Source organism: Allobosea sp. UNC402CLCol, from assembly GCF_000745475.1.
Taxonomy (GTDB): Bacteria; Pseudomonadota; Alphaproteobacteria; order Rhizobiales; family Beijerinckiaceae; genus Allobosea; species Allobosea spartocytisi.
This window is the reverse complement of sequence record NZ_JQJJ01000015.1, coordinates 1-57,671: the sequence shown is the minus strand read 5'-3', so window position 1 is coordinate 57,671 and position 57,671 is coordinate 1. Positions and strand designations below refer to the sequence as shown.

Genomic DNA, 57,671 nt, shown 5'->3' with positions numbered 1-57,671 from the left:
CGAGGATCGCGTCCCCGCGGCAGAGCGTGGCGCCACCATCTCCCGCTGGCTCGCGGGGCATCCGCAAGGCGCAGTGCTGCCGACGCCACTGTCCGGCCGTTCCATCGAGTTGCTCGGGCTGATCCAGGGGCCGATCGCCATTCATCCGTCGATGAAAGCGGCGTTGGCCGAACAGATTGCGGCCTCCGCCTGGCTGAAGTCGGGCGCGTTTGATCTGTTATCGGCCCGGCTCGCCGACGCTGTTTCATGGCAGGAGGGTCAACCATTGCCGGTGGCTGCGCTACTCTGCGACGACGGTATGGGGCTCGCGGGGCCTTCGAGAGCCGCTCTCGCCCAGGCGCGCCGCGACGGTCACCCGGTCCTGCTGACCGGTCACATCCCGAAAGGCAGCCCCGCAGATGCCATGCGCACAGCGGGGAAGGCCGATTGGTTGCGCTTCCCGACCCATCCGACCTTACCCGAGAACGCCTGTATCGCGGCGGCGAGCGGCGCCCGGCGCGTGCTCGCTCATTCCTGCGATGAGCCGACAGCCCGCGCGCTCGCAGCCGACATTCCCAACCTCGTCGCCGATCTCAAGCCTGGCGACGTCATCGAGGTCTGACCATGCGAATCCTAATCGCCAATGATGACGGTATCGATGCTCCTGGTATCGCACTTCTCCGCCGTGCGGCGGCTCGCGTGGCTTCCGACATCTGGGTGGTTGCGCCGGAACGGAAGTGGACAGCGGCGAGCCACCATCTCTCCTTCGACCGCGATCTGACGCTCACGCGGCGCGAGGAACAACACTATGCGCTCGACGGAACGCCGGCCGATTGCGTCGTCGCGGCGATGACGGTGCTGTTCCGCAACGGCGGCCAGCCGGACCTCGTGCTGTCCGGTGTCAATGACGGGCGCAACGCCGCAGAGGACGCCGCCTATTCCGGCACGCTGTCGATCGCGCGCGAGGCGAGCTTCTGGGATATTCCGGCAATCGGTTTTTCGCGCACCAGGGGCGGCACTTCGGAGGAACAGGACGTGGCTGCGCTGGCCACGTTGATAGAGCAGCTCTGGACAAAGCGCAAAGACTGGGTGCGCGAAGGCGTCTTTCTCAGTGTCAACCTGCCGAAGGCGTTGCCGGCTGAGGCTGAACTCGCCTCCATCGGTCGCGACAAGATCGCCGCAGCTGCCGATATCCAAACGGAAGACGGCAATCGCATCGTCTGGCGCATCCGCCGCGGACGACCTCATAGCCACAGAGCCGGTGACGAGAACAGCCTGATCGATGCAGGCCGTATCGCAATCGTGCGTCATTGCTGGTCTGACGGAGCGCCTCTTCCCCAAAGCTTCGCCATGGGTCTCAACGCCGCCCAGCAGCCTGTTTCGGCAGGAGAATTTCATCCGACCGAAGCAGAATGACTGCCTATAGATCCCGGCACTGCGATGGCCAAAGCCCCACCTAACTCCAAGCCTCTCCCACAGGTGGCTGCCGTGCCGGTGCGGCGCCGGCACGATGGTACGGCGGAGATTTTGCTGGTCACGACCAGGTCAACCAAGCGATGGACGCTTCCAAAAGGTTGGCCCGTCAAGAAGCTCAAGGGATCAGAGGCAGCCGCTAAAGAAGCGTTTGAAGAGGGCGGCGTTGTCGGCCGCATTCGCAAAAAGCCTATAGGACGCTATCTTTATTGGAAGCGTATGGATGGGTATTTCAGCCTTTGTAAGGTTCGTCTCTATGTGTTGAATGTTGCTGCAGAGCACTCCGATTGGCCGGAAAAGGGTGAGCGCTTACGCAGTTGGTTCAAATGGCAAGATGCAGCGGATCTGGTCGAGGAACCTGGGCTACGTAAACTTCTGAAGGGCGTCTGCATTTGAGTGATGATTGGACGCCCGATTGACACAATCGATGCGGCTCACTCTATCGAACGCAGTCTCCGTCGAATGAAAGTTGCACGGATCTGAAAGTACGGTTCACTGCACCTCGTCATCCAGCGTGCAGCGCGCCACGGTCCAGAGATCGGTCATTGGCCGAGCGCGGCCTCTCCATCGGCGACAAAGTGCGGAACTGCGCCCATCGCTCCCGATTGGCATGGCACCTGCGACGCCTTCTTCAAGCACGCAACCGGGCGCGTGAAGGAGATCCAGCGCGTCGCCCGCGTCCATCGCGACCCGTTTGAGCCGATCATGCCGGTTCTCGAAGCCGAAAGCCCGGTCGGGGAATATCGCAAGATCACCGAGGAAATCCTCGCCCTGCTGCCCGATCCGTCGCGCTATCCGCGCCAGGCCGCGGAAGCCGTCCGCTCTTTCCTGATGCTTCGGTTTGGCCTGCATCTCGGGCTTAGACAGAAGAACCTGCGCCAGCTCCTGGTTTGCCCGCGGGGGCAGATCCCGCGCTCAGAACGTCAGCTGGAGGACCTTAAGCGAGGCGAGCTGCGCTGGAGCGACAGGGATGGAGGCTGGGAGGTCCTGATCCCTTCCGTCGCCTTCAAGAACGCGACGTCGTCGTATTTCGGGAGCAAGCCGTTTAGGCTGGTTCTGCCAGATTTCGGCGGGCTCTACGAACAAATTGAAGCCTATGTCACGTGCCACCGCCGCGTGCTGCTGGCTGGCGCCGATGACCCTGGCGCCTTTTTCGTGAAGACGGTCAAGCGGACGAGCTCGGATGCGGCTTACGACCAGACCACCTTCTACGAGCCATGGCGGCTGACGATCCAGCGGGATGGAAGCGGCGGGCGGGGCGGTGCGCGGACGCCTGCGCGTCAGCGCCACGATTCCGTTCGGAACGATGTTTGTTGCCCCGGCCATGCAGGTGTTCATTGCTCGCAATCCGCATCTCATTGTCGATCTGAGCTTCACGGACGGCATAGTCGATCTGCTCGCTGAAAAGACCGACGTCGCCATCCGCATGGGAAACCTGCCGGATAGCGGCCTGATCGCGCGCAAGCTGGGACAGAGCCGGCGCATTGTCTGCGCAGCGCCCCCTTACCTGGAACGCAGGGGCAAGCCCCAGAAGCCCGCCGATCTTGAGCGTCATGACTGCCTGACCTTCAACTTCCGTCGCGCACGGCCGTCATGGCCGTTCCGTCACGAGGATCGGGATCTGGAGCAGCCAGTCATGGGAAGCCTTGTCGTGAACAATGGTGAGACGATGAAGCAGATGACGCTTGCTGGTGCCGGCATCGCGCGGCTCGGGCTGTTTCATGTCGCCGAGGACATCGCGGCAGGCCGGCTAGTGCCTTTTTTAGAGGACTGGCACCCGGGCGATCTGGAATTGGTTCACGCGATCTATGTCGGTGGCGGGCCGGTGCCCCACCGAGTGCGTGCCTTCATCGAACATATGATCGAAACCTTGGCTGGATCGTCGCTCCTGAACGTAGCGTCTTAGCCAGAGGTATCTCGTCGTACTGGCAGGTCTCCGTGACTTGGTGAGAGTTTGCTATATCCGCTTCCGAGCGAGGGCCGAACGTCCGCTGATGGCGCGATGGAGCCGGCCAGTTTTTTCAGCCATCATTCAGCGCAGATGCTCCGGCGTGCCGGCAGCAGCACTCCTGGACTCCGTTGACCTGGGGAGCCGGCGTCACGACTGAGCCAGACGCGATGGCTCCCCTACAAGACCTCGAATCTTCCGACATAAGCGGCCAGCTCATCGGGCGTCCCCTTCGGGAATGCCTGTCTGAGATGGTCGAGGAAGGCCGACACGCGCGCGCTCAGCAGGCGGCGGGTTGGATAGAGCGTCCACAACGTAATCTCCGGTCCTCCCACATCGCCCCAATGGATCAGCTTGCCGTCGCCGAGATCGTGACTGACGAGCGATATCGGAAGGCGCCCAGCACCCACCCCCATTCGCACGGCATCCCGCACCATGATCAGCGATGACAAGCTCAGGACCGGATTGACTGCGACCTCCGACTTACCCTTTGGGGTCTCGATGTTCCAGACTTCGCCTTGGCGGGCAGGGCCACGCACGACGACCGGAACGGCCGATCCATCCAGAGGCCTCCGCAGTTTCGGGCTCGCTACCACCACCAGCCGGTCTCGGAGGAAGACCCGTCCGACGAGGCTTTCATCGGGCTCGGGATTGACCCGGATGACGAGGTCATAGGCCTCCTCGACCATGTCGACAGGTCGGTCCTCGGTCGTGACCTCAAGCCGGACATCCGGATATTTCAGCGCAAAGCCTGCAGCCAGCTTCCCCATCGCGATCTGGGAGAAGAGCAACGGCGCGCTGATCCGCAGCCGGCCTCGGGGGCTGTGTCCCCCTGAGGCGATTGCCGCAGCCGTCTCGCCCAGTTCGGTGAGCAGTTGGCCCGTCCGCTCGAACAGCGCCCGTCCTTCCTCGGTCAGCTTCAGGACGCGAGCCCCGCGCTCAAACAGTCTCAGGTCGAGGCTGGCCTCCAATTCCGCAACACGGCGCGACAGCGTCGCCTTCGGGCGGCCTGCGGCGCGTGAGGCTTTTCCGAACCCTCCGTAACGGGCGACGAGATTGAAATCGGCGAGGGCGAGCAGGTCCATGTGTTTCACCAGTGAGACGGTCTGTCCAGATATGGCGTCTATTGGCGCGGATGTGGATCGCTAAATTCAGGGCAGCCAAACGGCTCAACCCAGGAGTGACCTCCATGACCATTCTCGTAACCGGCGCGACCGGCAATGTCGGCCGTAACGTCGTCGAACAGCTCGTCACCCGTAGCGCCGATGTGCGTGCCCTCGTCCGCGATCCCGCCAAGACCAGATTCCCCGCTGGCGTCGACGTCGTCCAGGGCGACCTTCTCGACGTCGATGCGCTACGCGGCGCCATGTCCGGCGTCTCGACGCTGTTCCTGCTGAACGGGGTCGTCGCCGACGAATTCACTCAGGCGCTGATCGCGCTCAACGTCGCCCGCGAGGCGGGGATCAAGCGGATCGTCTACCTCTCGGTGATCCACAGCGACGTTTACGTGAACGTGCCTCATTTCGCGGGCAAGTTCGGGGTCGAGCGCATGATCGAGCAGATGGGCCTCAACGCCACCATCCTGCGCCCGGCCTATTTCATGGACAACGAGATCACGATCAAGGACGTGGTCACCGGCTACGGCATCTACCCGATGCCGATCGGCAGCAAGGGTCTTGCGATGATCGACGCGCGCGATGTCGGCGAGATCGCCGCGATCGAACTGATCCGTCGCGAGCAGTCGGCCACGCCGCTCCCGCTCACCCGCATCAACCTGGTCGGTCCCGATACGCTGACCGGCGCGAGCGCCGCAGCCATCTGGTCGGATGTCCTCGGCCGCACGATCGCCTTCCCCGGCAACGATATCGCCGCCTTCGAGCAGAACCTGCGCCAGTTCATGCCGAGCTGGATGGCGCTCGACATGGGCCTGATGGCCGAGCGCTTCCTGACCGACGGCATGCTCCCCGACAGTGGTGACGTCGACCGCCTCACCACCCTGCTGGGCAGGCCGCTTCGCTCCTACCGCGACTACGTCGCGCAGATCGCCGGCTGACATCCGCCATTCCGAACAAACCGACAAGGACCATCGTCATGATCTATTCGACCGCCACCGTCCCGGTGAATCCGGAAGGCGAGACCAAACTCACCCGCGCGCAGGTCTGGAAGGGCCTGGAGCTGAAGGCGCGCGATGCGCGCCTGTTCCTTCCGCCCGGCTTGTGCACCCGCTGCGACGTAACGGAGGAAAGCGCGACGCATTTCGTGCGCGAGGCCACCATCGCCGGTGCCGACCTGCGCGAGATCATCACCCTCGAACCACAGAGCAAGGTGACCTTCTTCCAGGCGACCGGCCCGCGCGAAGGCGCGATCATCAACGAGCTGTTCGAGGATGAAGCAGGCGAGCTACAGCTAAAATTCTACTGTTACCTCGGACTGCGCGGCAAGGCGCCGAACGGTCCCGAGGAACACGTCGAACAGGCCCAATTCGACAGCGACAAAGGCTACAAGGCCGCCCTCCTGTCCACGCTCGAGCGCACCCGCGAGATGCTCGCCGAAGGCAAGCTCTGATCCTCGCCTCCCTCATGATCCAGCGAACAGAAGGAGGGCACATGACCGATGTCAGGAGCGGGCACGGTCGGGTCGTGAGGAAAATTGAGCGGCAAACGTCGCGCAATCTGTTCCGGACTTAGGACCGTGCCCATCGTCGCTCTTGTCGACGTCCCTTCCAAGCGACCATGGGGCCGACGACCGCGGTCTCGTTGGGCGCAACCACCAAACCGGCCAGACACTCCTGCACATAAGTGCGCAAGGTGTTCGGCAGCCCATCTCGCCGCGGCAGCCCGGAACCTCAGGAAGCTCGCCAAGCTCCTGCCAAATGGGCCACAGATCGGGGCCACGTGAAAGGCGAAAGCGCTCGCCGGCAAAATCGCAGCTGTTGATCGCCTCGCTCGCAGGCCGATTTTTTCAACGGTTTCCGCCCACAACGGTCCCTGTGACAGCCGCTTTCGGGAAGTCTAACTTGCATTGCCAGGCAGGGTGTAACTGGCCCATTCCGGACGTCTAGAGTCGGATGAGATTTCTTAAAATCGCTGGCTTGGTTGAAGGCGGTCGGGGCGGACGCCGAAATGTGACAGCGCCCATCGATCAGGCCGCGTAGCGCAGCAGTTTCTCGTGCAAGGCCTTGGGGATAGTGATCCCCTCGGCGGCGGTGCGGAGCCGGACTCCGCTGCGCCGCCCGCCCGGCAGGCGCGCGCCCTCCTGTTCGGTGATGGCGCTGAACAGGCGTTCGAGCCGCTCACCTGAGCCGGGACCAGCGATCGCGCCGGTATCGATCGCGACAAAGAACTGGCCAGTGCGCGGCGAACCACCGAGATTGTCGGCGAAGGAGGAGGCATCGATCGAAAGATTGGCGCCGGTCAGCCAGGCTGCGAATATTTCGACGATGAGCGCGAGCCCCGCGCCCTTGTAACCGCCGGCCGGCACCATCGTGCCACCCGCCAGCGCCGCCTGCGGATCGGTCGTGGGATTGCCGGCACTGTCCAGCGCCCAGCCGAGAGGGATCGGCTCGCCGCGTTGCTGGTGAACGACGATCTCGCTCTTGGCGACGACGCTGGACGACTGGTCGAGGACCAGCGGGTCAGCCCCGGCGCGTGGCACCGCAAGCGCGATTGGGTTCGTGCCGAAGACCGGCTTCGTGCCGCCCATCGGCGCAATCGAGGCCGGCGCATTGACGAAGGCGAGAGCGAGCAATCCTTCGCGTCCCAATCGCTCGACATGGTAGCCGACGACGCCGCAATTATAGGAATTGGTCACCGCGAGCGCGGCGATGCCCTGCGCCTTTGCCGCCTCGCACAGGGCGGGCAGGCCGAAATCGATGGCCGGATGGGCGAACCCCCCCTTCGCGTCGACGCGGACCAGGCCGGGCCGGGGGCTATCCAGGACTGGACGAGCCTTGCCGTCGATCTTGCCGACCTTGGCATGTTCGCAATAGGTCGGCAGCCGGGCGAGGCCATGGCTGTGGATGCCCTCTGCCTCGGCCGCGACCACCGAAGCGGTGATCGCGGGTTCATTGCGCGCATCGACGCCGCAGGCGGTCAACACCCGCCGGGTCAGCGCTTCGACGTCGGAGAGGCTGAGATGGACGGCGTCCATTGGCTGATCATCGCTCATGCGACGGCTCCCATCTGCTCGGAGTAGCCATAGAGCGAGACGGCTTTTTCGGGGCTGATCATGCCGTCGGCGAGGTCCTTGGCGATGCGCTGCGGATCGCGCTTCAGCGGATCGCCGAAGCCGCCGCCGCCCGAGGTCTCGATCGTGACGACGTCGCCGCGCTTCAGCGGAATGCCGGAGATCTTCGAGCGCAACGGGATCCGCGATCCATCGGGCCGTGTAATCGTCATGCTGCTGAGCGAGCCAGGCTGGCCGCCATGGACGCCATGCGGCGGGAAGCGGAAGCGCTCGAAATGGGCGCCGAGCTTGCCGGCATCGGATTCCAGCCGCCATTCCCTGACGAGCCCGAGCCCGCCGCGGAATTGCCCGGCGCCGCCCGAATCCGGGATCAGTCCGTATTTCGTGAAGGTGACCGGGTACTTCGCCTCGACCATCTCGATCGGCGCATTGGTGTTGTTGTGCAGCCCGCAGGAGAGCGCGCTTGCACCGTCGCCGCCGGCATGGCCACCCCAGCCGCCGACCTCGATGTCGAAATAGACCTGCCCTTTGCCCTTCCGGCCGATCGTCTGCAGCGCATAGACATAGGAGATCGCGTAGTAGGCCGCTGGAATGCGCTGGGGCGCGATCTCGGCCAGCGCCCCAAAGACGGCGATCGCGATGCGGTGATTGATCACCATGCGCCCCGCGACGGGTGCCGGGAACACGGCATCGACGACGCTGCCCTCGGGCAATGTCACGGTGACGGGCCGGTAGCAGCCGGAATTCGCGGGAATGTCGCCGCCCAGCGCGGCGAGCAGAGCGTAATAGACGGCGGAGCAGGTCATGGCGCGGGTGTTGTTGACCGGGCCGCTGACCTGGGGGCTGGAGCCGGCGAAATTGAGCGCGATGCTGTCACCGGTCTTGACGATTTTCACGGCGAGTCGGATCGGCTCGTCGGATTGGCCGTCATCGTCGACCAGCTCGACGAAGCAGGCCTCGCCATCGGGCAGCGCCTTCAGCCCGGTGCGCATCATCGCCTCGGAGCCGTCGAGGATCGCCGCCATTGCGGCAGCCAGCGAATCCGCGCCGTATTTGCGGGCCATGCGGGCGACGGCGCGCTCGCCGATGCCGAGCGCCGCGATCTGCGCGTTGAGGTCGCCGCGCGTCTCGTCGGGCTGGCGGACATTGTGCAGCAGCATCTCGAAGACGCCAGTGTTGAGCACGCCCTTTTCGACGAGCCGAAGCGGCGGGATTCGGATGCCCTCTTGGAACACCTCGGTCGCGGCGGCGTAGTAGCTGCCGGCGGCGGCGCCGCCGACATCGACATGGTGGCAGAGGGTGCCGACGATGCCGACGCGCCTTCCATCGACGAAGACGGGCCGGAAGGTCTGGATATCCGGCAGGTGCTGGCCCCCGGAATAGGGATCGTTGGTGACGATCACGTCGCCGTCCTGCCATTGGTCGAGCGGGATGAAGCGGTCGAGGATCGTGCGCAGGCAGTCCGACATCGAGTTGAGATGGACGGGGATGCGCGCCGACTGGGCGATGTTGTTGCCTTCCGCGTCGAAGACGGCAGTCGAGAAATCGAGAATCTCGCGCACCACGGTCGAGCGGCTGGTGCGCCAGATCGTGATGCTCATCTCCTCGGACGCCGCGACCAGCGCGTTGCGGATGACCTCGAGGCGGATCGGGTCGATGCCCGGCTGAGGGTTGGACATGGGTTTCGTCATGATCTGGGACCTCAATGGCTGTCGGCGCGGTCGGCGATCAGGGCGCCCGACGCATGGGTCAGGATCGTCCAGCCGGCGGGGAGATAGATCGAGGTGTAGGGCTCCTCGACGATGGCGGGACCAGCGACCGGCGCGGTGCGGCCAATTGCGTCGCGCTTGCGCACCGGCGTCGCGACTGCGCCATGGCGGCCATGGACCCGTCGGGTCGGCGCGGTGTCGTCGACCTTCGTCTCGATGCCTTGCGCGGGCACCGGCTTGGCGAGGCGGCCGACGGCCTTCAGCCGGAGCGCTACGATCTCGACCGGCACCTCCGGCTCATCATAGGAGAAACGCTGGCGATGCAAGGCATGGAAGCCTGCGGTCGCCTTGGCGACGCCCGCAGGTGCGAAATCGGCATCGTCGAGCGCGACGCGCAGATCGAAGGCCTGGCCGGAATAGCGCAGGTCCACCGCCCATTCGAAGCTCTGCGCGGCTTCCGTGACGCCGTCCTCGGTCAGCAATTGCCGCGCTTCCGCGACGAGGCGCTTGGCCTTCTCGCCCAGGCCGGGTGCGAGATCGGCGAAGAGACCGATCTGCGTGGCGCTGAGATCATGGGCGATGTCGGACCAGAGGATGCCCCAGGCTGAGAGCGTCGAGGCATGGGCCGGGAAGATCACGCGACGGATGCCCAGTTCCTCCGCGACCTCGCAGGCATGGACGCCGCCGGCGCCGCCGAAGGAAAGCAGCGCGAAGTCCTCGGGGTCCATGCCCTTTTCGAAGAGCGAAAGACGCGTCGCTGTCGCCAGTGCCGAATTTGCGACGTCGATGACGCCGGCCGCGACCTGGTCGACCGAGAGTTTGAGGCGGCTCGCGATCTCCTGTGCAGCCTTCTGCGCGGCCTGCCGGTCGAGCGGCATTGTACCGCCCATGAAGCTCGCCTCGTCGAGGCGGCCGAGCAGCAGGTTGGCGTCGGTGACAGTGAGCTTCATTCCGCCTTTGCCGTAGCAGGCGGGGCCTGGATCGGCGCCTGCCGAATGCGGGCCGATGCGAAGCCGCCCACCCTCGTCGACCCAGGCGATCGAGCCGCCGCCGGCGCCGATCGTCCGCATCTCGATCATCGGCAGGCGCACGGGCAAACCGTCGACCTCGCCCTCGTTGACCATCGAGATCGCGCCGTCATGCACGACCGAGACGTCGAAGGAGGTGCCCCCCATGTCGACCGCGACGAGATTGGGCTCGTCGAGCTCGGCCGAAAGCCGCTTGGCCGCGGCGGCGCCGCCGCTGGGGCCGGACAACAACAGTCGCGCCGGTTCGCGGCCGGCCTTGGCGAGGCCGGAGACGCCGCCATTCGACTGCACGAGATAGACCTGCGCTTCCGGCAACTCCTCCTTCATGCGGCCGGCGAGCCGGTCGGTATAGCGTTGCACGATCGGCACCAGCATGGCGTTCAGCGCGGTCGTCGACATCCGCTCATATTCGCGGATCTCGGGGGAGATGTCGGAGGCGAGCGTGATCGCGACGCCTGGCAGCAGCTCGGCGAGGATCGCGCCAACGCGCCGCTCATGGGCGGGGTTGGCATAGGCATGCAGCAAGCAGACCGCGACCGATTTTACGCCGGCCTTGGCGAGTTCGGTGGCGACGCGGCGTACGCCAGCCTCGTCGAGCGGCACGGTGATCTCGCCCGCGGCATTGACGCGCTCGCTCACGCCAAAGCAGAAGCGCCGCGCCACCAGCGGCTCGGGCTGAGCGAGCGTGATCGCATAGACATCGGTGCGGCCATGGCGCCCAATCTGCATCACGTCCTCGAAGCCGGCCGTCGTGACGACAGCGCCGAGCGGTAGCTTGCGTTCGAGCACGGCGTTTGTCGCGATGGTCGTGCCGTGCAGCAGATACTGCACCGCCTCCATCGGAAAGCCGAAGCGCTCGGAGGCCTGCCTGATACCGGTCAGCAGGCCGATCGAGGGATCGGCCGGCGTACTCGGCGTCTTGATCTGGTGCATCGCGCCGGAGGTCGCATCGAGAATCTCGATATCGGTGAAGGTGCCGCCGATATCGACGGCGATGCGAATATCCTGATCCATCAGGCAAGGCTCCAGTGTTCCCGCTCGCGGACGGCGAGCGGGTCGGGTGGTCGAAAGGCGGTGTTCGGTTCGAGCTAGTACGTGTTCGGCCGGCTCATTTGACGAAGGTCTTGGCCAGGCCCGAGGTCCGGTCGACCACGAGCACGACGAGAAGGGTGAGCACGACGAGGAGCACGGAGAGCGCCGCCACCAGCGGGTCCGCCTGCTGCTCGACATGGTGATACATCGCGACCGGCAGCGTCTGGATGCGCGGGCCGGTCATGAACAGCGAGAGCACGACCTCGTCGAAGGAGACGAGGAAGCACAGCGCCGTCGTGCCGATCAGTCCCGACTTCATCATCGGCAGGGTGATCCGGCGGAAGACCGTGAAAGGCGAGGCGCCGAGCGTCGAAGCGGCTTCCTCGACAGCGATCGGCAGCGTCGACAGCGCCGTGGCGAGCACGCGCAGCGCATAGGGCAGCGTCACCACGAGATGGGCTGCGACGAGGCCGGGGAAGGTCGCGAGCAGCCCGTAGCGGGCGAAGACGATCAGAATGGCGAGACCGAGCACGATCGTCGGCAGCAAGAGCGGCGCGGTGAAGAGGCTGGAGAGCGCCTCTGCCCCGCGCGGCCTCAGCCGCACCAGCGCGAAGGCCGCAGGCAATGCGATGACGAGACAGAGCACTGTGACCGCGCAGGCGAGGAGCAGGCTGGTCCAGAAGGCGGCAGTCATCTTCCCGTCCAAGAAGATCGCCGGATACCACTTAACGCTCCAGCTCGAAGGCGGGAACATCATATAGCTGTCGCCGGAAAAGGAGATCGGCACAACGACGATCAGCGGCGCCAACAGGAAAGCGAACATCAGGAACGCCAGCAGCTTCAGTGCCGGGGAGACGGGACGTTCATCCATGACCAGCCTCCCTCACAGGATCGCGCGGAGCGCGCGGGTGTAGAGCACGAGCGCGGCGCCGAAGATGACGAGCACCAGGATCGACAGCGAGGCGGCCAGCGGCCAGTTCAGCGTCACGATCGCCTGGTCGTAGATCTCGGTCGCCAGCAGAAAGACGCGCCCGCCGCCGAGCAGTTTCGGCGTGATGAAGGAGGAGACCGCGAGTACGAAGCAGAGCAGGCAGCCGAGCGCGATGCCGGGCATCGTCAGCGGCAGGATGATCCGGCGGAAGATCGTGAAGGGCGGCGCGCCTAGCGTCGATGCGGCCTCCTCGACACGCGGGTCAAGCCGCCCGAAGCCGGCGAGAAGCGCCAGGATCATATAGGGCATCAGGATCTCCGTGAGACCGATGACCACGCCGGTCTTGTTGAACATCAATCGCAGGCGCTCGAGACCGAGGCCACTGACCAGATTGTTGACCAACCCGTTCTCGGAGAGGATCGCGATCCAGCCATAGGTCCTCACCACCGCCGAGGTCAGCAGCGGCGAGATCACCAGCACGAGCAGGATCGTCCTCCAGGTGCCGCTGGAGCGGTGCAGATAGAGCGCGATCGGATAGGAGCAGATCAGCGTCAGCAGAGTGATGCCGAGGCTGACTGTGATGCTGTTGACGATCAGCTCGGCGTAGAAGGTGTCGGCGATGACCTTACCCCAGGTCGCGAGCGAGAAGGCCTCGCGCATCGTACCGGTAGGCTCGACCTCGTAGAACGACATGCGTGCGAGATTGAGCACCGGCGCGAGGAAACCGAAGGCGTTGACCAGCGCGATCGGCGCGATCAGCGCGATGACCAGCGCAAGCCCGTTCCGGCGCGGCTTGGCCACGGCGGCTGGCATGGTGATCGCCGCGCTCACGCCGCCGCCCCGTAGACGAAGACATCCTGCGGCCGCCACGACAGGGCGACTGTCGTCCCCGGCGCGAGCACGGTCTCGCCGCCGCGCGTCGCGAGTTCGACCGAGACGGTCTGCCCGGCGACGTCGATGTCGTATTGCAGGATATCGCCCGCGAAGGTCGCCCGCATGATGGTGCCCGCGACCCCTTCGCCGCCGGTCGGTGCCAGGGCGATGCGATGCGGACGGACCATCACCTCGACTGGGCCCGACAGGTCGCCGGGCGCCGCGAAGCGCTGGCCGCCGAAATCGGCGAAGCCGTCCGTCGCTACGGCCTTCAGGCGGTTGGTACGGCCGACGAAGCTCGCCACGAAGGCGGTCTTCGGGCGCTCGTAGAGATCGACCGGCGTGCCGAGCTGTTCGAGCCGGCCCTGGTTCATGACCACGACTTTGTCGCACATCGTCAACGCCTCGCTCTGGTCATGCGTCACGAAGATCGCGGTGATGCCGAGCCGCCGCTGGATGTCGCGGATCTCGTTGCGCATCTCGTCGCGCAGCTTCGCGTCGAGATTGGAGAGCGGCTCGTCGAAGAGCAGGATCGATGGCCGGATGACGAGCGCACGCGCGAGCGCCACGCGCTGCTGCTGACCGCCCGAGAGCTGGGCCGGCCGGTGCTCTTCCTTGCCGGTCAAATGCACCAAGGCGATCGCTTCCTTCACGCGTTTCGCGATCTCGTCCTTCGGCACCTTGCGCATCTCGAGGCCGAAGGCGACGTTCTTCGCCACGCTCATATGCGGAAACAGCGCGTAGCTCTGAAAGACCAGGCCCATGTCGCGGCGGTGCGTCGCAACCTCGGTGAGGTCCTGCCCGCCGACGACGATGCGTCCCGATGTCGCCGGCACGAGGCCGGCGATCATCCTGAGTGAGGTCGTCTTGCCGCAACCCGAGGGGCCGAGGAAGGCAACGAGCTCGCCCTTGGGGACCTCGAGGTCCAGATTGTCGACCGCCGTGAAGCCGGCATAGCGCTTGGTCAGCCCCCGGATGGAGAGAAAGCCCTGGCCCGGTGCCGTGCTGGTGTCGGTCATGACGGTCTATCCTTCCCGGTTCAGCGGCTCAGCGGGATCACCTTGCGGCGCCACTGCTCCATGATCGGCTCGCGAACCTTGGCGAGAGCGATCCAGTCGATCGGGATAACCTTGTCCATGGACTTGACCGCGGTGCGCGCGATCGCGGCATCCGAGATCTGGGCCTTGGCGTTGGTCGGCGCGTAGAACATGCTTTCGGTGAAGGACTTCTGGGCCTCCGGCGACAACGCGTAGTCGATGAACTTGGCGCCGGCATCCTTGCCGGGGCCGCCGGCGACATAGTTGATCGTGTTGATCTGGAAGACGCTGCCTTCCTGCGGGAGGATCACCTTGAGCTTGCCGCCGGATGCGTCGGCATTGACCTGCGCGCGGGCGTTCCAGCCGGCGCCGGCGGCGGCCTGACCGGAGATGATCACGGGATAGACTTCCGGCTTGGGCTCCCAGGTCTGGACGTTGGGGGCGATCTCCCCGAGCGCTGCGATGCCTTGGTCGACGCTCTTGAGATAGTCGGTGCCGCCGCGCGCCTTGTCCATGATCAGGACGAGCGACAGACCCTGGATATCGGGCATGCCGGGGATCGCGACCTTGCCCTTGAGATCGGGCTTGGCGAGGTCCATCCAGCTCTTGGGCGTCTCCTTCACGACGTCCGAATTATAGAGCATGACGAGATTGTCGAAGGTCACGGCGACGCCATCGACATCGGCGATGCGGGCGTTCGGATAGAGATCGGAGACGTTCTTCGAGACCTTGTCGTCGATCTTGATCAGCAGCTTCTCGTCGGTCGCAGCTTTGGAGACCGAGACGTCCATGATCACAACGTCGGCCTGCGGCGCCGCCTTCTGGGCGCGCAAATTACCGAGCATCTGGGCCGAGTTCGGCAGCGGGAAATAGTCGACCTTGATGCCGGGATTGGCCTTCATGAAGGGCTCGATCACGGCCTTGGTGTAACGCTCCTGGAACAGGCCAGAATAGGCCATGACTGTGACGGTCTGTTGCTGCGCGAGCGTGCCCTGCGCATAGAAGCCGGCTGCCAGCGCGATGGCCATGGTGAGCTTCGTCGATGTCTGCATGTCCGATCCCCTCTGTTGTTGCGCGGGCGGTGCTCCACCCGTCGTCAGGCCTGGTCGATTGATTCCGTGTCTCAGACGCCTCAGGACTTGGCGAGCTTGCCCTCGACCAGAGCGGTCGCGCCGGAAATATCGGGCAGCTTCTCGCCCTTGCGCAGGCGCTCCAGCAGCACGAGTTCGTTTTGCTGCATCTCGATCGCCTTGCGGGCGTAAGCTTCGGCGGTTGCGGTCTTCAGGACCACCACGCCGCTTTCGTCGCAGAGCACCGCGTCACCGGGTTCGATCGTCTGGCCTCCGACACTGACGGGCACGTTGATCGCACCTTCCGTGCCAAGGATCTTGGTGGTGATCGGCGAGGGGCCGCGGCACCACATCGGCATGTCGGTCTTGACGATCTCGGAGAAGTCCGTGGCCGGGCCGTCGATCACGCCCGCGGCGACGCCGGCGTTCTTCATCGCATGGGTAACGACGCCGCCCCAACAGGCATGCTTGGTGTCGCCGCAGCGGTCGATCACCACAATGTCGCCGGGGCGCACCAGCTTCGTCAGATAGTGCAGCGCCGTCGAATCCGCGTGGGGAATTCGGATCGTGACGGCCGTGCCGGCGATGCGCTTGGTCGGCAGCACCGCCCTGATCTCGCGATCGACGAAGCCCGAATGCAGCACATGGCCGATGGTCGCGACCTCGCATTGCTGAAGCAGGGAGACAAGATTGCCGGAGATCCGCGCCGGCATGGGATTGACGGTGAACATGGGAAGGCTCTTTCCGCTCAGGCGATGACGTGATGGTCGGCGACCGGCACCGCCGCACGGACCTTCGCCGTGTAGTCGAAATCGAGCCGGCCGCTGGTCGTGCCGACGCCGTCCGAGGCCTGCGCGGTGACATGGCCCCAGGGATTGATCACCATCGAATGGCCGTAGCAGGCGTTCTTTCCCTGGGCGTGCGTGCCGGTCTGGCCGGTGGCGAGAAACCAGGTCTGCGTTTCGCAGGCCCGTGCCCGTGCCAGCAATTCCCAGTGGTCCTTGCCCGTCATCAGTGTGAAGGCCGCGGGCAGGACGATGACGTCCGCGCCGGCGTCGCGCAGCTTGCGGAAGAGTTCGGGGAAGCGGATGTCGTAGCAGATGGCGCAGCCCACGGTCGTCTCGCCAACCCTGTAGGTCACGACCTCCCGCCCGCGCGAAACCATGTTGGACTCGCGATAGCTGACGCCGCCGGGCGCATCGACGTCGAACAGATGGATCTTGCGGTAATGCGCGATCTGCTTGCCGTCGGGCCCGAAGACGATCGTCGCGTTGAAATAGTCATCGCCGTCGCGCTCAGCGACGCTGCCCGCATGAATGGTCACGCCATGCTTCTCGGCTAGGCCTGACATCAGGCGATAGCTCTCGCCGTTCGGGAACGTCTCGGCGCTCGCGCGCATCGCCGCCGCGTTGCCATCGAGAAAGGCGTAGTATTCCGGCAGGACGATGAGATCGGGCTGGTCTTCCGCGACGACCTTCTCGACCATGGCCCGGGCCGTCTTCAGGTTCGCGGACTTGTCGTCCTGCGAGTTCATCTGGATGAGTGAGACCTTCATCGGCATTCTCCCCGCTGTCGGTGCGGCAGGAGAGCAAACCCCCGATGGGCCCGCAAACGCGAAATTCTTGTTCGCCCCGACAAGAATTACTTATGACAGCGCCGTGACCAGGGCGTGCCTGTTGTCGAGGCAGATCGTCAGGACGCCGCGATTTCCGCCGCCATATCGGCGATCAGGGCCGGTAGCGTGTTTCCCGGATTGTCGTTGAAGACGGCATGGAAATGCAGGGGCGGCAGCCTTGCCTCGACATCGAGCACATGCAGCTCGCCGGTATCGAGGAACTCCTGCACCACCGCCTGCGGCAGCACCGCGACGCCGACGCCGTCCCTGACGAGCCGGGTGATGGTGGCAAGCGAATTCGAATTGAACACCCGCACCGTTTCGGTGTCGATCCCAGAAAGCTCGATCGCACGCAGCACCGAATGATGTGGCTGCGAGCCCTTCGAATAGGCGAAGATCGGATAGGCGGTGAGGTCGCCGATGGCGAGCCGGCCGGGCTTCAGCGGCAGTTTGGGCGAGCCGATCCAGAGACAGTCAAAGACGCACAGCTCGATGTTGCGGATATGCGGCGCGACCACCGGCCCCATGATCAGGCCTAGATCGATCTGCCCTTCCTGGATCTGGCGGGCGAGATTCAGGCTGGTGTCGACGTTGAGGTCGATCGCGACGTTCGGATAGGTCTCCTTGACCCGCTCGATCAGGCGCGGCAGCCAAGCATAGACGACGGAATCGACCGTGCCGATCAGCACCGTCCCGCGGACCTGGCCAGCATCGGCGATCGAGCGTTCGAGTTCTGCGACCATACGCATGATCGCCTCCGCCTGCGGCAAGGCTCGCTGGCCATGCGGCGTCAGCCCGACATTGCGCAGGTCGCGCTCGAACAGGCGCACGCCGAGTTCCCGCTCCAGCGTCGCGATGCGATTGGAGACCGCAGCTTGCGTGGTGCAAAGCTTCTCGGCAGCGACCGAGAAGTTCCGCAGCCGTGCGACCCAGACGAAGGTTTCGAGGAATTTGAGGTTCACGCCATGCCACGTCAGCTACGCGCGCCCAGGCGCGAGGGAGCCTGACTTAGCGCTGTTTGGGGAGGGCCGTGAAGTGTCTGCCATCTGTCGAGAGCATCTTCCGCGCTTGACGGCCGATCGAAGAGAGCGCTCAGAGCCTCGTCACATTAAGCAAAACGGCCCAGCAGGCGTCGTCTGGGTCACGGGTTGGCACGATACCAATCAGCGCGGCAATGATGGTATCGAGGCGCCAACCGACATTGCCGTTGCCAGCGCGCAACGTCCGCTTCCTGGCGAGGATTCAACTTCCGCTTCTGGATGGCGCAACGCGCCGGTTTGTTCCGGGCACGAGCTCACTTGTAGCAATCGTCTTTTTGAGGTGTCGCCATTGCGGAATCTGCGATGACAGTTTCGGCTTGGCTCTTCATTCTCGCTGCGGTCGTCTGGACCATATCCTGGAGGAGGAACCGCCATGAAGCTCCGCTGTGTCGATTGCATGGCTGAGCTCGCACCGCGATGGGCATATGAATGCCAGGCCTGCGGCGGCATTCTGGAGCAGGTCGGGAATGACGGCGTTCCACCTTTTTCCTTCGGCGAGGGGCAGACGCCGCTCATTCGCGCCGAGCGACTGGAAAGAGCACTGCCGGGTTTCAAGGGCGAACTCTGGCTGAAGGACGAGACCCGTAACCCAAGCGGCTCCTTCAAGGATCGGTTGATCGCAGCCGCGCTCGGCCGTGCCATCGCCACGGGCGTGCGCGGCGTCGTCTGCGCGTCATCGGGAAATGCCGGAGCGGCGACGGCGGTCTACGCCGCCCGAGCCGGCATGCCGGCGATCGTGGTCGTCCCGGCGCATACGCCGCCAAACAAGGTGACGCAGATTGCGGCGCATGGCGCGGTTCTGCTCCTCGTTGAAGGGAATTACAGCCGCTCCTATGACCTTGCCCGCGCGCTGGCGGAGCGGCATGGCTTCGTCAACCTGACCACGACCTTCATCAATCCTTATGCCGTCGCTGGGCTCACTGCTGTCGGACGCGAACTCTTTGCCCAGCTCGACGGCGTCCCGCCGAGCCATGTCTTGATTCCGACAGGCAGCGGCCCCCTCGTCAAAGGTGTTTGGCAGGGCCTCAAGGAAGCGGGTGCCGTGACGCACCTCGTTGCCGTGCAGGCGGAAGGATGCGCACCAATTGCTCGCGCTTTCGTGGCGGGTGCAGAGCACGTCACGGCGTGGAGCACGCCCGAGACCATCGCCTCCGGTATCAGCGATCCGCTGATCGGCTATGAGCGCGACGGCAGCTATACGCTGCGCCTCGTGAAGGAAAGCGGGGGACTGGTACTGGCGGTCAGCGATGCGCAGCTGCGTGAGGCCATGTTTCGGCTGGCGAGGCTGGAGGGGGTCTATGCCGAGCCGACGGGCGCAAGCTCGGTCGCCGCCCTTCCGCAGCTTCTCGGCGGGGGGCACCTTGCCCCGGGATCGCGCATCGTCTGCCTGATCACGGGGCATGGTTTCAAGGATGGGGGTGCCTTTCAGGAGATGCCCGTCAGGACGCATCGCGTCTTTGATCCAGAAGACACTGCGGCGGTGGCTCGTCTCTGCGAAGCAGCGATCGAGCAGGGCGAGGAGACGAGCCTCTCTCTCGGGCCGGGCGTCCGAGGCCTGGCCTGAATTTTGCTGCCGTATCGTCAGCGACCGAGCCGGTCGCTGACGATACGGCAGAGGAGAGGGCAATGGGCGCTCATGATGACCAGGCACCGGCAGTAGACGGCGATCTTACGGTCGAACGGCGCAGCCTGTTCGGACTCGGCCTCGCTGGTGCAGCTCTGGGCGGTCTCGCGGCGAGCAGTGTCGCGGCGCTCGCGCCGACGCCTGTGGCAGCGCAGACGGTCGCCAAGAGCAAGCTGTACACCATCAAGGAGCGCGGCAAGCTGATCGTCGGAACCGGCAGCACCAACCCGCCCTGGCATTTCCAGGACGCGAGCGGCAAGCTCGCCGGCATGGATATCGACCTCGCCCGGCTACTCGCCAAGAGCCTTTTCGACGATCCGGACAAGGTCGAATTCGTCATCCAGGGTTCGGATGCCCGCATTCCAAGCCTCGTCACCGACAAGGTTGACATCGTCGTGCAATGGATGACCGTGACCCCCGGTCGAGCCCAGCAGGTCGAGTTCACCATTCCCTATTACCGCGAGGGCAACGGCCTGCTGATGCTCGCCAAGGGCGGCAAGTACAAAAGCTATGCCGAGCTCAAGGCGGCTGGCAAGGCGGTGACCATCGGCGGCATGCAAAACGTCTTTCTGGAGGAGTGGATCCACAAGGCCTTGCCCGAGGCCAAGGTCGATGCCTTCGACAGCCCCGATGCGGCCATGCAAGCGCTGAATGCCCGCCGCATCGACGCCTCGATGCAGGATCAGTCCGCTATCCGCTGGCTGATGCAGCAGGCGCCCGACCGCTTCGTCGATTCAGGGTTCGGCTGGATGCCGAATTCCTATGCATCGGCCGTGAAACCTGGCGATCCGATTTGGCTGAATTGGGTCAACACCGTTTACAAGGAGGCGATGATGGGCGTCGACTTCGACACCTTCGCCGCCTCGTACAAGAAGTGGTTTGGCATCGAACTGTCGCTTCCCAAAGTGGGATTTCCGCAGGAATTCGCCTGATCCATCCGGATCCACTGTCTCCCGGCGGCGAGGCCTGACCGGCTTCGCCACGTCGTCCCCGGATCGCAGGCATGATCGATTATCATTTCGACTGGTCCGTGATCACGCGGAACTGGGACAAGTTTACCGACGCGCTGCTTCTAGGGCTTGGGCTGGCCGTCGTCTCGCTGGCGATCGGATCTGTCATCGGGTTGTTGGCGGCCTATGCCCGGCTGTCGCCCCGCAAGTGGCTGTCCTACCTTGTCTGGGCCTATGTCGAGTTTATCCGCTGCACCCCGTTGCTGCTGCTAATCTTCTTCCTCTATTTCGGCCTGCCCGAATTCGACATCACCGTGCTCGACAAGAGCCAGAGCTTCGTTCTGTCGCTGTCGCTCTATGCCGGGGCTTATATGTGCGAGGTCTTCCGCTCCGGCCTGGCCTCGATCCCGAAGCAATATGTCGAGGCGGCGAAGGCCATCGGGCTAAGGCCGCTGCAGCGTCAGCTCTACGTCGTCCTGCCGGTGATGTTCAGGATCACGCTGCCGGCCGTCAGCAATAATCTGATTTCGCTGTTCAAGGACACCTCGCTCGCCGCCGCCATCGCCGTGCCGGAGCTGACCTTCACCGCCCGCCAGATCAATGCCAACACCTTTCGCGTCATGGAGGTTTGGTTGACGGCAAGCGGGCTCTATCTTGTCACGGCCTATGTCATCGCCACCTTGCTGCGCCTGGTCGAGCGCCGTTACGCAGCCATTCGCTGAGGAGCCGGCGGTCATGACCTTCACCCCCGGCACCTTCTGGTTCGAGGCCTGGGCGGCGCGCGAGGCGCTGCTGGTCGGCCTTGGCGTCACGCTCGCCAGTGCGATGTTGAGCATCGTGATGGCCACGGTCTGCGGCATCGCCGTAGGGGTCGCGCTGTCCTATGGCTGGTGGTGGCTCAGCGGCCTGGCACGTCTTTACGTCGACGTGATGCGCGGCATCCCGCTGCTGGTGCTGATCCTATTCACCTATTACGGCCTGGCGCTGTTCGGCATCAATGTGCCGGCATTCTGGGCAGGAGTCGTTGCGCTCGGCGCTTTCGCCACCGCCCATGTTGCCGAGAACTTCCGCGGTGCCGTGCAATCGGTGCCGGCTGGGCAGATGGAGGCGGCCAAGGCGATCGGCCTCACATTCCGCCAGCGACTCGCGTACGTCATCCTGCCCCAGGCCTTTCGCAGGATACTGCCGCCTTGGGTGAACACCGCACTGGAGATCGTCAAGGGCACAACGCTCCTCTCTATCATCGGCGTGATCGAGCTGCTTCTCGCCGCCCAGCAACAGATGGCGCGCAACTATATGATCGTCGATTTCTATCTACTCACGCTGGCGCTCTATCTCGTCATCAATTTCACGCTCGCCCAGCTGGGCGGGGTGCTTGAGCGCCGCTTCTCCTATCTACGCTATTGAAGGCCGCCATGAGCGAACCGCCTCTTCTTCAAGCCACAAATGTCCGCAAGCACTTCGGCAAGGTCGAGGTGCTGAAAGGCATTGATCTCACCATGCGGCAGGGCCAGGTCGTCTCGCTGATAGGGGCTTCTGGGTCCGGCAAGACGACCTTCCTGCGATGCATCAACCTGCTGGAAGAGCACGATGGCGGCGAAATCCTGCTCGATGGCGATCCGATCGGCTACAAGCTGGCCGGAGAGACGCGCAAGCGCCTGAGCGAAACGAAGATCTCCGCCCAAAGAGCCCGAATGGGGATGGTCTTCCAGCAGTTCAACCTGTTCCCCCATCTGACGGCGGCCGAGAACGTGATGCTGGGCCTCGTCAAGGTGCAGGGCAAGCCAAAGGCCGAGGCGACGGACATCGCCAGCCACTGGCTCGGCCGCGTCGGCCTAGGCGAGCGCAAGGACCACTATCCCTATCAGCTCTCGGGAGGGCAGCAGCAGCGCGTCGCTATTGCGCGGGCGGTCGCGATGCAGCCCCGCCTTCTGCTCTTCGACGAAGTGACCTCGGCGCTGGACCCCGAACTCGTCGCCGAAGTTCTCGGGGTCATGCAGGCACTGGCGGAGGCAGGCATGACCATGTTGCTGGTCAGTCACGAAATGCTGTTCGTGCGTGAGGTCTCGCATCACGTGGTCTTTCTTGACCAAGGCCGCGTCGCGCAGGAAGGGCGGCCTGAAGATGTGTTCGATCATCCGGAAAACGAGCGCCTGCGCAGCTTCCTCGGGCGCTTTCACGGGTTATTCGGCCGCTGACATCACTAATAGTCGATGGCCGGATTAAAGATTTTCTGGTGCTGTCAAAAAAAGGCGTCATGGATCCGTACGGTTTATTGGGAACAACCGGCGCGCATTTCATCATGGCCTGGCCAGCCTGGACCGGAGGCCGTTGGCACAGCAGGTGCGGCGAACTGGCGGGCTCGAAGGTGCGAGCGCGGCGGCCGCCCGAAGGTGGGGTGCTGGGCGTCGTCACCTATCACAACCCGGCCTGCGGGACTTCCCGCAACGCGCTGGACCTTATTCGCAATGCGAGCGTCGAGCCGCACGTCGTCGAGTGCCCGAAGACGCCGCCTACGCAGGCGCTGGTGAAGCTGCTGGAATAGTTTCTTGACCGGGCCGGGCGAACCGTCCGGGAAATCCTGCGCGAGGAGGGGACGCTTCTCGCAAACTCGGCCTCAGCGATCCGAACCTTTCCGACGATGCTCTGCTTGATGCGATCGAGGCACATCTCATCTTGATCTACCGCCCGCCGATCGTCGGCGGATTACCAACTGCATGAAGCGCCAACGCCTTCAATGGTATGTGCCGGCGATATGCTCAACGACTATCGCGTCGCGAGCTCCGGAATGTTCGCGAACCCGGCCGGCTATCCCAACATGCAGATATCGCGAGAAGCGACGCTTGAGCCGCGATCTGTGATTGAGCTTTAGAGAGCTCTGCCGGCCATTCCGCTTTCAGCGCAAAAATAGGGCCGGCGAGATCATCGCCGCACCCAATACGATGACGACAAGCGTTCTCAGCCAGACGGCTCGGGTATGGGGCGAAAAGATCCAGGAACTCTTCATGCAAACTGAGCCACGGAACGAACTGAAAGGCGTGGAATTTAGCAACGAAACCTCGCCTCAGGTCAATACTTGCCTGCTCAGTGGAGCAGTATCAACCCGGGGCTCCGGATTGATCAGACCGTCTCCATCGCGAGGCCGCTTACCAGCCCGGTGGATGGAAGAGATGGCAGATCATGCTGCTGGCAATGGAGAGGAGCGCTGAAACGCGTGCGGAAAGCCCCGGCATCCTCCGCATCGGTAAAGCTTATGCGGATCCGCCTGTGGTCGGGCTCCCAAAGAATGCGAGCCTGATGCGGGATATGACGATCAATGAGCCATAGCCCAATCTCGTAGAGGCGCTCGTTTAGCATTGTCACGTCGAGCGGTAGATCGACAGTGAAAGCGCCTTTCAGTCCAATCCGCGTGGTCACGGCGACGGCAGATTGCTGCACGTCGCCCTCCTGCTCGTCAGGTTCCGATGATTTCACGGTACGCATGCCTTTCCGGCGTCTTCAATTGCAAAGCCCACCCGCATAGGGCGTGTTTCCTCACGTGATAGCGATTGAAGTCTGGGGAGCCGTCCTCCCACCAGACCGGTCCACGCTCGCCAAGTGCAACCTTGGCAGAACCGACGAGTGCGCGAGCGGCGTTCAGATTGCCGCGCTCGCGCTTTGCCTCTTTGATAGGCCCGGTGAGCATCCATCCGTTCGGCGACACGTTGATGACGCCAGCGCCTGCCGGCGAAAATACCGGGGTATGCGAGCCTACCATCCATGGCGGGCGTCGAGGACGACCTCGAAGTGCGTTACAAACTCCGGCTTGACCAGCAGAAAGCGATCGTCCTCGGGATAATAGCGGGCGCGGTTATGATCTGCACCGGCGAAGGCCACTATCGCGTCGATCGAATCCCACCAGCTGAGCGTCTCGATCTCTGTCGTGCCATCAGGGAGATCTCGTAGAAGCATTTGGAATCCCAGATTGCCCGGCGTACTGCTGTAGTCGTCTCCGCCAGTCGAGCGGACGTAGTCGACATAGCCTGCGCGATCCCCGGTGCGGATTTTAGATGCCCAGCGTCGCAAGATCGATGCCGTAGTCATTCCACGCCTCCTACCTACTGACGGACGATCGACTAACGAATTGGTCGCGCCAAAGTTCATGCAGATGCGATGCGCGAAACGCGGAGGGCACTTTCTCTGGTTGTCCCATGCGTCGTTCAGAAAAAAAGGCCGGCGTCCCAAAGGGAGCCGGCCAAGGAGAAGCCGTGGCGCTGAGCCGAAAGCTTCGAGGGGAACGGCGGGACCAGGCTCCAGCGGGAGGGGGGCTGGAGGGGTCAACAAGCCGCTCGCCCAATATGGGTCATGCGTCTGGAAGCGCAATCCGCCATTCAGATAACTATGCCATGCGGCAGGCGCGCGTCGACGCACTAGTCCTGTCACAAATCCGGATCGGTCGAGCTGCCACGGAGATCTGCTCTCCGAAGCTGGGAAGCGCGGCTCGGTTCTCAAAAATTCCACGGATATATCAATCTGTTGAGCTAAAATCGTCGGTCGGAGCCGGTTTTCCGGAAGGGCGGCACAACTGAGTCACAGAGCCTCGAGCGATCGCCTCAGAAGCGCTGCGCGCCGAGGTTTGGCTCGGGCAGAGCCCTGCTTCACAATTGCTGCTTGCGGACGATCTCGACAAAGCGGGCTGCCAATCGCGACAGCGGCCGGCTGCGCATGGTCATGAGACAGATCGTGGTGGGGATCTGCGGTTTCAAGGAGAGCTGAGCCAGCCCATCGAAACGCTGCGCTTGCGTCAGAAGGCTGCCGATCAGCGTCACATCCCCAGGCTCCACCAGAAGATGAGCGGCTGAAATGCTGTAGGGAACGGTCATGAACGGGGCGGCAGAAGCTGGATCATAACCGGCGCGTGGTCGCTGGTGTGGTCCCAGCCTCGCGGAGCGCGTCGAACTTCCGCGGATTTCAATCGGGGTGCAAGGGTGGGGCTGAGCAGAATATGGTCGAGGCGAAGTCCCGCGCCGCGTTCGAATGAGTTTCGCCAGTACTTCCAGAACGTATAAATTCGCTCTCTCGGATGAAGATGTCTAACGGTGTCCGTCCAACCCTGATGAATCAGGTCGGCATAGGCCTTCCTAACCTCTGGACGAAAGAGAGCATCATCTCGCCATCGCTCGGGTGCATAAACGTCGAGCTCCGTCGGCATGACATTAAAATCGCCGAGGAGTGCGACCGGTACGTCGTGCGAGAGCAGTTCGTCTGCATAGCTCAGCAACCGGTCAAACCAGCGAAGCTTGTATTCGAACTTGGGTCCAGGGACCGGATTCCCGTTGGGGAGATAGAGACATCCGATCAGTACCCCGTTGACCGCCGCCTCGATGTATCGGCTATGGCTGTCATCAGGATCTCCCGGCAATCCCCGGCGGGTGAGGACTGGCGGTCGGCCCCGTGCGAGGATAGCGACACCATTCCAACTCTTTTGACCGTGCCAAACCGCAGCGTAGCCGGCTTGCTGCAATTCGCGCTCCGGAAAACGATCAGCTGAACATTTCAGCTCTTGTAGACACACAACATCGGGGCAGTCTTGCTTGAGCCACCGGAGAAGAACGGACAACCGGCCATTTATGCCGTTCACATTGTAGGTCGCGATCTTCAATGACGGCTCTCCTCAAACGCGATACCGCCAATCGTCGAAAGTCCTCGATCAGGGCCAACGCGCCGCCAAGCAAGAAGCCGACAACGGCGAACCGAGCCTGCTGATCGCCAGTAGTCACCTCGATCGCTTCCAACCAAACCGGAAACTTGCCCTCGATTTCGCCGTAGCGGGCCGCGCGATCACCGATAGGATCACTCACTCTGCCTCCAGAGGCGCTCGGACTGAGCCGCGATTCTCGCCTGGGTGGGTCCAGCGACGATGGTCGCGCTGGCGTCGGTCCATTTACTCGGTCGCCTCCGACCATCTCCCCTTAGCCTCAGCCGCTGGGATGATTAGCTTGATCGTATCGTCCTGGAGGTCAACGACGAGCGCCAGGTCAAGGTAATGATGGGCTCCGCCCGACTCTGGATCATTCTTCTTGAGCTTGATGAGCTGGCCACTCAGAGCGTCGACGGTCCCGATATGCCCTCCATCGGATCCGATCACGCGCTGGCCTTCCTTGATTTGCTCCACGAACATCATCGCTAGCTCTCCTTCCGAATACCACGGTCGGCAACGGGCAGTCTGGCACCGAGGTTCCAATGGGCTGATGTGGCCATGATTCACATGGCCAGCAGGCCACGGCACCGCGCATCGATTTCGCGCGCCTTGCAGGCGCCAGCCGCAGGCACAAGTCCGATATTTGCGAGCCTCAAGGAACGCTGGCGTTCGCCCAGAAGCGGAGCATCGGTCCCTCATCACCCAAAACTGGATCCTTGGGTGGAAAGCTCAATAGGGCGATCCTCTGTTTCATTGCAGGCGATGGTTCCTCGCGAACGATGTCTCCAGCCTGGCCGGGCGGATACGCACCGACAACGAGGAAATCATCGGACTGCCTGAGGCGCCGATGCCCAGTCCCTGCGGGCAGCAGCAAGACGTCGCCAGCTTCCACCCTGACCTCGCGGCCGCCCTCTCCCCCGAGCACGAGCTCGGCCGACCCCGCTGCTATGCCAAGAACCTCATGGCCCTGGGCGTGGTAGTGGTCGAACTCGTAAATCCCATCTCGCCACTGAGGCGGCCATCCGTTTTCTTGGAAAAGCTTCTCCATGAACGTGGTGAGATCAATGGTCGCCGCAGGATCGAACGCCCTTTCATAAATCAAGGCTGGCAACCTGGGATTGTTGGGAACGAAGCCCCGCGGCTCGAAATGCAAGGCGGTTACTGTCACCCGGGTCATGGTAGCCTCTCCAGAGAAGCTTCCTGAACTCCGGCGCACCATTGGACGTTCCCGCGTCGCGAGCCCGAATTGGGGAAAGCCGCGGATACCAGGATCACGCCCCACCGTCTGTCGACCGTGAGGAAACGCGTTTTGGGCGGTTGGCTTTGGAAAGAGCCAGAAGGGTATCGCGCCAATATGGCCCTAACGGCGAAATGTCTCCCCGTGCGAATGTCGGCGCTTGTTGCCGAGCTCTTACTGGAACGAGCGCGGGACCACAGCGTTCAGTCTCCACTCAGTCAAAGAGTCAAGGAGACATCCGTGGAGAACGAGCACAACCCCGCAGTTGAGAGCCTTCGCCGGGAACAAAAGACGCAACGTAGGGAAGAGCGAGAACTGACACCCGATCAGAAGCTGGACAAGGCGCTCAAGGATACTTTTCCGGCGAGTGACCCTGTTGCCGAGCAGGTTCCGATCACGCCGGGTGCGGCGGAGGAAACGAAATGATCCGGGCTGCATTTTCCAGTCTGGCTGGAGCCTGGATTGCTCGGAACGTCGAGCGAGGCGAAATCCCCGAGAGATTTGCTGTTCCCTTGACGCTGCTGGCGACCAGGTTGCCCACGCCGGTCATGCTTGCCGGGGCGGTGGGCTATGGCTTGTATCGGCTTAATCTGGAAGCCCGGGCTTTGCGCGCAAGGGATATCTCACCGAAGCCTGGCACAGAGAGTGCGGCGCGCGGCGCGACGTCTCGGTCCCGCTGAAATGGCAGAACGTCACGCAAGCCTATCGGAAAACAGGCTGCGGATGTTTAAGCCGCAGATGTCGATGCTTGCATTCGAGGCGCAGCAGGTCGTGTGGCTGCGCGGGATTGAACTCGCAGGGGGTGGTCCAGCCGCGAAACGAGAGGCTGCTCGGATGGTCAACGAAAAAACCGCGGCAAGCCGGCAGGCCGTGTTGAAAGGCCGCATCAGGTACGGCACCGAAGGCATTGTTCGTGGGTATCAGCGCAAGGTCCGGGCAAATGCTCGTCGCCTGTCTCGATAGGCGACTGTGATGAAGTGGATCGCGGTTGCTGGCACATTCGCGGCGGTGTGCTCGACGATCAGTTTCGTGCCTCAGGCCTGGCGGATCGTCAGAACACGCGATACGCAGGCGATCTCTCCGGTGACCTACAGTTTCACCGTCACGGGCTTCGCTCTCTGGACCGTATATGGACTTGGTCTGGGTGAGTGGCCTCTCATTGTCACGAATAGCATCTGTTTTGTTCTTTCCGCTTTCATCTTGGTGATGACGCTTCTACCACGGGGAAAGAAGGATGCCGTGGCGGATCGAATCGATCCATCCTCCTAAGGTCAGGCATGCTACGCTATCTCCGCCGTCGGCTCCCTCGGACATCACCCACTCGATACCGACCGGACCCTGCTCGCGGGCGACATGCCAGCCAAGGAACTCGTTGATAGGGTGCGGGATGATGAACGCTCATTCCCGGTCGTGAATAATGGACCTTGGTGGCGCGAATTCCATCGAAGGCTCAGGCGGGTCCATGTACCTGCGGTCGAGAGGCTTCCGTGGTTTCGTGGAGATTGCCAGGTGCTTCTTCAAATAGAATCTCGAGTTCCAGCGTCGTGAAAAAACCCATCGAGCGCCCGGGCCAGTTCGACGGGGGCCTCCTCCGCCATATGATGCCCGCTGGGAACGGAGGCTCCGCGAACGTCATTGGCCCATCTGCGCCATACCGCGACCACATCGCCATAGAGATGCACCAAGTCATCTCTCTCCGACCAGAGCGCCAGGACCGGGCAATCGAGCTTGCGGGCGTTGGCACGGTCGTCGCGATCATGGTCTGCGTCGATAGTCAAACCTGCCCGATAATCCTCGATCATCGTGTGGACCGTGATCGGATCAGAAATGGCTTCGAGGAAGTCTGCAAAATTTTCCTTGCCCATTTCTGCCGGCGAGCCGCCATACCAGGCTAGGGGATCGGTCCCGATCGCGCGTTCCGGTTTCTCCGGCTGGGCATAAAAAAACCAGTGCCACCAGCGCTGGGCGAACTCCAAACGGCAGCGCTCCAGGGCCTCCAGGATCGGAACACTGTCCAAAACCGCCAGTCTACGAACCCGTGTGGGATGGTCCATCGCCATCCGAAACGCGACATACGAACCTCTGTCGTGTCCCGCGACACCGAAGGAGTCGTGCCCAAGCTGGTTCATCAGCTCGACCAGAGCTTGTGCCTTCGCCCTCTTGGATGAGTTTACATGGTCGGACCGGTCGGCAGGCTTATATGAGCCGCCGAACCCGGGGAGGTCTGGGCAGATCACCGTATGGCGTTCCCGCAGGAGCGTGGCGACTCTGTGCCAAGTCGTATGCGTGCGGGGATGACCGTGGAGAAGCAGAAGCGGTGGGCCGCTTCCGCCAACGCGAAACCGGATCGCTCCTCTCGTCAGCTCGATTGCCGCGAGCTTGAATCCTTCGAACATTCGCTGACCCTCCGCGTGAGGTAACAACGATTATTCCAGAGCGTTGTTCGGTCGCAGTTCCTTCGGGAGCAGAACCCGTTCTTCCACCGTTCGAATGGTAGTCCGCGGCGTTGGAAGCCTCCTCGAGGACCATTCCCTTCAGAAAAACCCATTGTCCTTACATTCGTCGCGAAGGCGACTACGTTAGGCGTCCAGGCCCAGCCATCCACGACGTCGCCGATCCCGGCGCCGAAGGCGAAGGCCGGCAGATGCGCTCCCTCATCACGGCAAGGCAAACCAGATCGCTTCGCTGGAAGGTCGCAACGCCGAAAGCGGATCTTCGAGCGCGGCGGATCTCCCAGAACACCGACGAAATACAGCAGCCTCAGTTCGCGGGTTGCCGGTGTGCCACCCGCTACCGCCACTGTACCAGGACCTCGCTGGTGGAAGCGGCCTCGATTTGCTGGCTGAAGCGGGAAAGGTACAGTTCCATCAGTGCGTCGTGCGTTGCGTCAGATGAGCTGCACAAGGCGTCGATGACCAGTACGACCCGCAGGCCTCGATCGACGGCTCCAAGCACGGTCGCGAGAACACAGACATCGGTCTCGCCGCCGGTGACGATGACCGTATCGATTTCACGCTCCGCCATGAAGTGGTCGAGGCGGCCTTCGCTCCAGGGTGAGTAAACCCTCTTGTCCAGCACATGGGCGGGCGGAACGAACCGCTCAAGAGAGGGCAGGAGGCGGACGGCTTCGACGCCGGCCCTTTCCAAGGTGACCTGCGGCCATCTCCGATAATAGCGCTGCCATGTGCCGCGCCCGTCACCCTCGCGCTCGGCCGGGATGAAGCGGGTGAAGAGAGTCCGTTCCGGGTGAGATCCGCATAATTCCTCGACCGCCGGCAGAACCTTCTGGAGCCAAGGGAAGGCCCAAGGGTAACCCGGCCCGAAAAGTCGCTGCATGTCGACGCAAAGGTGAATGCAGTTCAGGCCGAGCTCGCCATGCACCAGCCCATGGGCCGCCATTGCTCATCCCTTCAAGAAATCTCCGGCGATCAGGTCTTGCGGATCGAACGGGTCATTCCGCTGCGCCGACCGGCGGGCAGGGCATCTCCGGATGATTCTGCTGGGTCCGCTTCATGCTTCGCCGCCGCGAAACTCTCGGTATCGCCGCGTGCGAACGGGGGATGCGCTCCCGTCGGGTGAGGAGACCTCGGGTTTGGACCTGCCCGAGTTTCGTCTGCGGCGCCGGGCTGACCTGGCCGTTGCGCAGTTCGGGTATTTCCAGGCGCTGATGCATGCCCCTGACCCAGGGAGGATTTGCGAGCGTCCCACTGCCTCACCGCTGCAATGAGTTCTGCCAGTTCCTCTGCCTGCGGACTGCCCTCCTTGGCGTCGGACAGACTCTGAATCCGCGCGGCCGCTTCGGTATAGGCTTCCGCTGTCGTTATGCGCATGGGGTTTCCTTCCGCACCCTGCCACTTGGTAACGGCGTCTTCGACCACCCCTCTCGCCGGTTTGCGAAGGTGGGTCACCGCCGCGCCGCTCGTCAGAATCCAATCGCTGCCGGAGCGGCGGATTTCGAATGTCGCCGTCATCTCGTTCGCAAGCTCCCGGAGATTGCGGGATCGCTAAGGTCCGCATGCTCCGGAAGCGGGCGCCCTTCGGTTGCGATGCACCAAAGGGGCATCAGGCTGCCTTTTTGTTCGCCGAGGAGATGCCGATCTTAGACAGAAGCTGATCGGTCTTGGTTTCCTCGCTCAGCGTCTGGTCGAGGAGGGTTACGGCCTGCTTCAGGCCCAACTCATTAGCCCAGGTCTTGAGAGTGCCGTAGCGGGCGATTTCGTAGTGCTCGACGGCCTGAGCGGCGGCGACCAGACCCGCATCGATCGCGGGACTGCCCTCAAACTCTTCGATGATGCTCTTTCCCTCGTCGATGATGCCGAGGATAGCGTCGCAAGTCTTGCCGCGAGGCGCCTTCCCGAGAAGCTCGAACACCTCGGCGAGCCGCTCGACATGGGTTTCGGTTTCGTCTCGATGGGTCTCGAACGCCTTTTTGACCTCCGGCGAAGTGGCTGCGCGCGCCATCTTCGGCAAAGCCTTCAGGATCTGCTTCTCGGCATAATAGATGTCCTTGAGCGTATCGAGAAAGAGGTCGTCGAGCTTCTTGGGTTCAGCGGCCATTGGAGCCTCCTGGCTGGACGTGAAAACCCCTTAACCGCACTGGCCGACTTGGGTTCCAGTCTTCAGCGGGGCGATATTTGCGACCGAAAGATGGAGGCCGGCGTGCTGGCCAGAGGAGCTCTCGCCCTATGAGCGAACGAACATCCCAGGTCACTGTTAGTCCCAGGCGATTGCGATGCGCGAATGGCGATTTGGGGCGCCGGATCCAGATCGCCGCCGCACGGAACCGTGACTCGTCGACAACGATTACTGGCTGTGGCGCTAGGAAAAGGCTCCAGCGGAACACCGTTTCGCTCCGGCCTTGCTGAGCGTGGGCACTCGCGAAGCGAAGAGCGAATGTCGCATCGGGCAAGCCTCGATTGGCTGAACTTCCTGCTGGCGGATCTGCGCGGCGGGCTGGGGCCCTACGTCAATGTCTTCCTGCTTACGGAGGTCGGCTGGGACCAAGCGAAGATCGGAGCCTTGCTCACCGCCAGCGGTCTTATCGGTATTGCCTTTCATGCGCCGATCGGCGCCTTGATCGACGCCACGCGCGCCAAGCGCGGTCTCATGATTGGTGGGGCCTGGCTCCTTGCGCTTCTGGGAACCGCCATTGCGACCTATCCGACGATAGCGGTCGTGTTCGTCGCGGATGTCAGTATGGCGCTTCTGGGGGCCGTCTTTGCGCCCACGATCGCGGCGATCACGCTCGGGCTTTACGGCGCCCGCGACGCTGCTGCGCAGCTCGGGCGCAACGCCGCGTTCGACCGGCTCGGCAACCTGTTCATTGCCACTTTGGCCGCGGTGGTCGGCACGCATTTCGGGCAACGTGGTGTCTTCTACATGCTTCCGCTGTTCGCCGGCCTCTCGATGATCGCCGTTCTTTCAATCCCGGCCGGCGCCCTCGATCATCAGCGCGCTCGCGGCCTCGATGAAGTCATCCCGGAAAATAGCCGGCCGTATCCATGGCGGCAATTGTTCGCCGAACGCCCCTTTACCGTGCTGGCGATCGGTACGGCGCTGTTCCATTTCGCCAATGCGCCGATGCTCGCTCTCGCTAGCCAGAAGCTGGCGCTCGAAGCAAAGGGCTTCGAGTCCGCCGTGACGTCGGCCGCCATCATCGTCGCCCAGCTCGCGACTATCCCGATGGCCTTCCTCGTGATGCGCGCCAACCGGATCGGCGGCAAGCCGTTGCTTATCCTAGCGTTCGCGGCCCTGCCGCTGCGTGGCATCCTGTTCGCCGTGGTCGACGACCCCTATTGGATGATCGCCTTTCAGCTCCTCGACGGAATCGGAGCCGGGCTGTTCGATGTGCTCTTGCCGCTCGTTCTGTACGGCGCCGTCCTGGGCAGCGGTCGCTACAACATGGCGCGCGGAATGCTCGGTACCATTCAAGGGATTGGAGGAGCGTCGAGCTATGCATTCGCAGGCAGCCTGGTCGTTTGGGGTGGTTACAGCATCGCCTTTGCCGTGCTCGCCGGGGTGGGCGTGATCGCTCTCCTCCTCATCCTGATGGCCATGCCGGAGACTGTCTCGAGTATACGTGCGGAATCCCACGTCGAAGAGTTCTGATCCCGAACTTTCGGCTCGGACCGGCGTTGAAAACTCGCCCGCGTTCGCGGGTCGGATGGGCCGGAGAGCAAGGGGATGCGGATCGCGCAAATTGCGCCGCTGGCGGAGTCAGTTCCTCCGCGATTGTATGGCGGCACGGAACGGGTAGCGTCGTGGCTTACCGAGGAACTCGTGCGGCAAGGACATCGGGTCACCTTGTTCGCCTCCGGCGATTCCCAGACCTCGGCCGAACTGGTCGCCTGCGCACCGCAGGGCTTGCGGCTGGCAGGCATCCGAGATCACACGGCCAGCCACCTCGCCATGCTCGCGAAGGTCCGGGAACGGCAGGAGTCATTCGATGTCATTCATTTTCATCTCGATCTGCTCCAGCACGCGATGTTCTCGGACCTGACCCATAAATGCGTAACGACGCTGCATGGTCGCCTGGACTTGCCCGATTTCCTGCCGGTCTATCAGGCCTTCCCGCGGATGCCGCTGATCTCGATTTCGGACGGACAGCGAACACCCATGCCATCCACCGCGAACTGGCTGGCGACGGTCCACCACGGCCTGGGGCCGGGCCTGTGTCCGTTCGAGGCGCGGGGAGGGGACTACCTTGCCTTTCTCGGACGGATCACGCCCGAGAAGCGACCTGACCGCGCGATCGAGATCGCCAAGCGTGCCGGCATGCGTCTGCGGATCGCGGCGAAGGTCGATGCGGTCGACGAGGAATATTTTAGGTCTCAAATCGAGCCGCTGCTTGATCATCCGTTGATCGAGTTCATTGGAGAAATCGACGAGGCGCAGAAGGCCGGTTTTCTCGGAGGCGCCCGGGCTCTCCTGTTTCCGATCGACTGGCCGGAGCCGTTCGGCCTCGTCATGATCGAAGCGATGTCGGCGGGAACTCCCGTGATTGCCTGGCGCAACGGCTCCGTGCCGGAGATCGTTAGAGACGGAGTGTCCGGGATCATCGTCGACTCGATTGCGGAGGCCGTTTCAGCCTGCGAGCGCAGCACCGCCATGGATCGTTCAAAGGTGAGGGCCCATTTCGAGCAGCATTTCACCGCCGAGCGGATGGCCCGCGATTATCTCGAGGCGTTCGGCCGTCTTCTGTCCTCGCCACAAGGTTACACCAAGGCCGCAGAATAGACGCAGAGCCATGAGCCAATCGGGTGAACGAACCGCCGGGCCTCCGACGAGGAGTAACTTGGAATGCATGAGCAGATCGCTGCCTCAAGACAGCCGGAAATTGCCGGACGATCTGAGCCTTCGTCCGATCATGCCCTTGATGCGCATCCCTCGCTCGTCGAGCGTCCGCTGCGGACCTTGAAATCCGGCGACACTTTTGCCGTCCTCGATAGCCACGGCGACATCGGGATCACGCCGGACACCTCCGAGGGCTTGTTCTGCAACGACACCCGGCATCTCTCTCGGCTGGAACTGTTCTTCGAGGACAAGCGCCCCTTGCTCCTCGGCTCGGTAATCCAGGACGACAACACCGCCTTGACGGTGGATCTCGCCAATCCTGAGATTATCCGGAGTGACGGATCAACCGCCATTCCCCGGGACGCCATCGCGATCGAGCGGACGAAGTTCCTTTGGAACGCGGTCTGTTACGAACGGGTCGGGTTGCGCAACTTTGACCGGGTCCCGCATGAGTTCACGCTGTCCTTGTCCTTCGGCGCGGATTTTCGGGATCTTTTTGAAGTTCGCGGTATGAAGCGCGCCCGGCGCGGCGAGACGGAGACGCAGATCGCGTCGGAGGGGGTCCGCTTCGCGTATCGCGGCCTCGACGACAGGGTTAGAAGAACGGTCCTGCGCTTCAAGCCCAACCCATACGAATTGAGGAATGGCCTGGCCTCGTTCCGTTTCCGCCTCGAACCAGGCGAGCGGACCTCGCTTCTCCTGACTGTCGCTTGCGATTTGGTTGAGGCTTCAAGGGGCGATATCCTGCCCATCGGTACCGCGCCCGGCGCGCCGCCGCTGGAGTTCGCCAAGGCCTACCAGAATGCCCGCCGGGGCCTTCGTGCGCTGACGGCTAACGTATCCAAGATCAAGTCGTCGAACGCCCTCTTCACCGACCTGATGAGCCGGTCGACCTCGGATCTCTATACACTCGTGACCCGCGGAGACGACGGGCTCTACCCCTATGCCGGGATTCCCTGGTTCTCCACCATGTTCGGACGGGACGGGATCATTACGGCGATGATGCTCTTGTGGGCCGATCCGGCGGTGGCACGTGGGGTCTTGCTGCATCTGGCGCGGGCGCAGGCCGTAAGCAGCGACCCGGTTGCGGATGCGCAGCCCGGCAAGATCCTTCATGAACGGCGAAGCGGCGAGATGGCCAATCTGGGGGAAGTGCCGTTCGGATTCTACTACGGCTCCGTCGACGCCACGCCACTCTTCGTCATGCTCGCGGGCCAGTATTTCGACCGTACCGGCGATCTCGCGACGATCCAGCGGCTCTGGAAGAACATCGAGGCTGCGCTCCTATGGTGCGACACATACGGAGATCGCGACGGAGACGGTTTCATTGAATACTTTCGCGAGACCGAAAACGGACTCGCCAACCAGGGCTGGAAGGACAGCCATGATTCGATTTCCCATGCGGATGGATCGTTGGCGCGGGGCCCGATCGCGCTCGTCGAGGTTCAGGCCTATGCCTATGCCGCCAAACGGGCGGGGGCCGTCATGGCCCGCGCCCAAGGCTTCGACTTGCGCGCCGACGAGCTGACGCAGCAGGCACTGGTGTTACGTGAGCGCTTCGACCGGGCCTTTTGGTGCGAGGAGATCGGCTCCTATGCGCTGGCGCTCGATGGCGACAAGCGTCCCTGCCGAGTTCGTTCTTCGAATGCGGGACACGCTCTGTTCGGAGGCATCGCGTACCCGGAGCGCGCCGAGCGGATTGCTCGAACTCTCATGAACGAAGGCAGCTTCAGCGGCTGGGGCATCCGGACACTGAATACTGGGGAAGTGCGCTACAATCCGATGTCCTATCACAATGGCTCGGTCTGGCCGCACGACAATGCCTTGATCGCCATCGGCTTGGGTGCCTACGGCTTCAAATTGGAGGCCTCGCGCCTATTCGAAGCCATCTTCAACGTCGCGACCCATCAGGAACAGCAGCGCTTGCCGGAGCTGTTCTGCGGCTTTTTGCGAAAATCGCGCCGCGGGCCGACGGCCTATCCCGTGGCCTGCTCGCCTCAAGCCTGGGCCGCGGCAGCTCCCTTCGCGATGCTGTCCGCCTGCCTCGGCTTAGAGCTTCCTGCGGCGGCAAACGAGGTCAAGCTCGTCGACCCTGTCCTACCGTCTTTCCTCGACGATGTGATTATTCACGAGCTGACCCTAGGCGATTCCCAGTTCGACCTTCGCGTACACCGCCACCAAAGCGATATCACGCTCAACGTCCTGAAGCGCTGGGACGAAAGCAACGCGCGGGTCACGATGATCAAAACGAGATAGCCGCAGCCAGTTCCGGACATCACGCCAGATAGATTTCAAAGCGCCCGATCTCCTCAGAGGAAATCGGGCGCTTCGGCAGGCTCACTCGATCACTTGGATGATCTTGCGCGAGGTCGGCTCCACCAGGACCGTCTTGTCGTTGACGATGGCATAGCGGTACTGGACGCCGACATCTGCCGGGAGCGTATGCAACGTCACCGATGACGGCAGAGCCGCGCCGACGGCGACAGTTTCAGTCACTTTCACCGAAGCCGGCTTTTCCTTCATCACGTAGGTCTTCACTTTGCTCTGCTGGTCCGTCGTGATGGTGGTGGTGGTCGACGTCTGCGCAATTGCCGTTGAGCAGACGAGGCATGCAGCGAGCGATGTTGCGATAAGAGTGCGCATTGAGGTTCTCCCCTTTGGTCCCCCCGCTGGTCCGCTAACCTCGCTGCGTCTCACTTGTTCCGGCTCCCTGTGACGGGCTTGGCCAGGTCGGGAATTCACCCGTACGGATTGCCGCGCTGCGCGTTGGGAAGGTCGCGGTTGAATCGGCGAACCTGATGTGCCGCGGCATGGCACCCTCCGAGGAACCGCCAGCTTGGCAATATCGTTGATCAGCTTGCCAGGGCATATTCCGTCCAACTGCGGAGCCAACCTTCGCCTGGCGGGAGCTGCCGCCGGGAACGCAGAACTTGGTTGCCGACTCCTCCTCTCGATCCGAGCCCGGGTCCGCTCGCGATCCGGTCGTCGAACCTAGTAAGCCGCGGCTGCTCACGTTGCTGGGTCCTGGGCTGATCACGGGCGCGTCCGACGACGATCCCAGCGGTATCGCCACCTATTCGCAGGCAGGGGCTCAGTTCGGCCATGGCGCAAGCTGGTCGCTCGTCCTGACATACCCCTTGATGGTGGCGATCCAGATCATCAGCGCCCGGGTCGGCCGGACGACGGGACGCGGCCTCGCCGGGAATATTGCGCGTTGCTACCCGAGATGGGTGGCCTATGCCGTGACCATCCCTCTGCTGGTGGCCAACATCATCAATATTGGGGCCGACCTCGGCGCGATGGGCGACGCCCTGAAGATGTTGGCCGGAGGTCCCGCCCACATCTACGTCGCATTCTTCGGTGCAATCTGCATCGGCTTGCAGGTTCTGATGGAATACAAGCGCTACGTCGCGGTGCTGAAATGGCTGTCGCTGGTTCTCTTGGCCTATGTCGCAGCGCTGTTCGTCGTGAAGGTCGACTGGCTGACCGTTGCGACGAGCATTGTGCTGCCCAGGCTTTCGTTCGACGCGGACTATCTGTCGATCGTCGTCGCCATTTTCGGGACCACCATCAGCCCGTATCTGTTTTTCTGGCAAGCTTCGCAGGAGGCGGAGGACCTCAAGGAGAAGCCTCGGGAAGAGCCTCTCGTCGAACATCCCGAACAGGCAAAGCCCGCGCGCAAACGGATTCAGCTCGACACGGCGGTCGGCATGGCGATCTCCAACCTAATTGCGCTGGCGATCGTGACGACAACGGCCTCGACCTTGAACCCGGCTGGACTGACGGACATTCAGAGTTCGGTCGATGCGGCCAAAGCCCTGGAGCCGATCGCCGGCTCCTTCGCGAAGGCGATCTTCGCGATCGGCATTCTCGGAACGGGCATCCTGGCGGTGCCGGTTCTGGCGGGTTCGGCAGCCTATGCGATCGGAGAAGCCGCCAAATGGCCCGTCGGCCTCTCCCGGGAGCCGCGAGAGGCGAAGGCTTTCTATCTGGCTGTCTCGGTCGCCACGGCCATCGGCGTCGCTTTGAACTTCACGTCAGTCGACCCGATCAAGGCGCTGGTCTGGAGCGCCATGATCAACGGCGTGGTCGCCGTGCCAATCATGGTGATCCTGATGCTTCTGGCGGCCGATCCGAAGATCATGAAGCAGTTCGTGATCGGGCGGGCTTTGAAAGTGCTCGGGTGGATCGCCACAGCGGCGATGGCCGTGGCGGTCATCGGGATGGCGATCACTGCGATCTGAGCGGCGAGACCAACTTCGTGCACCGCCAATCGCTACCCGCTCACAGGCGAGCGCTGGCTCTCAAATGTAACCACGCCGCCAGGCCCATATATTCCAAAGCCTGACGAGCAGGACAGCGACCGCAATTGCATTCGAAGGGGCCATCCGGGCATCGCCGACGATCTTCGAGAGAGCGACATGGTATCGGTCGCCAGGCCAAGCGTGAGAAGCCGTCTGGCACGGAGACGCCGCGGAAGGTCTTATATACGCCGAGGCGTATCTGACATTTATTTGCTTTGCCGTATACGGCGTACCTAAGGGGCGCGCCGTGGACCAGAGAGCCTGAACGCCTAAGCAAATCGGAGACGCCATCCGCCGGCAGCGCCGCAAGATCGGCTTGAACCAAACGAGCGTCGGGGACCGAACGAAGCTGCGTCAAGCGCCCATCTCGGCTGTAGAGAGTGGCGCGCCCGGGAGGCAGTTCGGAACGCGTTGCGACATTCTTCCCGCGCTTGATCTCGAGTTCATGATCCGTGCCAGGACGAGGGCAAAGCTGGCAGAGATCGAGGACATCTTTTGATCGCCCACTCGGCCGAATATCCCGCTCAATGTCTTCCTGAACGGCCGTCTCGTCGGCGGCTGAACAGGCAATCCAGCGGCGCGATCGATGGCCGTAAAGGCGCGACCTGTTTTAGGGCCGCTGCGGATTTCGTGGGGCCTGCAAATCCGTCGGACTTTTGGGGGCGTCTCGCTGATCGATTTGGCCGGCCTTTTCCTCGCGAAGCGTCTTGGCGTGGTAGATGTTAAAGCCGGTGAAGATCGTAACGATGATCGCGGCCATGGTCACGACAATCAGAAGCGCGCCTTTTGCAGCTTGGCGAGGCGGTGGTGGATGTTCCGGCACGGATCTTCCCCGAATTGTATCGCCGGTAAACGCGGAGCGTCGGAAGCCGTTCCTCTGCAGCAAATGAATCGTCGGCAGCGCCGGACTTTTTCCATCTGGCTCGCGCGATCTTCGATTTGGATGCAGATCCGGCTGGACCGCGCGTTTTAGCGATTGGTTTCGAATTTCTGCGTCTGAACGTTGAGAATTAATGAAAGTTCTTCTAGATTTGTTGCCAAATAAAAACTCTGTAATAAAAGGGTTGAATCGTAAGCTCTCGTCAGAGGCCGAGGAGATTGAAATTGTCAGAAAACAACGGAGCGCTCGGCGACCTGGTCGCGCATATCGTTTCGGCATTTGTCGCGCACAACAGCGTGCCAACGGCTGAGCTTCCGGCGTTGATTGCTAGCACGCACGCTGCGCTGACCGGACTTGGCCAAGCTCCCGCGCCGGTGCTCGAGGAAAAAGCCACTCCGGCAGTGTCGATCAAGAAGTCGATCACCCCCGACTTCTTGATATGCTTGGAGGACGGCAAGCGTTTCAAATCTTTAAAACGGCACCTGCGTACCGCCTTCAACATGTCGCCCGATCAGTATCGTGCGAAATGGAACCTTCCGCCCGACTATCCTATGGTTGCGCCGAACTATGCCGAGGCTCGCTCGCAGCTTGCGAAGAAAATGGGCCTCGGCAATGAGCGTCGGAAGACGGCGCCGGAGCCTGCGACTCCGAAGCGCGGTCGGGTCAAGGCGTCAGCTTGAGGCATTTCAGCCGGCGCGACGGTCGAGTTCGCGCCGGATTTGGTATGCGCGCTAAGTCCACCGGCATCAGTACCCGAAACGCTATCAGATCGAAGCGACGTCGCCGATGTCGACTGATCGCCAGGAATTTTTCGTCGCCGCTGCTTCGGCAGAAGAGGCAATGACCAGACATGGCAATAGCAGCCCGCTCATGACCAGCCGGGTCTGAACCTGCAGTCCAGGCTGTGGTATCGAGATCGACATGGATCAGTTCAGGCCGAATAGGTCATGTAGTGGCTCTAGCCCGAGGGCGCTTACCCTATTCGACAAGATGGTCGCGGCATCACCTCACCCTTGCAATAAGAGTCAAGGAACAAACCCGAACCCAATGGCTTCCTCCAATGAAGGAGAACGCCATGCAAAAGCCACGTGAGAAGCCAACATTGCTCGAAGATGAGCGGCGCTTGGTCACACCAGCGGAAAGCCCGCTCGCTTCTGATTCGATGCAAACCGGCAGGCGAACGAGCGACCGTACCAATGTGCACGACGAAGGCAGCGATGCGAACGATACCCCAGACGGCCTGAGCGAGGCCGAGGAGGCCGTGCGGAAGGCAGCAGAGGATATTCCCGTGGGCAACAGCCCCGAGGGACCGACCGAATCCGTGCCGGTTTTTGATCGCGGAAGCTTGCCACCCAAAGTCTAACAGACGAGTCACCACCGACCCGCCAGCCACCCACAGTGCCGGAGGTGTTTAGAACCGCTGACACAAGCGAAGTTCTTGCGAATGACGACGCCTGTGGCTTCAACTATCTCGGGAGTAACTCCCGAAGCGCAGCGATACCGCGTCAACCTCCTGCTTTTCCCGCAGAAGCAAGCCATGATCCGCATCGGATGAGCGAAAGCGAACCAAGTCGGCGTACATCCTGGCCGTCCTGGTGGCGCCAAATTAATCCCGGCTCCTAACCTCGCCCTTGGGATTCAGATCAACCGTCGAGATGCGGCCATTCACGAGTGCCTTGGCGGTCCATCCCCCATCCGAGGTACGTGCGAGCTCGCGGACATCGGGATAGCCGCTGTCTGCCAACTTTTGCCTCGCCTCATCCTCAGACTGAGCCGGCGCGGGCTGTATGGTCTCTGCCGGCGGCGCATTCTGTGGTGGTCCGGTCGGCGAAATCTGCGCCTGTGCCGAACAGCAAAGCGCAAGGACCAAGACGCTGGCGCGAAAGCACATGTCGCCCTCCTTCAAGTGAGAGGCCAAGGCCCCGATCGCGAGCTACCGGTAGATCCGCGGCTCGCTCCGATCGAAGGCGAAAGAAGCGAGCCGGCTGAGAGGGAATGACGCCGGCTCGCTTCTGGTGGTCACCCTGGCAAGGATTGCACCGCGACCGTCGAAGGGGTGCCGCGACGGCCGCACGCATTGAACTGGTGCGAGAATGTCGGGTTCCTAGGTGGTGAAAATTATTCTCCGCTGTCGCCGTTGGAGGCGCTCTAAACCGAGCAGTGCGGGGATCAAGCCGGGGACGGCGCGCCGGTCCGGTTCGAGGATGACCGCTATTTCGCGACACCGCCGAGAAGATGCCAACTCGACGTGACGACTAACGACCATTCAACCATGCCGACACACATCCCAGTCAGCCGCCCCGACGTACTTCTCCGTTCTTGACGGCCGGAAGCCCGACACGAACTTCGAAGAACGGCGGCTTGCGTGCGAGGCGCGCTTCCTGGGAGATGCCGCTAGCGGGACGCAACGAGGCGCTCGATGGCGTAAGGATGGAATGCGATTGGAAACATCCGTGGAGATACCGCTGTCGCGCAATTGTGCGCGCAGATCGACCGTTGCACGGCGCTTCAATCAAAAATTAGCCTGTCAGTGAACCTACATACTGCGGCAATTGATCGTTCGGGAGCGGAGTGTTACGCCAGCATTCAGAGGGCTGATTGGAGACTCTGATATGCTTCGCGCAGGGCAGTGCGGCTGGTTTTCCCAGGCCGTCCCGGTGCTGCTCCTATCGGCGTCCATGTCCACATCTTCAGACGCGCAAGCTCTCCGCTTTGGCCCAAGCGGCGCCGGTGGTTCTGGAACCTGGGACAACGCGGCTGCGAATTGGTTCGATGGCTCGACGGCTGTGCCATGGGCGAGTGGTGCTGTGGCGCTTTTCGGTGGGACCGCAGGTACCGTGACCGCAAGCGGCACGGTTGCTGCAAGCGGCATCACTTTCAGCACCAGCGGCTACACGATGACCGGCGGCACGTTAGCGCTGAGCGGGATCGCGCCAGTGGTCACTACGAATGCTGGGGTTTCAACGACAATCAATTCGTTGCTAACCGGCCCGTCCGTCCTCGTGAAATCGGGAGCAGGGACGCTTACCCTTGGCAATGCCTCCAATGCCTACACGGGCGGCACCATCGTTTCGCAGGGAAGTTTGGTGTTTGGCGGGAACAGCGCGCTGGGCACCGGAACCGTAACGCTGGGCGACGTCAATACCGGGGCGTCCAACGTCTCGCTGCTGGCGAACTTCCCCAATTTTTCCACCGGACAGACGATCCAGAACAACATCATCGTCAGCGGCTCAGGCAGCGGCACCGTCTCGATCGGTTCGACCTCCTTCAATCCGGGCAGCAACGGAACGATCTATTCCGGCACGATCACCCTGAACCGCGACCTCACCATCATCGGCGGAAATGCTGATCGGACATCGTTTAGCGGGAAGATCAGCGGAACGGGCAACATCACCGTCACCGGCAACAGGGTCACGCTTAGCAGCAACGCCAACGATTTCGTCGGCACCCTGACGATCACACCCGGCAATGTCCTGCAATTGGACAGGGCCGGCGTCCTGCCAGGTACCGCCACACTGAACATTCTCGGCGGCGGCGTGCTTCAATTCGCCAACAACAGCGACCTGACAATCGACGGTCTCAATGGTTCGCAGACCGCCGTCATGCGCATCATTACCGGCGGCCCGCCGAAGCTTGCGGTCGGAGCCTCGAGCGGATCGGGCGTCTATGCCGGGCAAATCGGGAATGTCATCTCGTCCTTCACCAAACTGGGCGGCGGCGCGCAGGTCCTCTCCGGCGCGAACACGTATCTCGGTGTCACGAGAATTTCAGGTGGGCTTCTCAGCACGCAGCTCCTTGCAAACGGCGGCGTGGCCAGCGGCATCGGCGCGTCCAGCAACGCCGCCGCCAATCTCGTTCTGGACGGGGGCAGGTTGCAATATACCGGGGCCGGCGCGAATACGGACCGGCAATTCACGCTGACCACGAATGGTGGCGGCCTCGATGCCTCTGGCTCCGGAGCGGTGAACTTCACCAGCACGGCGGCGATCGCGCTGGGCGGTGCAGGACCACGCACCTTAGCTCTAGCGGGGAGCAGCACCGCAGCCAACACGCTCAACGCCGTATTGGGCGACAGCGGCGGCTCATCCTCGCTGCTCAAGACCGGGATCGGCCGATGGGTGTTGACCGGGAATCAGAGCTATGCGGGCGAAACCACCATCGCCCAGGGTACACTCGCCCTGTCGGGTGCTGCATCGGTTGCGAACTCCGCCAGGGTGGTCGCAGACGGCACGTTCGACATCTCCGCCGTGACGCCGGCCAGCGCAAGCATCCGCAGTCTTGCCGGCAACGGCAGTGTCGCTCTCGGAACCAAGACGCTAACCGTGACCAATGCCAATGATACGTTCGCCGGTTCGATCACGGATATTGGCGGCCTGACCGTCTCGGCCGGTACACAGACGCTCACCGGCATGAGCAACTACACCGGCACCACGACCGCAAACGGCACTGGCAACTTGCAGATCCTGAACGGCGGTCAGGTCACCGGCACGAGCAGCACGATACTGGACGGGGTGAACGCGAAGGTCACGGCAACGGTGAGCGGGACTGGTTCGCTCCTGCAGACCGGGACGCTGTTTGTCGGCGGCAACAGCGGAAGCGATGCCACCTTGAACGTCCTGAACGGAGGCGTTGTCAGGAGGACGACTTTCGGCACGACCTTCATTGCGGGTTCCGGTGGAAAGACCGCGACCATCAACGTCGACGGCACGGGGTCGCTTCTCGATCTTAACGGCGCACTCAACGTCGCCACCGCCGCTATGGCTTCGAGCGGGTTTCTGAACATCACCAATGGCGGCGTCGTCCGGAGCACCGCCGGATCGGTCGGAACCATTTTTGCGGGGACCGGCAAAAGATCGTTGGCGGTCTCGGGGACGGGATCGAGCTGGACGATGACCGGGGCGCTCACTCTGCAGAGCGATGCATCGATGTCGGTCCTCAACGGCGGCGCGGTGAACGCAGCGACATCAACGATTGGCTCGTCATTGAGCGGCGGCCCCTCCAATCTTCTGGTTTCCGGCACCGGCTCTACTTTTTCCGTCACCGGTAATCAGGTGGTGGGCGCGACCAGCGGCAGCGGTATCGTCACGCTGGCGGACGGCGCGCGGATGACCGTTGGCGGCCAGCTCACCCTGGCGAGCTCGGCCGGAGCAGCCGGTGTGCTCAACATCGGCAGTGGGGAGGGCCAAGCCGCCACCGGCGCGGGCATGCTCGATGCCGCGACGTTGGCATTCGGCCCGGGGACGGGGCGGCTCAACTTCAACCATACCGACGCGGGGTATGTGTTTAACACCTCCGTGACCGGTAACGGCGCCATCAATCACAATGGCCCGGGCACGACCATCTGGACCAGCGACAGTTCAGGCTTTACCGGTCCGACGACCGTTTCCAACGGCTCGTTCATCGTCAACGGCTCGCTATCGGGCTCGGCACTGACGGTCCAGTCCGGCGCACGGCTCGGCGGCAGCGGCACCGTTGGTGCGAGCACACTGGCAAGCGGCAGCCGGATTACGCCCGGCAACTCGATCGGCACGCTCACCATCAATGGCGCCTATGTGCAGGGCGCCGGCTCGGTCTACGAGGTCGAGCTCGATCCCAAGACGGTGACCTCCGACCTGATCCGCGTCAACGGCCAGGCCACGCTTGCGACGGGCGCCACCCTCTCGATCGTGAACTACACCGGCGGCGGCTTTGTTGCCGGCCAGCGCTATACCATCCTGACGTCGACCGGGCTGACCGGCAATTATGGTAGCGATGACTACGTCATCGGCCCGCTGCTGAGTCTGCGTAAAGGGACCGACGCCTTCAACGCCTATCTGGCGGTGATCCAGACGGGCACGGCGGCTGGGGCCGGCACGACGCCGAACGAGGTCCAGGTTGGTGACAGCGTCGACAGCTTGCCCGCTGGCAATGCTGTTCAGACCGGCGTGTATAATCAAGCGAGCCTCGACGCGGTGCGCGGCGCCCTCGGGCAGCTTGGCGGCGAGATCTATGCTTCGACCAAGAGCGCGCTGATCAATGAGAGCTGGTTGCTGCGCTCGGCCGTCAATGACCGCCTGCGCTCGGCCTTCGGAGCTGTGGGGGCCGCGCCGATGGCAACGATGAACTACGGCTTCACCGCTGACCTCGCCCCTTCGGTGACAGGCCCGATGCCGCGGCTCATGCCCTCCGATCGCTTTGCGGCCTGGGGCCAGGGCTATGGTTCCTGGAGCCGTCATGATGGCGATGGAAACAGCAGCCCGTTGAAGCACTCGACCGGCGGCTTTGTGCTGGGTGCCGATGTCGCTGCCTTTGAGACCCTGCGCCTCGGTGTCGTCGCCGGCTACAGCCGCACCACTGTCAACGTGGATCGGCGGCTCTCTTCCAGCGAGAGCGACAATTATCATCTCGGCCTCTACGGCGGCGGGCAGTGGGGACCGCTCGGCCTGCGCCTGGGAGCAAGCTACACCTGGCATGACATTGAGACCCGGCGCAGCGTGGTCGCGGCGGGGCTCGGCACCAGCCTGCGCGCCGATCACGACGCTGGCACCGCTCAGGTCTTCGGCGAGCTCGGCTATCGGATCGATCTCGGCCCGGTGGCGTTCGAGCCCTTCGCCGGCCTTGCTTACGTCAGCCTGCGCAGCGACGGCCTCAGCGAGGTCGGCGGCGCCGCAGCCCTGTCCGGCACGAGCGACGACACCAGCCTGGGCTACTCGACGCTCGGCCTGCGGGCTTCCACGAGCACCCGGATCCAGGGCATGGACTTGAGCCTGCGTGGCGCGCTCGGCTGGCGCCACGCTTTTGGCGATGTCGATCCGAAGGCGACGCTCGCCTTCGCCGGCAGCATCCCCTTCACGATCACGGGCGCTCCCATCGCCAGGAACGCCGCCCTGGTCGAAGCCGGGCTGGACCTCGCGATCAGCGCCAATGCCAGCCTGGGTGTGACCTATGCCGGCCAGCTCGCCGAGGACATCCAGGATCACGCCTTCAAGGCAAACCTCGCCGTCAGGTTCTGAGGGCAAGACGCTGGCGCGACGCAAGCCTGCCAGCGGCTCTTTCGGGAAGGCCGGCAAAGGTCAGCTTGCCACCCATCTCGGCCATGGTGCGCCCATTTCGGCTGCCCGTCGGCGTTGCGCCAAAGGCGGGCGCGGAACTCTTCCGCGTCAGCGACCGTTGGAATCTGCGACCTTGCCCTTGAACAGGAGGATACTATGGCAGTTGAGGACGATGTTGAACGCGTTACGAAGCGGGCTGCCGAAATGGTTTCCGAAGGACCGGATGAAGCTCGGGAAGCCGGGCCTGAAATCGTTTCGAACCTCAAGTCCGTGGGGATCGACACCGATCGTATGAGCGAGGCAGCAGGTGAGCGGGTTAGCGAGTTACAGAGACTGGTCATCGAAGAGGTAAGGGCACAGCCGATGCGTGCCTTGGCCTGGGCTGCTGCCATAGGGCTGGTTGTCGGCTTTTGGGCGGCAAAATAGGCCGTGGGACGGCCGCTGACTCACCTCGCCGCGAGCGCCAGCCGGAGCTTGGGCGCCACCTTGCAGTCTATGGTCTCTGGACCATCATCAGGCCATTGCACTACGCAGGATGCCGGGTCGTGGTCTCGATGCGCCGCGACGCAGGGATTCAACCGGCATAGCTCGCGGCTCAGAAAACAAACCCGTTCCGAACGCCAGGCCTCTTTCGGGGGTAAATGCGCCGAAGGCGGCCGGTCCGCCGCATCTGCGCCTTCCCTTCTCATTTCCCGTGATGCGTGACGGCTTCGATCTTGTTCCCGTCCGGATCGAGGACGAAGGCGCCATAATAGTTGGGGTCGTATTCCGGCCGAAGACCGGGTGCGCCAGCGTCCGACCCGCCGTGCAACAAGGCGACGCGATGAAACTCGTCGACCTTGCTTCGGCCGCCGGCTTCAAAGGCGATATGGACGCCGTTCCCTGCGGAAGCGGGCTTGCCGTTGACGGGTGTCTCCAAGCTGAAGAGGACGGTGGACACGCCGTAATCCGCGGAGTCCTGCGACGCCTTGAGGAGGCCCAGTCCGCGTACCCCGAGCACGGCGTCATAAAACTTCCTGCTCCGGGCGACGTCATTGGTGCCGAGCGAGACATGATGGATCATGACGATGCCTCGACGTCCGCGAGAGGTCCGATCGCCGGGGCGTTCAGGACGCTGCCGTCCGGCGCGAAGTGCGATCCGTGGCAGGGGCAGTCCCAGCATTCCTCAAACGAGTTCCAGTGGAGGTGGCAGCCGAGATGCGTGCACGCAGCCGACTTCTCGATGACATCGCCCTTCTCGGTCCGGTAGGCCGCGATCTTGCTGATTCCGCGCCTGACGATCGCGCCTTGCCCCGGCTTGAGCTCGTCGATGGAGGACAACTCTCCCGGGGCGAGATATTCGGTGAAGTTCTTCACTGCCGTGATGTTCTCGCTCACATAGGTCGAAGCTGCCTTGATGGGCTTACGGTCGGGATCGTAAACCGCGGCGAACTCGCTCTCCCGACCCAGAATCAGGTCCGGGATCAGCAGGCTGGCAACGACGCCATGGGTGATGCCTTGCCCGGAGTCGCCCGTCGAGACGAAGACGCGAATGCTACCAGCCTCCCGCCCGATGAAGCCGCAATAGTCGAGCGTGTCCATGACCTGGCCAGACCAGCGATAGCGCTCGGGACCGAGATCCGGGATGATGGTCTTGGCCCAGGAGGTGAGAGCGGCGAAACGTGCGTCGGCGTCGTCGGCCTCGCCCGTCTTATGGTCTTCGCCACCGACGATCACGATGTCATTGCCGTCCTCGCCGGACGTGAGGCGGACGTAGTGATAGGGATCCTGGGTGTCCCAGTAGAGGGCGTCGTCGAGCTTCCCGGACTCGATCTCAAAACCCATCGCATAGGTCCGATAGGGCGCCTGCTTCGTGTGCAGGGCAACCAGGTCATGGATCGGGGAATTCGTCGCGATCACGGCATGGCCGGCCGTGACCGTTTGGCCCGACTCCAGCTTCAGCTCGACTCGGTCGTCCTTCTCGTTCACCTCGACGACGGCCGTGCCGGGATGGAGACGCGCGCCCTTCGCGCTCAGCGCCTTGGCTACGCCCCGTAGATACTTCAAAGGGTGGAAGGTCGCCTGATCCGGATACCGCAGAAATGGACGGTCCTCCAGCGTGCGCAGGGGCAAGCCCTTTGCGCGCTCGACCGTGACGCCGATTTTTCCTGCCGCTGAAACTTCGTCATCAAGGACGCTCTCCTCGCTTTCGGGATCGAGAAAAAGGATCCCGTCGAGTCGCCTGAACTCGCAGTCGATTCCGAGCTCTTCCTGGATGGCCTCGATGCGATCGACGGCCGCGCTCTGGCTGGCCTGGAAGCCCCGCGCCAGCTCTTGGCCGCGCATCGATAGCAATTCGGCGAGGGAGTCGTCGCAGATGGGAGCCAGGTGGGCTGTCGTACGCGCCGTCATGCCACCGGCGATCTCGCCTCGATCGAGAACGACGACGGACAGGCCGCGCTCCGCCAGCTCATAGGCAATGGACAGGCCCGCGATTCCGGAGCCGACGATGGCGACATCGGCGGAATGGTCCGATCGAAGAGGCTCAGCCTTGGGCGCTACCTCAACATCCATCCAGACCGAACGGCTTCGTTCGCGTTTCCCATTCATGGCAGACCTCCGCGGTGGTCTGCGTGCAACGTCTTCGGATCGAATATGTTCGAACCGTTCTGAATTGTACGTCTGCGCAAGTGCTTAGGGCCTTAAGCCCGCTTGGATTGATTCCTGCGGGAGATCGTCCGGCATTTCTGGGGTAGTCGCACCCGACCTTCCCCAGGGGCGCGGAAAACTCATCGAGAGCATGAGCGAGCGCCTCGGGGCCTTCCTCCGCTATACGATTTCAGCACGAGATCGATGCGCCGCGAACGTCGTCGCCCATCACTTCCAGACAGCGACAACATCACCATAAAGACCATAAAGCTCGGGCAGGTCATCTCGCTCTGACCAGAGAGCCAGAAGCGGACAGTGAAGCTTGCGATCTTGGGCAAGGTCCTCGCGATCATGATCGACGTCGACGGCTAAGCCGGCACCGTAATCCTCGAGCGTGGCGCGATGGTGCCGAGGTCCGAAACAGCGCGATCGAAGTCCGCAAAGTTCTCCTGGCCCATCGTTTCAGGCGCCCTCTGTCTGCGCCGACCTAGGTCAGCTCAGTTGATAGAAGTGCTAGGGCTGTGAACCATTCGGCTCCGCCAGCGTGTCGACCAGATCGATGACGCGCCGGCGAGGGAGATTATTTAAGCGTCGCGAAATCGAACGAGCACTCGCCAACGATCCGCTCTCCACCAATTCGTTCGCCAGAACTCTGCGCCGCGGTTCAGGCCACCGCGCGGCGCCACCAGGGCCAGATATGCCAGAGGCCGAGCAGGATCGCGGTCACCGCCACCGCGCTCGAGAGGGCCAACCGGGCGTCGTCGACGATCTTGGAAACGACAAGGTAGGTGTCCGTGGCGAGGCCCAGCGCAAGAAAGACGGTTGCGATCAGAAGCAGGCGGCTTGCCAGGCGATGGAATTCCGGCTCGTTGCGACCGGCATATACAAGGCGGTGATATGTTGCGGGTGCAATGAGGAGCGCTGTCGAAAGTGCAATCAAGGCCAAGGCAGCACCGTGCGTCATCTTCAGATTTGACGACATTTGCTGGAAGCCATTCGTAAGTACGATAGCAAGCTGAAATCCCAGGAGCGCCTGGGCTCCAGGGAGGACGACACGAGCTTCCGTTAAAACGTAGTCGATCTTGGCATCGAGAGGGGTTTTCTTGTCGGAGGTCGACATTTCTTCATCCTCATGCGGATGGTGGAAGAGAAGGGGCCCGAACCAAATTGCCAGCGGCACCACGGCGCCCAGAAAAGCGCCGCCGACCCCGACGGCAAGGCCGCCGATCCGCTTTCCCGCGATTCCCAAATCGAGTCCGATCGCGATGGCGAAGACCGGCAGCGTGGATAGGGACACACGGGTGAGAAATCGGATGAAGTGGTGACTGGCTTCGCCATCTTCGGCAATTCGATGATGGGCGCTTGGAGTAATGAGCAACCCCACCACGACTATGATCAAGCCGAGAACGGCGACCTCGATCGTCTTCTCAGCGCTCGAAATGGTCGGGAAACCGTCCTGGAATGGCGCCTGGAACTGGAAGCCCAAGAGAATCTGCGCGCCCAGCATCAGCATGCGGGACTCGTCGAGCGCGGTCTTAGTGCGATCTGCGAGCGCCATGCGGCCTATGCCTCCGGCGCCCGATCGATGGCGTGCAGCAGGTTCTCGATCGCGATCCCGAGGATCTCTCCAACCACGACGTCACTGAGCCAATGAGCCAGCAAGAAGACCCGGGTCATCGCGAGGGACGTCGTCAGGCCCCAGATCAGAACCCGGTGACGCGGGGCCAGCCGGCAGAGGGCGGAAGCGAGGGCTCCCATGTGGACCGCATGTCCCGACGGAAATGCATCGAACGCCTTTCCAGAGCGCGGGATGCCATGGCGATTCCCGTGGATTTCGCAGCGATCCGGTCGCTCCTGATCGACGATCCCCTTCAGGAGATGAGGCAGGATCGCCGTCGTCACCATCGTCAATAAAATATGGTTGGCTCGGCTGATCCGGAGTTTTGCGCCGCCGCGCGAGAGCAGCCAATAGAGCGATACGGCCGGAAGGAGCAGGCGCTCATCCGCTCCGAGGGTCAGCCATTGCAACGGTCTTTCGAACCGTCGGGATCTGTTGCGCGCGATGAGCCTGGCTACTCGGCGATCGAGATCGAGAGCTGAAAGTCGCAAATGCTTCATGTCATCTACCTCGATGGAGCGTGAACGAAGCTGAGGGGAGTTTGTTCGACCTGTCGCCAAGAAGAGGGCGCAGGTGGGCAAGAGGGACGACGCCTCCCGCTCAAACCGGTACCGCGGTTCCGTTGCGGGTGATGCCCCGGCGATAGGAGGATCTGTCTAAGCTCGGATCGCCCGGCCAGCGCCACTGTGCCAGAATCTCGCTTCTGGAGGCCGCGACTTGCTGGCTGACGCGAGAAAGGTACAGTTATGTCAGTGCGTCGTGCGTTGCGTCAGCTGAGCTGCACAAGGCGTCGGCTATCTCAGCCACTCCGCGACTACGGTCGAGCTTTATCTCCAGGAGAGATTCACCTTCCGCATTTACCTCGGAGGCCGCCGTCGCGCTGACGCCGCGCAATCCGTGAGCGGCGAGATGGAGCATCGGGTCGTCAGTCGATTTCGTCGTCGAGCCGGGCGCGCGCCGTTTCAGCCCCGGCCCACCTGTTCAGCCCTCCGCCTCGGCCGGCACCAGGCGAGCTGTCGATGGCCTGTCGAACCCTGGTTCGGACGCCATGCCGCCGTCCGCCCCATAGGAGGTGCACTTCGGGCGCCGGCGCTCCAGGATATTTCAATCGTTTCGGACTGCTTTAGGGATCGAATCCGGCGCGGCGACCGTCCAGGAATTCGTCCAGATTTCGGTCAGGACGCGACCGCGCGATTTCAAGAACACGCGCAGCTCTGTGCTCTCACCCGCTGGCAAGTTCACGTCGACAATGACACGAAAGCCCTTCGTGATCGGGTTGGGATCGAGGATCGTGCCCAGGATGGCGCCGGCCGTCGTCGAGGCGACAACCTCGACCCTCTTGGCGTCTGACAGATAAAAGGCAAGGTCTCCATCGGCAAAATCGATAATGAAGCGCTTCTTTCCGATGCCATTGGCTGAGCTTTCTAAGCTGTCGCCTCCGTCGAAGCTGTTCTTGACTTGGCCGTAGGGATGGAGCGCCCCGGTCGTCGATAGGGCCGATAGACGATAGCTGAATACGGTCGCCTTGCCGGCAGGCAACGGCGTGCTCGGTGTCCAGCAGGCGACGATGTTGTCGAAGGCTTCGTTGTCCGTCGGTATTTCGATCAGCTCGAGCCGCCCGTCTCCCCAATTCCCTTCCGGCTCGATCCAGTAACCCGGTCTTGCATGGTACCGGGCCTCTAGATCCTGATAATGCTCGAAGTTGCGGTCGCGCTGCATCAGGCCAAAGCCCCGCAGGTTCCGGTCCGCAAAGCTCGAAATCCGCAAGGCCTTTGGATTGTGGATCGGACGCCAGGCCCATTCGCCGGATTCGATCCTGAACATGAGGCCATCCGAATCGTGGATTTCCGGCCGAAAATCCGTCCGCCGGCTCAGGTCGCCTTCGCCCGCGAGGAACATCGATGTCAGGGGCGCCACCCCCAGGCGAGCAATCTCCCTGCGCGGCATGATCGTCGCGGTCACCTGCACGCTCGTCTGCTTGCCTGGAGTGACGACATAGCGGAACGCTCCCGCCACCGACCGCGAGTCCAGCAGGCCGTAGATCGTGAGTTCCGTACTATCACGCGACGGCTCCTCCAGCCACAGCGCCCGAAAGAACGGAAACTCCTCCGGTCGCTCGCCGCCAACGTCGATGGCCAGCGAGCGAGCCGACAAGCCGTAACGATGCCCCCGACCGAGAAAGCGAAAATAGCTCGCGCCGATGAAGGAGATGAGTTCGTCCTGAACGTTCGGATCATTCAGCGTGGTGGTCACGGCAAAGCCGGCAAATCCCAGCGAGGGCGACAGCTGCTTGGGAACCGGGACCTTGCCGTATTCGAACAGGCCTGTCGTAAAGGGGATCGGGATCGCAGTGCCGTTCTTGATGATGTGGACCTGCACCGGCTTGGTGTGAAGAAAGCCGAGATGGAAGAGGAGGAGTCGGTAATCGGAAGCGCCATCGCGCCAGAATGCCCTGTCCCGCCGAAAGCGAATTTCGCGATAGCTGTCATAGGAGAGTTTCGTCAGCTCCTGCGGGATTGCTGCCGCTTCGGCATCGAAAGGCCGCTCGGCAAGGGCCTTTGCCCGACCAATGACGTCTTCGTAGCCGAAGCGATTTTGGCTGGTCTGGTCGGCAAGGGCGGTGGAGCCTTTAGATAGGCTGACGACGGATGACGAGACAAGCAGCGCCAGAACGGTACGGCGGGAACAGAACAGCCCAGTCGAACGCATGCGCCCCCCTTGTGATCGCCAGGGATACTCAAGCCTGATCGCATCTGGCTCGGTGATGGCCAGCGGTGCCGAGTTCAACATCGCCGTCATCGACATGTTCCGGAGAAGAAGAGGTGGCGAGCCAGGTTTCCGCGTTTCTCGTCGATACGAACGTGCGGTGGATCGAGCAGGCCGGCGGTCCAAGCGAGGTTGAAGAGCTCGCTCACTGACGGGCGCCCGTGGAAATGCCATGGCGGCGACGGAATCTCTATTTCGCAAAGCCCACGATCCCGCGGCCAGCCAGCTTCAGGCCCGTCAACAGCCGGTTCGGCCCATGGCCGCTGATCCTCCCTTGGCTATCAGCCGCCCTGCCGCTGGCTCCGGATCTTCGTTCTCCATTGCGCGCTGGCACGCGAGTCAATGGCACGCGGAACGGTTATTGGGGTTGTGCGTTCTCAGCCGCAGTTGATGCTCTGATATGTGGGGGTGCATGTGGCTGGGGGCAGGAAACAGGCGGTAGTGAGTACAGGCATTGCCGGACTCGACGATATTCTGAGGGGCGGTTTACCAGCCTCCAACCTCTATATTCTTCAGGGCGAACCGGGCTCCGGCAAGACCACTGCTGCACTCCAGTTCCTGAGGGCGGGTGCGGCCGCTGGGGAACGCTGCATCTATGTCAGCTTGTCACAGACGAGGGCGGAGCTCGAAGCGATCGCAGCGTCCCACGGCTGGACATTGGACGGCATCCGCGTCGAGGAGCTGTCAGCGTCGGATGCGGTCAACGGCGCCGCCGACCAGACAATCTTTCAGACGGCCGAACTGCGGCTCGACGAAACCAGAAAAGCGATCGAAGAAGCGATCGAGCAGCATAAGCCCAGCCGCCTGGTCTACGATTCTCTCCTCGAAATCAGACTGATTACCGGCGACACGCCGCGCTTTCGCCGTGAGCTCATTGCCTTCAAGACGTTTCTCGCGAAGCGAGATGTCGTGGCATTGCTCCTCGACACGAAAGTACGACATGCCCAGAACACCGGCGAGGAGGTCGAAGGGATCGCCCATGGCGTGATCTGCCTTGATAAGTCGCTGGAGGAATATGGCTCCGTCCGCCGTCGCGTGGAGGTCAGCAAAATGCGCGGCGTACCCATAGCCGACGGCTATCACGACATGGCGATCCGTGAAGGCGAAGGTGTGATCGTGTTTCCACGGCTCGTGCCGGGTGCCGCAGCAGAGACCGTCAAGCCGCAATTGATCAAATCCGGCGTCGACGAGCTCGACAAGATGTTCGGCGGCGGACAGGAGGCTGGAACCACCACGCTCGTGATCGGCCAGGCAGGCACCGGCAAGTCCACCATGGCATCCCTTTACGCGACTGCGGCGCTGAAGCGCGGCGAAAGCGTCGCCCTGTTCTTGTTCGAGGAGCGCATCGAGACTTTCTTCCGACGTTCCGAGGGGTTGGGCATGGATCTGAGGCAGTTCCATGACGACGGCCAACTCATCATCCGTGATTTCAATCCCAACGAAATTTCGCCAGGCGAGTTCGGCCAAATCGTGCAGCAGGCCGTTAGCAGCGACAAAGTGCGGGTCGTGGTGATCGACAGCTTCACCGGTTATCTCAACTCGCTGCCGAATCGCGAGAAAGCGGTGCGGGATATCCAATCGCTCCTCAAATACCTCGCCCGCGCCGGCGTTCTGACGATGCTGATCGTCGCACAGCACGGGCTGCTCGGCGAGGATGTCGGCATCGACGTCGATGTGAGTTTCCTAGGGGACACAGTACTCCTGCTGCGCATCATCGAGCATGGCGAGCGTCTCAGGCGCAGCATCACGGTGGTGAAGAAGCGGCACGGCCCGCATGATCTCGACGTACGCGAGCTCTTCATCCAGAGCTCCGGCGTCACGGTCGTCGCTTACAATCCACTCCCAGAATCGTGAGCGGATGGTGTCCAGTGTCGATCGCTCATTGGACTGGGTATTGATCCTTGCCCCCTACCGCAGGGACGCGGAATATTTGGGCGCACTCCTCGATGAACACGAAGTGGCCGTAAGGCAGGCTACCGGCCCAGACGAACTCGCCTCCCGGCTGACCGAGGCGCCGGGCATGCTGGTCGTGACCCATGAGGCGCTTAATCCGTCGGTGTTGAGCATCATCGCGGAACATCTTGTCGATCAACCAGATTGGTCTGAGATGCCAATCATCGTCCTCCTCGATGGGGCGGCGCCCCATGCGAAAATCCGTGCGGAACTCAGCAAGACGTGGCCGCGCTCACGCCAGATATTCTTTCAGCGGCCGGTGGCGTCATTGGAGTTGCTCAGCGGTCTTCAGTCCGCACTGCTCGCCAGGCTGCGGCAGCGGGACGTGAGGGACCACATCGAGCGCGAAATTGAACTGCGACGGGAGCTCAATCACCGCGTCAAGAACATCCTTGCGAGCGTGACTGCGATATTCGGAATGACCCGACGAAGCGCGACGTCGATCGACGGGCTCGCCGACGATTTCTCGGGCCGGCTCATGGCCCTATCGGTCGTGCACTCGGCGATCTTCGAGGCAGGCGGAGAAACAGTCGATCTGGCCGACGTCATCGGGCGGACCTGTTCGCCATATCGCGGAAACGGGGAAAATCTCATCATTGCCGAAGGACCGCCGATCCAACTGGGCCGGGACGCTGGTACGACGCTCGCCCTGTGCTTCCACGAGCTTGCCACCAACGCTCTGAAATATGGTGCGCTGTCACGTCCGGAGGGACGGGTGCATCTCACCTGGAGCCTCACGTCGACAAGCGACCCGACCTTGACGATAAGCTGGATCGAAAGCGGCGGTCCCCCGGTCGCCAAGCCATCCAAGGCCGGCTACGGGACGCGGTATATCCGGTCCGCCCTGCAGGGGCTCTTAGGTGTCCCTCCCGAAATCATCTTTCACCCGGAAGGCCTGCACTGCATTGCGGCAGGGCCATTTTCGCGACTTCGGTGAAATCCGGCTTGAGGCTTGTGACCATGAGATCTCCGCTCGCACCGCTCCGCATCTTCTACCTCGAGGATAACCCTCTCATCGTGTTCCACATCGAGTCGATGATCGAGGATCTCGGGCACATCTTCGCAGGCTCCGCCAGCAGCTTTGCCGAGCTGAAGATGAAGTTCGACACATTCCAGATCGACGGTGCGCTGGTGGACATCGACCTTGCCGATGGTCGAACAGGACCACTCGCCGCAGCGTGGCTGCAAGAACGCGGCGTCGCAAGCATCTTCGTCACTGGCCAGACCGAGGTCGCCGCCGAGCATGCGGCGGTGGCGCTTGGAACAATTGCCAAGCCTGTGCCTGTGGAGGTTCTGGGTGAAAAGCTCGAATTGCTCAGGAAACATGTGAAGTCGTTTGGCTGAGAGCAACCATTTTGCGCGCATCGGCGAAGGCGACGTCACGGCTACGTCGGTGCGCGGAACTGTGCGCTTCCACCTAGAAGCGCTCGATCGGAGGAAACAAAGCTTCGCAGCACGGATGTATTCGTGAGACTTGTGCAGGGGTGGGCGAGAGGTAACCTAGGCCGAGTGGTGGCCTCCGCCATGGCACGTCTACGCGCTCACTCGTTGCGGCGAGACCCTGGCCAGCGACATCATTCGGATCACTCATCACGATCTCGCCCAGCTCCCGCTCGAGCCACCAGCGATAGTGCCTGACCTCCCCGGTTGTCGGCCGCTGGTGTATCCGCCGCTTGCCGCGCTGCTCGAACGTGAAGTGCTTGACGGCATTGGTCAGGTAGCTGGAGCGCCGGTCGATACCGGCTTCGTTGAGGGCCCGGTCGAGCAGTTGGCCGGCAGGGCCGACG

General features: G+C 62.7%; 53 protein-coding genes and 4 pseudogenes (1 of these 57 running past the window's edge). 28 read left to right on the top strand and 29 right to left on the bottom strand.

Annotation, left to right across the window (positions count from 1 at the left end):
* The 5 genes and pseudogenes from GY40_RS20385 to GY40_RS20370 form a co-directional block, all read left to right on the top strand.
* Nucleotides 1-601, top strand: partial view of an MBL fold metallo-hydrolase gene (locus GY40_RS20385; protein WP_038366211.1) — the 3' portion only. The gene continues 548 nt to the left of window position 1, outside the view; only the last 601 of its 1,149 coding nucleotides appear in the window; its start codon lies beyond the left edge, outside the window; the stop codon is at nt 599-601.
* A 2-nt stretch (nt 602-603) separates the two neighbouring features.
* Nucleotides 604-1,395, top strand: coding sequence for a 5'/3'-nucleotidase SurE (locus GY40_RS20380; RefSeq protein WP_038366208.1), 792 nt, complete (start codon nt 604-606; stop codon nt 1,393-1,395).
* 72 nt (nt 1,396-1,467) lie between these two features.
* Nucleotides 1,468-1,848: an NUDIX hydrolase gene (locus tag GY40_RS27230; protein ID WP_248311232.1), complete on the top strand. Its 381-nt coding sequence runs from the start codon at nt 1,468-1,470 to the stop codon at nt 1,846-1,848.
* A gap of 207 nt (nt 1,849-2,055) precedes the next feature.
* Nucleotides 2,056-2,697, top strand: a pseudogene (locus tag GY40_RS28325) (hypothetical protein); the annotation flags it as partial.
* Nucleotides 2,696-3,358: pseudogene (locus GY40_RS20370) on the top strand (LysR substrate-binding domain-containing protein); the annotation flags it as partial. The pseudogenes GY40_RS28325 and GY40_RS20370, both read left to right, overlap by 2 nt.
* Nucleotides 3,359-3,579: 221 nt before the next feature.
* Here the strand turns inward: GY40_RS20370 and GY40_RS20365 are convergent.
* Nucleotides 3,580-4,485 carry a LysR family transcriptional regulator gene (locus tag GY40_RS20365; RefSeq protein ID WP_038366202.1) on the bottom strand — a complete coding sequence of 302 codons (906 nt, stop codon included), beginning with the start codon at nt 4,483-4,485 and terminating at the stop codon, nt 3,580-3,582.
* A 104-nt stretch (nt 4,486-4,589) separates the two neighbouring features.
* On the opposite strand from GY40_RS20365, the gene GY40_RS20360 reads away from it, so the two are divergent.
* Entirely contained in the window at nt 4,590-5,453 is an 864-nt protein-coding gene (locus tag GY40_RS20360) for an SDR family oxidoreductase (protein ID WP_038366199.1), read from the top strand.
* A gap of 38 nt (nt 5,454-5,491) precedes the next feature.
* Nucleotides 5,492-5,965, top strand: coding sequence for an SRPBCC family protein (locus GY40_RS20355; protein WP_038366196.1), 474 nt, complete (start codon nt 5,492-5,494; stop codon nt 5,963-5,965).
* A gap of 62 nt (nt 5,966-6,027) precedes the next feature.
* On the opposite strand, the pseudogene GY40_RS28320 reads toward GY40_RS20355, so the two are convergent.
* From GY40_RS28320 to GY40_RS20305, 11 genes and pseudogenes are all read right to left on the bottom strand, one after another.
* Nucleotides 6,028-6,206: pseudogene (locus GY40_RS28320) on the bottom strand (IS30 family transposase); the annotation flags it as partial.
* Nucleotides 6,207-6,541: 335 nt separating this feature from the next.
* Nucleotides 6,542-7,567 carry an Ldh family oxidoreductase gene (locus GY40_RS20350; RefSeq protein ID WP_038366193.1) on the bottom strand — a complete coding sequence of 342 codons (1,026 nt, stop codon included), beginning with the start codon at nt 7,565-7,567 and terminating at the stop codon, nt 6,542-6,544.
* Complete coding sequence (locus GY40_RS20345) at nt 7,564-9,264, bottom strand: hydantoinase B/oxoprolinase family protein (RefSeq protein WP_051988339.1); 1,701 nt, start codon at nt 9,262-9,264, stop codon at nt 7,564-7,566. Before GY40_RS20345 ends, GY40_RS20350 begins: the two co-directional genes overlap by 4 nt.
* Before the next feature lie 23 nt (nt 9,265-9,287).
* A complete protein-coding gene (locus GY40_RS20340; RefSeq protein WP_038366190.1) occupies nt 9,288-11,336 on the bottom strand; it encodes a hydantoinase/oxoprolinase family protein in 2,049 nt (682 codons plus the stop codon).
* Nucleotides 11,337-11,430: 94 nt separating this feature from the next.
* On the bottom strand, nt 11,431-12,225 hold the full coding sequence (locus tag GY40_RS20335) for an ABC transporter permease (protein WP_038366187.1): 795 nt from the start codon (nt 12,223-12,225) through the stop codon (nt 11,431-11,433).
* 12 nt (nt 12,226-12,237) lie between these two features.
* Entirely contained in the window at nt 12,238-13,098 is an 861-nt protein-coding gene (locus tag GY40_RS20330) for an ABC transporter permease subunit (RefSeq protein ID WP_051988369.1), read from the bottom strand.
* A gap of 14 nt (nt 13,099-13,112) precedes the next feature.
* Nucleotides 13,113-14,177 carry an ABC transporter ATP-binding protein gene (locus tag GY40_RS20325; RefSeq protein ID WP_038366184.1) on the bottom strand — a complete coding sequence of 355 codons (1,065 nt, stop codon included), beginning with the start codon at nt 14,175-14,177 and terminating at the stop codon, nt 13,113-13,115.
* Nucleotides 14,178-14,197: 20 nt separating this feature from the next.
* Nucleotides 14,198-15,247, bottom strand: a complete 1,050-nt coding sequence (locus tag GY40_RS20320) for an ABC transporter substrate-binding protein (protein ID WP_038366180.1) — start codon at nt 15,245-15,247, stop codon at nt 14,198-14,200.
* 80 nt (nt 15,248-15,327) lie between these two features.
* Nucleotides 15,328-15,996, bottom strand: a complete 669-nt coding sequence (locus tag GY40_RS20315) for an RraA family protein (RefSeq protein ID WP_038366176.1) — start codon at nt 15,994-15,996, stop codon at nt 15,328-15,330.
* A gap of 17 nt (nt 15,997-16,013) precedes the next feature.
* The gene (locus GY40_RS20310) at nt 16,014-16,820 is read right to left on the bottom strand and encodes a carbon-nitrogen hydrolase family protein (protein WP_081925563.1); all 807 of its coding nucleotides are present in this window, start codon (nt 16,818-16,820) and stop codon (nt 16,014-16,016) included.
* 137 nt (nt 16,821-16,957) lie between these two features.
* Complete coding sequence (locus GY40_RS20305; RefSeq protein WP_038366173.1) at nt 16,958-17,842, bottom strand: LysR family transcriptional regulator; 885 nt, start codon at nt 17,840-17,842, stop codon at nt 16,958-16,960.
* Between the two features lie 475 nt (nt 17,843-18,317).
* On the opposite strand from GY40_RS20305, the gene GY40_RS20300 reads away from it, so the two are divergent.
* From GY40_RS20300 to GY40_RS27220, 6 genes and pseudogenes are all read left to right on the top strand, one after another.
* Nucleotides 18,318-19,484, top strand: coding sequence for a pyridoxal-phosphate dependent enzyme (locus GY40_RS20300; protein WP_197062791.1), 1,167 nt, complete (start codon nt 18,318-18,320; stop codon nt 19,482-19,484).
* Nucleotides 19,485-19,546: 62 nt separating this feature from the next.
* Entirely contained in the window at nt 19,547-20,476 is a 930-nt protein-coding gene (locus GY40_RS20295) for a transporter substrate-binding domain-containing protein (RefSeq protein WP_081925562.1), read from the top strand.
* Between the two features lie 74 nt (nt 20,477-20,550).
* Nucleotides 20,551-21,216: an amino acid ABC transporter permease gene (locus GY40_RS20290; RefSeq protein WP_038366501.1), complete on the top strand. Its 666-nt coding sequence runs from the start codon at nt 20,551-20,553 to the stop codon at nt 21,214-21,216.
* A 13-nt stretch (nt 21,217-21,229) separates the two neighbouring features.
* Entirely contained in the window at nt 21,230-21,901 is a 672-nt protein-coding gene (locus GY40_RS20285) for an amino acid ABC transporter permease (protein ID WP_038366171.1), read from the top strand.
* Between the two features lie 8 nt (nt 21,902-21,909).
* A complete protein-coding gene (locus GY40_RS20280) occupies nt 21,910-22,692 on the top strand; it encodes an amino acid ABC transporter ATP-binding protein (RefSeq protein WP_038366169.1) in 783 nt (260 codons plus the stop codon).
* 203 nt (nt 22,693-22,895) lie between these two features.
* A pseudogene (locus tag GY40_RS27220) lies at nt 22,896-23,194 on the top strand (ArsC/Spx/MgsR family protein); the annotation flags it as partial.
* A 420-nt stretch (nt 23,195-23,614) separates the two neighbouring features.
* On the opposite strand, the gene GY40_RS20270 reads toward GY40_RS27220, so the two are convergent.
* The 6 genes from GY40_RS20270 to GY40_RS20250 form a co-directional block, all read right to left on the bottom strand.
* Nucleotides 23,615-23,977: a hypothetical protein gene (locus GY40_RS20270; protein WP_038366167.1), complete on the bottom strand. Its 363-nt coding sequence runs from the start codon at nt 23,975-23,977 to the stop codon at nt 23,615-23,617.
* Nucleotides 23,978-24,244: 267 nt separating this feature from the next.
* Nucleotides 24,245-24,577 (bottom strand): hypothetical protein, encoded by a 333-nt coding sequence (locus tag GY40_RS20265; RefSeq protein WP_185747855.1) that lies wholly within the window; start codon nt 24,575-24,577, stop codon nt 24,245-24,247.
* Nucleotides 24,578-25,131: 554 nt separating this feature from the next.
* Nucleotides 25,132-25,356 carry a type 2 periplasmic-binding domain-containing protein gene (locus GY40_RS27210; RefSeq protein WP_081925559.1) on the bottom strand — a complete coding sequence of 75 codons (225 nt, stop codon included), beginning with the start codon at nt 25,354-25,356 and terminating at the stop codon, nt 25,132-25,134.
* Entirely contained in the window at nt 25,353-26,135 is a 783-nt protein-coding gene (gene xth, locus GY40_RS27205; RefSeq protein ID WP_081925558.1) for an exodeoxyribonuclease III, read from the bottom strand. The genes GY40_RS27210 and xth overlap by 4 nt, the downstream gene beginning before the upstream one ends.
* 282 nt (nt 26,136-26,417) lie before the next feature.
* Nucleotides 26,418-26,657, bottom strand: a complete 240-nt coding sequence (locus GY40_RS27710) for a DUF2171 domain-containing protein (protein WP_038366163.1) — start codon at nt 26,655-26,657, stop codon at nt 26,418-26,420.
* 169 nt (nt 26,658-26,826) lie between these two features.
* A complete protein-coding gene (locus GY40_RS20250; RefSeq protein ID WP_038366161.1) occupies nt 26,827-27,351 on the bottom strand; it encodes a cupin domain-containing protein in 525 nt (174 codons plus the stop codon).
* A 300-nt stretch (nt 27,352-27,651) separates the two neighbouring features.
* Between GY40_RS20250 and GY40_RS27705 the strand changes: the two genes are divergently transcribed.
* From GY40_RS27705 to GY40_RS20235, 3 genes are all read left to right on the top strand, one after another.
* Nucleotides 27,652-27,837, top strand: coding sequence for a hypothetical protein (locus GY40_RS27705; protein WP_133564936.1), 186 nt, complete (start codon nt 27,652-27,654; stop codon nt 27,835-27,837).
* 297 nt (nt 27,838-28,134) lie between these two features.
* Nucleotides 28,135-28,374 carry a hypothetical protein gene (locus GY40_RS20240; RefSeq protein WP_038366157.1) on the top strand — a complete coding sequence of 80 codons (240 nt, stop codon included), beginning with the start codon at nt 28,135-28,137 and terminating at the stop codon, nt 28,372-28,374.
* A 9-nt stretch (nt 28,375-28,383) separates the two neighbouring features.
* Complete coding sequence (locus tag GY40_RS20235; protein ID WP_038366155.1) at nt 28,384-28,680, top strand: SemiSWEET family sugar transporter; 297 nt, start codon at nt 28,384-28,386, stop codon at nt 28,678-28,680.
* Between the two features lie 248 nt (nt 28,681-28,928).
* Here GY40_RS20235 and GY40_RS20230 read toward each other — a convergent pair whose 3' ends face one another.
* The 4 genes from GY40_RS20230 to GY40_RS20220 all read right to left on the bottom strand — a co-directional run bounded on the left by GY40_RS20230 (nt 28,929) and on the right by GY40_RS20220 (nt 31,968).
* A complete protein-coding gene (locus GY40_RS20230; RefSeq protein ID WP_038366152.1) occupies nt 28,929-29,807 on the bottom strand; it encodes an alpha/beta fold hydrolase in 879 nt (292 codons plus the stop codon).
* A 394-nt stretch (nt 29,808-30,201) separates the two neighbouring features.
* On the bottom strand, nt 30,202-30,810 hold the full coding sequence (locus GY40_RS20225; RefSeq protein ID WP_081925556.1) for a cysteine hydrolase family protein: 609 nt from the start codon (nt 30,808-30,810) through the stop codon (nt 30,202-30,204).
* A gap of 29 nt (nt 30,811-30,839) precedes the next feature.
* Entirely contained in the window at nt 30,840-31,382 is a 543-nt protein-coding gene (locus GY40_RS27700; protein WP_156116019.1) for a hypothetical protein, read from the bottom strand.
* A 91-nt stretch (nt 31,383-31,473) separates the two neighbouring features.
* Nucleotides 31,474-31,968: a YciE/YciF ferroxidase family protein gene (locus tag GY40_RS20220; protein WP_038366149.1), complete on the bottom strand. Its 495-nt coding sequence runs from the start codon at nt 31,966-31,968 to the stop codon at nt 31,474-31,476.
* A gap of 336 nt (nt 31,969-32,304) precedes the next feature.
* Here GY40_RS20220 and GY40_RS20215 point away from each other — a divergent pair, with 336 nt between their 5' ends.
* From GY40_RS20215 to GY40_RS20205, 3 genes are all read left to right on the top strand, one after another.
* The gene (locus GY40_RS20215) at nt 32,305-33,519 is read left to right on the top strand and encodes an MFS transporter (protein WP_038366146.1); all 1,215 of its coding nucleotides are present in this window, start codon (nt 32,305-32,307) and stop codon (nt 33,517-33,519) included.
* Nucleotides 33,520-33,594: 75 nt separating this feature from the next.
* Nucleotides 33,595-34,647 (top strand): glycosyltransferase family 4 protein, encoded by a 1,053-nt coding sequence (locus tag GY40_RS20210; RefSeq protein ID WP_038366143.1) that lies wholly within the window; start codon nt 33,595-33,597, stop codon nt 34,645-34,647.
* A gap of 63 nt (nt 34,648-34,710) precedes the next feature.
* A complete protein-coding gene (locus GY40_RS20205; protein WP_038366140.1) occupies nt 34,711-36,960 on the top strand; it encodes an amylo-alpha-1,6-glucosidase in 2,250 nt (749 codons plus the stop codon).
* An 81-nt stretch (nt 36,961-37,041) separates the two neighbouring features.
* Here GY40_RS20205 and GY40_RS20200 read toward each other — a convergent pair whose 3' ends face one another.
* Nucleotides 37,042-37,347, bottom strand: a complete 306-nt coding sequence (locus tag GY40_RS20200; RefSeq protein ID WP_038366137.1) for a DUF1236 domain-containing protein — start codon at nt 37,345-37,347, stop codon at nt 37,042-37,044.
* 287 nt (nt 37,348-37,634) lie between these two features.
* On the opposite strand from GY40_RS20200, the gene GY40_RS20195 reads away from it, so the two are divergent.
* From GY40_RS20195 to GY40_RS20175, 6 genes are all read left to right on the top strand, one after another.
* Complete coding sequence (locus GY40_RS20195; RefSeq protein WP_038366134.1) at nt 37,635-38,948, top strand: NRAMP family divalent metal transporter; 1,314 nt, start codon at nt 37,635-37,637, stop codon at nt 38,946-38,948.
* Nucleotides 38,949-39,594: 646 nt separating this feature from the next.
* Nucleotides 39,595-39,981 (top strand): hypothetical protein, encoded by a 387-nt coding sequence (locus GY40_RS27695; RefSeq protein WP_156116018.1) that lies wholly within the window; start codon nt 39,595-39,597, stop codon nt 39,979-39,981.
* Nucleotides 39,982-40,112: 131 nt separating this feature from the next.
* Nucleotides 40,113-40,568: a Ros/MucR family transcriptional regulator gene (locus GY40_RS20185; RefSeq protein WP_038366129.1), complete on the top strand. Its 456-nt coding sequence runs from the start codon at nt 40,113-40,115 to the stop codon at nt 40,566-40,568.
* 395 nt (nt 40,569-40,963) lie between these two features.
* Nucleotides 40,964-41,251, top strand: a complete 288-nt coding sequence (locus GY40_RS27690; protein ID WP_156116017.1) for a hypothetical protein — start codon at nt 40,964-40,966, stop codon at nt 41,249-41,251.
* Between the two features lie 1,474 nt (nt 41,252-42,725).
* Complete coding sequence (locus tag GY40_RS20180) at nt 42,726-46,880, top strand: autotransporter domain-containing protein (RefSeq protein ID WP_197062790.1); 4,155 nt, start codon at nt 42,726-42,728, stop codon at nt 46,878-46,880.
* Nucleotides 46,881-47,075: 195 nt separating this feature from the next.
* Complete coding sequence (locus GY40_RS20175) at nt 47,076-47,345, top strand: hypothetical protein (protein ID WP_038366123.1); 270 nt, start codon at nt 47,076-47,078, stop codon at nt 47,343-47,345.
* Between the two features lie 259 nt (nt 47,346-47,604).
* On the opposite strand, the gene GY40_RS20170 is transcribed toward GY40_RS20175, so the two are convergent.
* From GY40_RS20170 to GY40_RS20150, 5 genes are all read right to left on the bottom strand, one after another.
* Entirely contained in the window at nt 47,605-47,982 is a 378-nt protein-coding gene (locus GY40_RS20170) for a VOC family protein (protein ID WP_038366120.1), read from the bottom strand.
* Nucleotides 47,979-49,508, bottom strand: a complete 1,530-nt coding sequence (locus GY40_RS20165) for an FAD-dependent oxidoreductase (RefSeq protein WP_038366117.1) — start codon at nt 49,506-49,508, stop codon at nt 47,979-47,981. The genes GY40_RS20170 and GY40_RS20165 overlap by 4 nt, the downstream gene beginning before the upstream one ends.
* Before the next feature lie 703 nt (nt 49,509-50,211).
* Nucleotides 50,212-51,105, bottom strand: coding sequence for a DUF6328 family protein (locus tag GY40_RS20160; RefSeq protein WP_038366115.1), 894 nt, complete (start codon nt 51,103-51,105; stop codon nt 50,212-50,214).
* A gap of 5 nt (nt 51,106-51,110) precedes the next feature.
* Nucleotides 51,111-51,665 (bottom strand): phosphatase PAP2 family protein, encoded by a 555-nt coding sequence (locus GY40_RS20155; protein WP_038366112.1) that lies wholly within the window; start codon nt 51,663-51,665, stop codon nt 51,111-51,113.
* A gap of 604 nt (nt 51,666-52,269) precedes the next feature.
* Entirely contained in the window at nt 52,270-53,964 is a 1,695-nt protein-coding gene (locus tag GY40_RS20150; RefSeq protein WP_197062789.1) for an OpgD/OpgG family glucan biosynthesis protein, read from the bottom strand.
* A gap of 381 nt (nt 53,965-54,345) precedes the next feature.
* Here GY40_RS20150 and GY40_RS20145 point away from each other — a divergent pair, with 381 nt between their 5' ends.
* The 3 genes from GY40_RS20145 (at nt 54,346) to GY40_RS20135 (ending at nt 57,228) form a co-directional block, all read left to right on the top strand.
* A complete protein-coding gene (locus tag GY40_RS20145; protein ID WP_038366490.1) occupies nt 54,346-55,785 on the top strand; it encodes a DUF7125 family protein in 1,440 nt (479 codons plus the stop codon).
* A 4-nt stretch (nt 55,786-55,789) separates the two neighbouring features.
* Complete coding sequence (locus GY40_RS20140) at nt 55,790-56,821, top strand: sensor histidine kinase (protein WP_113254293.1); 1,032 nt, start codon at nt 55,790-55,792, stop codon at nt 56,819-56,821.
* A gap of 80 nt (nt 56,822-56,901) precedes the next feature.
* A complete protein-coding gene (locus GY40_RS20135) occupies nt 56,902-57,228 on the top strand; it encodes a response regulator (RefSeq protein ID WP_248311230.1) in 327 nt (108 codons plus the stop codon).
* A gap of 73 nt (nt 57,229-57,301) precedes the next feature.
* Here GY40_RS20135 and GY40_RS26705 read toward each other — a convergent pair.
* Nucleotides 57,302-57,671: uracil-DNA glycosylase family protein (locus GY40_RS26705; RefSeq protein ID WP_282568293.1), on the bottom strand; the 370-nt coding region annotated here is incomplete at its 5' end.

Coding starts and splice junctions, on each gene's coding strand:
- GY40_RS20155 (WP_038366112.1), bottom strand. CDS start 51,665: ATGAAGCATTTGCGACTTTCAGCTCTCGATCTCGATCGCCGAGTAGCC.
- GY40_RS20150 (WP_197062789.1), bottom strand. CDS start 53,964: ATGACGGCGATGTTGAACTCGGCACCGCTGGCCATCACCGAGCCAGAT.
- GY40_RS20280 (WP_038366169.1), top strand. CDS start 21,910: ATGAGCGAACCGCCTCTTCTTCAAGCCACAAATGTCCGCAAGCACTTC.
- GY40_RS20310 (WP_081925563.1), bottom strand. CDS start 16,820: ATGAAGGTCTCACTCATCCAGATGAACTCGCAGGACGACAAGTCCGCG.
- GY40_RS20220 (WP_038366149.1), bottom strand. CDS start 31,968: ATGGCCGCTGAACCCAAGAAGCTCGACGACCTCTTTCTCGATACGCTC.
- GY40_RS20210 (WP_038366143.1), top strand. CDS start 33,595: ATGCGGATCGCGCAAATTGCGCCGCTGGCGGAGTCAGTTCCTCCGCGA.
- GY40_RS27695 (WP_156116018.1), top strand. CDS start 39,595: ATGGCCGTAAAGGCGCGACCTGTTTTAGGGCCGCTGCGGATTTCGTGG.
- GY40_RS27700 (WP_156116019.1), bottom strand. CDS start 31,382: ATGACGGCGACATTCGAAATCCGCCGCTCCGGCAGCGATTGGATTCTG.
- GY40_RS20320 (WP_038366180.1), bottom strand. CDS start 15,247: ATGCAGACATCGACGAAGCTCACCATGGCCATCGCGCTGGCAGCCGGC.
- GY40_RS20335 (WP_038366187.1), bottom strand. CDS start 12,225: ATGGATGAACGTCCCGTCTCCCCGGCACTGAAGCTGCTGGCGTTCCTG.
- GY40_RS20140 (WP_113254293.1), top strand. CDS start 55,790: ATGGTGTCCAGTGTCGATCGCTCATTGGACTGGGTATTGATCCTTGCC.
- GY40_RS20325 (WP_038366184.1), bottom strand. CDS start 14,177: ATGACCGACACCAGCACGGCACCGGGCCAGGGCTTTCTCTCCATCCGG.
- GY40_RS20360 (WP_038366199.1), top strand. CDS start 4,590: ATGACCATTCTCGTAACCGGCGCGACCGGCAATGTCGGCCGTAACGTC.
- GY40_RS20365 (WP_038366202.1), bottom strand. CDS start 4,485: ATGGACCTGCTCGCCCTCGCCGATTTCAATCTCGTCGCCCGTTACGGA.
- GY40_RS20240 (WP_038366157.1), top strand. CDS start 28,135: ATGTTTAAGCCGCAGATGTCGATGCTTGCATTCGAGGCGCAGCAGGTC.
- GY40_RS27210 (WP_081925559.1), bottom strand. CDS start 25,356: ATGACCGTTCCCTACAGCATTTCAGCCGCTCATCTTCTGGTGGAGCCT.
- GY40_RS20380 (WP_038366208.1), top strand. CDS start 604: ATGCGAATCCTAATCGCCAATGATGACGGTATCGATGCTCCTGGTATC.
- GY40_RS20225 (WP_081925556.1), bottom strand. CDS start 30,810: ATGGCGGCCCATGGGCTGGTGCATGGCGAGCTCGGCCTGAACTGCATT.
- GY40_RS20355 (WP_038366196.1), top strand. CDS start 5,492: ATGATCTATTCGACCGCCACCGTCCCGGTGAATCCGGAAGGCGAGACC.
- GY40_RS20200 (WP_038366137.1), bottom strand. CDS start 37,347: ATGCGCACTCTTATCGCAACATCGCTCGCTGCATGCCTCGTCTGCTCA.
- GY40_RS20315 (WP_038366176.1), bottom strand. CDS start 15,996: ATGTTCACCGTCAATCCCATGCCGGCGCGGATCTCCGGCAATCTTGTC.
- GY40_RS20265 (WP_185747855.1), bottom strand. CDS start 24,577: ATGACTACGGCATCGATCTTGCGACGCTGGGCATCTAAAATCCGCACC.
- GY40_RS20350 (WP_038366193.1), bottom strand. CDS start 7,567: ATGAGCGATGATCAGCCAATGGACGCCGTCCATCTCAGCCTCTCCGAC.
- GY40_RS20250 (WP_038366161.1), bottom strand. CDS start 27,351: ATGACCCGGGTGACAGTAACCGCCTTGCATTTCGAGCCGCGGGGCTTC.
- GY40_RS20230 (WP_038366152.1), bottom strand. CDS start 29,807: ATGTTCGAAGGATTCAAGCTCGCGGCAATCGAGCTGACGAGAGGAGCG.
- GY40_RS20340 (WP_038366190.1), bottom strand. CDS start 11,336: ATGGATCAGGATATTCGCATCGCCGTCGATATCGGCGGCACCTTCACC.
- GY40_RS20235 (WP_038366155.1), top strand. CDS start 28,384: ATGAAGTGGATCGCGGTTGCTGGCACATTCGCGGCGGTGTGCTCGACG.
- GY40_RS20215 (WP_038366146.1), top strand. CDS start 32,305: ATGTCGCATCGGGCAAGCCTCGATTGGCTGAACTTCCTGCTGGCGGAT.
- GY40_RS20285 (WP_038366171.1), top strand. CDS start 21,230: ATGACCTTCACCCCCGGCACCTTCTGGTTCGAGGCCTGGGCGGCGCGC.
- GY40_RS27710 (WP_038366163.1), bottom strand. CDS start 26,657: ATGATGTTCGTGGAGCAAATCAAGGAAGGCCAGCGCGTGATCGGATCC.
- GY40_RS20345 (WP_051988339.1), bottom strand. CDS start 9,264: ATGTCCAACCCTCAGCCGGGCATCGACCCGATCCGCCTCGAGGTCATC.
- GY40_RS20295 (WP_081925562.1), top strand. CDS start 19,547: ATGGGCGCTCATGATGACCAGGCACCGGCAGTAGACGGCGATCTTACG.
- GY40_RS20175 (WP_038366123.1), top strand. CDS start 47,076: ATGGCAGTTGAGGACGATGTTGAACGCGTTACGAAGCGGGCTGCCGAA.
- GY40_RS20170 (WP_038366120.1), bottom strand. CDS start 47,982: ATGATCCATCATGTCTCGCTCGGCACCAATGACGTCGCCCGGAGCAGG.
- GY40_RS27690 (WP_156116017.1), top strand. CDS start 40,964: ATGCAAAAGCCACGTGAGAAGCCAACATTGCTCGAAGATGAGCGGCGC.
- GY40_RS20270 (WP_038366167.1), bottom strand. CDS start 23,977: ATGCGTACCGTGAAATCATCGGAACCTGACGAGCAGGAGGGCGACGTG.
- GY40_RS20165 (WP_038366117.1), bottom strand. CDS start 49,508: ATGAATGGGAAACGCGAACGAAGCCGTTCGGTCTGGATGGATGTTGAG.
- GY40_RS20160 (WP_038366115.1), bottom strand. CDS start 51,105: ATGGCGCTCGCAGATCGCACTAAGACCGCGCTCGACGAGTCCCGCATG.
- GY40_RS20205 (WP_038366140.1), top strand. CDS start 34,711: ATGCATGAGCAGATCGCTGCCTCAAGACAGCCGGAAATTGCCGGACGA.
- GY40_RS20330 (WP_051988369.1), bottom strand. CDS start 13,098: ATGCCAGCCGCCGTGGCCAAGCCGCGCCGGAACGGGCTTGCGCTGGTC.
- GY40_RS20300 (WP_197062791.1), top strand. CDS start 18,318: ATGGCTGAGCTCGCACCGCGATGGGCATATGAATGCCAGGCCTGCGGC.